General features: G+C 63.4%; 48 protein-coding genes and 1 pseudogene (1 of these 49 running past the window's edge). 27 read left to right on the top strand and 22 right to left on the bottom strand.

Annotated elements, in window-relative coordinates:
• Positions 1 to 646: the 5' portion of a LysR family transcriptional regulator gene (locus tag AC3WJU_RS14315; RefSeq protein ID WP_492260173.1), read on the bottom strand. It extends 248 nt beyond the left edge of the window; 646 of the gene's 894 nt are visible here — the first part of the coding sequence; its start codon is at positions 644 to 646; the stop codon falls past the left edge of the window.
• A gap of 115 nt (positions 647 to 761) precedes the next feature.
• On the opposite strand from AC3WJU_RS14315, the gene AC3WJU_RS14310 reads away from it, so the two are divergent.
• The 4 genes from AC3WJU_RS14310 to proC all read left to right on the top strand — a co-directional run bounded on the left by AC3WJU_RS14310 (position 762) and on the right by proC (position 5,565).
• Positions 762 to 1,529 (top strand): enoyl-CoA hydratase/isomerase family protein, encoded by a 768-nt coding sequence (locus AC3WJU_RS14310; protein WP_492260172.1) that lies wholly within the window; start codon positions 762 to 764, stop codon positions 1,527 to 1,529.
• Between the two features lie 12 nt (positions 1,530 to 1,541).
• Positions 1,542 to 3,134, top strand: a complete 1,593-nt coding sequence (locus AC3WJU_RS14305) for an acetate--CoA ligase (protein WP_492260171.1) — start codon at positions 1,542 to 1,544, stop codon at positions 3,132 to 3,134.
• Positions 3,131 to 4,453 carry an MFS transporter gene (locus AC3WJU_RS14300; protein ID WP_492260170.1) on the top strand — a complete coding sequence of 441 codons (1,323 nt, stop codon included), beginning with the start codon at positions 3,131 to 3,133 and terminating at the stop codon, positions 4,451 to 4,453. The genes AC3WJU_RS14305 and AC3WJU_RS14300 overlap by 4 nt, the downstream gene beginning before the upstream one ends.
• A 272-nt stretch (positions 4,454 to 4,725) precedes the next feature.
• The gene (gene proC, locus AC3WJU_RS14295; RefSeq protein ID WP_492260169.1) at positions 4,726 to 5,565 is read left to right on the top strand and encodes a pyrroline-5-carboxylate reductase; all 840 of its coding nucleotides are present in this window, start codon (positions 4,726 to 4,728) and stop codon (positions 5,563 to 5,565) included.
• Positions 5,566 to 6,905: 1,340 nt separating this feature from the next.
• Here the strand turns inward: proC and AC3WJU_RS14290 are convergent.
• From AC3WJU_RS14290 to AC3WJU_RS14240, 11 genes are all read right to left on the bottom strand, one after another.
• The gene (locus AC3WJU_RS14290) at positions 6,906 to 7,349 is read right to left on the bottom strand and encodes a hotdog fold thioesterase (RefSeq protein ID WP_492260168.1); all 444 of its coding nucleotides are present in this window, start codon (positions 7,347 to 7,349) and stop codon (positions 6,906 to 6,908) included.
• Positions 7,350 to 7,424: 75 nt separating this feature from the next.
• Entirely contained in the window at positions 7,425 to 8,915 is a 1,491-nt protein-coding gene (locus tag AC3WJU_RS14285) for a bifunctional 3-(3-hydroxy-phenyl)propionate/3-hydroxycinnamic acid hydroxylase (protein WP_492260167.1), read from the bottom strand.
• 33 nt (positions 8,916 to 8,948) lie between these two features.
• Positions 8,949 to 9,965, bottom strand: a complete 1,017-nt coding sequence (locus tag AC3WJU_RS14280; protein ID WP_492260166.1) for a fumarylacetoacetate hydrolase family protein — start codon at positions 9,963 to 9,965, stop codon at positions 8,949 to 8,951.
• Entirely contained in the window at positions 9,962 to 11,965 is a 2,004-nt protein-coding gene (locus AC3WJU_RS14275) for an acetoacetate--CoA ligase (RefSeq protein WP_492260165.1), read from the bottom strand. Before AC3WJU_RS14275 ends, AC3WJU_RS14280 begins: the two co-directional genes overlap by 4 nt.
• A complete protein-coding gene (locus AC3WJU_RS14270) occupies positions 11,962 to 12,564 on the bottom strand; it encodes a cupin domain-containing protein (RefSeq protein ID WP_492260164.1) in 603 nt (200 codons plus the stop codon). Before AC3WJU_RS14270 ends, AC3WJU_RS14275 begins: the two co-directional genes overlap by 4 nt.
• Positions 12,561 to 13,583: a fumarylacetoacetate hydrolase family protein gene (locus AC3WJU_RS14265; RefSeq protein ID WP_492260163.1), complete on the bottom strand. Its 1,023-nt coding sequence runs from the start codon at positions 13,581 to 13,583 to the stop codon at positions 12,561 to 12,563. The genes AC3WJU_RS14270 and AC3WJU_RS14265 overlap by 4 nt, the downstream gene beginning before the upstream one ends.
• Before the next feature lie 182 nt (positions 13,584 to 13,765).
• Positions 13,766 to 14,641: an ABC transporter substrate-binding protein gene (locus tag AC3WJU_RS14260; RefSeq protein ID WP_492260162.1), complete on the bottom strand. Its 876-nt coding sequence runs from the start codon at positions 14,639 to 14,641 to the stop codon at positions 13,766 to 13,768.
• Positions 14,638 to 15,849, bottom strand: coding sequence for an acetyl-CoA C-acetyltransferase (locus tag AC3WJU_RS14255; protein ID WP_492260161.1), 1,212 nt, complete (start codon positions 15,847 to 15,849; stop codon positions 14,638 to 14,640). Before AC3WJU_RS14255 ends, AC3WJU_RS14260 begins: the two co-directional genes overlap by 4 nt.
• A gap of 12 nt (positions 15,850 to 15,861) precedes the next feature.
• Positions 15,862 to 16,890, bottom strand: a complete 1,029-nt coding sequence (locus AC3WJU_RS14250) for a VOC family protein (RefSeq protein ID WP_492260160.1) — start codon at positions 16,888 to 16,890, stop codon at positions 15,862 to 15,864.
• Positions 16,891 to 17,044: 154 nt separating this feature from the next.
• On the bottom strand, positions 17,045 to 17,986 hold the full coding sequence (locus tag AC3WJU_RS14245) for a LysR substrate-binding domain-containing protein (RefSeq protein WP_492260159.1): 942 nt from the start codon (positions 17,984 to 17,986) through the stop codon (positions 17,045 to 17,047).
• A 2-nt stretch (positions 17,987 to 17,988) separates the two neighbouring features.
• Positions 17,989 to 18,597: a TetR/AcrR family transcriptional regulator gene (locus AC3WJU_RS14240; protein WP_492260158.1), complete on the bottom strand. Its 609-nt coding sequence runs from the start codon at positions 18,595 to 18,597 to the stop codon at positions 17,989 to 17,991.
• 316 nt (positions 18,598 to 18,913) lie between these two features.
• Here AC3WJU_RS14240 and AC3WJU_RS14235 point away from each other — a divergent pair, with 316 nt between their 5' ends.
• The 4 genes from AC3WJU_RS14235 (at position 18,914) to AC3WJU_RS14220 (ending at position 24,668) form a co-directional block, all read left to right on the top strand.
• The gene (locus AC3WJU_RS14235; protein WP_492260157.1) at positions 18,914 to 20,122 is read left to right on the top strand and encodes an MFS transporter; all 1,209 of its coding nucleotides are present in this window, start codon (positions 18,914 to 18,916) and stop codon (positions 20,120 to 20,122) included.
• A gap of 983 nt (positions 20,123 to 21,105) precedes the next feature.
• Positions 21,106 to 22,554 carry a PIN domain-containing protein gene (locus tag AC3WJU_RS14230; RefSeq protein WP_492260156.1) on the top strand — a complete coding sequence of 483 codons (1,449 nt, stop codon included), beginning with the start codon at positions 21,106 to 21,108 and terminating at the stop codon, positions 22,552 to 22,554.
• Positions 22,527 to 23,009 carry an ASCH domain-containing protein gene (locus AC3WJU_RS14225; protein WP_492260155.1) on the top strand — a complete coding sequence of 161 codons (483 nt, stop codon included), beginning with the start codon at positions 22,527 to 22,529 and terminating at the stop codon, positions 23,007 to 23,009. The genes AC3WJU_RS14230 and AC3WJU_RS14225 overlap by 28 nt, the downstream gene beginning before the upstream one ends.
• A 501-nt stretch (positions 23,010 to 23,510) precedes the next feature.
• Entirely contained in the window at positions 23,511 to 24,668 is a 1,158-nt protein-coding gene (locus AC3WJU_RS14220; RefSeq protein ID WP_492260154.1) for a DUF4238 domain-containing protein, read from the top strand.
• A gap of 379 nt (positions 24,669 to 25,047) precedes the next feature.
• Here the strand turns inward: AC3WJU_RS14220 and AC3WJU_RS14215 are convergent, their stop codons facing one another.
• The 4 genes from AC3WJU_RS14215 to AC3WJU_RS14200 all read right to left on the bottom strand — a co-directional run bounded on the left by AC3WJU_RS14215 (position 25,048) and on the right by AC3WJU_RS14200 (position 29,132).
• A complete protein-coding gene (locus AC3WJU_RS14215; protein WP_492260153.1) occupies positions 25,048 to 26,682 on the bottom strand; it encodes an aldehyde dehydrogenase (NADP(+)) in 1,635 nt (544 codons plus the stop codon).
• A 143-nt stretch (positions 26,683 to 26,825) separates the two neighbouring features.
• Entirely contained in the window at positions 26,826 to 26,957 is a 132-nt protein-coding gene (locus AC3WJU_RS14210; protein ID WP_492260152.1) for a hypothetical protein, read from the bottom strand.
• Between the two features lie 13 nt (positions 26,958 to 26,970).
• Positions 26,971 to 28,302 carry an MFS transporter gene (locus AC3WJU_RS14205; protein WP_492260151.1) on the bottom strand — a complete coding sequence of 444 codons (1,332 nt, stop codon included), beginning with the start codon at positions 28,300 to 28,302 and terminating at the stop codon, positions 26,971 to 26,973.
• A gap of 50 nt (positions 28,303 to 28,352) precedes the next feature.
• Positions 28,353 to 29,132, bottom strand: coding sequence for an enoyl-CoA hydratase/isomerase family protein (locus AC3WJU_RS14200; RefSeq protein ID WP_492260150.1), 780 nt, complete (start codon positions 29,130 to 29,132; stop codon positions 28,353 to 28,355).
• A gap of 202 nt (positions 29,133 to 29,334) precedes the next feature.
• Between AC3WJU_RS14200 and AC3WJU_RS14195 the strand changes: the two genes are divergently transcribed.
• Together AC3WJU_RS14195 and AC3WJU_RS14190 are read left to right on the top strand one after the other, a co-directional pair.
• Positions 29,335 to 30,300, top strand: coding sequence for a hypothetical protein (locus AC3WJU_RS14195; protein WP_492260149.1), 966 nt, complete (start codon positions 29,335 to 29,337; stop codon positions 30,298 to 30,300).
• A gap of 136 nt (positions 30,301 to 30,436) precedes the next feature.
• Entirely contained in the window at positions 30,437 to 30,574 is a 138-nt protein-coding gene (locus AC3WJU_RS14190) for a hypothetical protein (protein ID WP_492260148.1), read from the top strand.
• 387 nt (positions 30,575 to 30,961) lie between these two features.
• Here AC3WJU_RS14190 and AC3WJU_RS14185 read toward each other — a convergent pair whose 3' ends face one another.
• Positions 30,962 to 31,810 (bottom strand): IclR family transcriptional regulator, encoded by an 849-nt coding sequence (locus tag AC3WJU_RS14185; protein WP_492260147.1) that lies wholly within the window; start codon positions 31,808 to 31,810, stop codon positions 30,962 to 30,964.
• A gap of 106 nt (positions 31,811 to 31,916) precedes the next feature.
• On the opposite strand from AC3WJU_RS14185, the gene AC3WJU_RS14180 reads away from it, so the two are divergent.
• The 13 genes and pseudogenes from AC3WJU_RS14180 (at position 31,917) to AC3WJU_RS14120 (ending at position 47,398) form a co-directional block, all read left to right on the top strand.
• Complete coding sequence (locus AC3WJU_RS14180; protein ID WP_492260146.1) at positions 31,917 to 33,071, top strand: hypothetical protein; 1,155 nt, start codon at positions 31,917 to 31,919, stop codon at positions 33,069 to 33,071.
• 574 nt (positions 33,072 to 33,645) lie between these two features.
• Positions 33,646 to 34,845 (top strand): CaiB/BaiF CoA transferase family protein, encoded by a 1,200-nt coding sequence (locus tag AC3WJU_RS14175; protein WP_492260145.1) that lies wholly within the window; start codon positions 33,646 to 33,648, stop codon positions 34,843 to 34,845.
• A 46-nt stretch (positions 34,846 to 34,891) separates the two neighbouring features.
• Positions 34,892 to 35,668, top strand: a complete 777-nt coding sequence (locus tag AC3WJU_RS14170; RefSeq protein ID WP_492260144.1) for an enoyl-CoA hydratase/isomerase family protein — start codon at positions 34,892 to 34,894, stop codon at positions 35,666 to 35,668.
• Between the two features lie 726 nt (positions 35,669 to 36,394).
• Positions 36,395 to 36,469: pseudogene (locus AC3WJU_RS14165) on the top strand (ATP-binding protein); the annotation flags it as partial.
• A 496-nt stretch (positions 36,470 to 36,965) separates the two neighbouring features.
• The gene (locus AC3WJU_RS14160; protein WP_078108165.1) at positions 36,966 to 37,253 is read left to right on the top strand and encodes a hypothetical protein; all 288 of its coding nucleotides are present in this window, start codon (positions 36,966 to 36,968) and stop codon (positions 37,251 to 37,253) included.
• Between the two features lie 12 nt (positions 37,254 to 37,265).
• Positions 37,266 to 38,618, top strand: coding sequence for a type IV secretion system protein (locus AC3WJU_RS14155; RefSeq protein ID WP_492260143.1), 1,353 nt, complete (start codon positions 37,266 to 37,268; stop codon positions 38,616 to 38,618).
• A 14-nt stretch (positions 38,619 to 38,632) separates the two neighbouring features.
• Positions 38,633 to 40,141: an SCO6880 family protein gene (locus AC3WJU_RS14150; protein WP_492260142.1), complete on the top strand. Its 1,509-nt coding sequence runs from the start codon at positions 38,633 to 38,635 to the stop codon at positions 40,139 to 40,141.
• 194 nt (positions 40,142 to 40,335) lie between these two features.
• Positions 40,336 to 41,598 carry a putative type IV secretion/conjugal transfer ATPase gene (locus AC3WJU_RS14145; RefSeq protein ID WP_492260141.1) on the top strand — a complete coding sequence of 421 codons (1,263 nt, stop codon included), beginning with the start codon at positions 40,336 to 40,338 and terminating at the stop codon, positions 41,596 to 41,598.
• Entirely contained in the window at positions 41,598 to 43,415 is a 1,818-nt protein-coding gene (locus AC3WJU_RS14140) for a type IV secretory system conjugative DNA transfer family protein (RefSeq protein WP_492260140.1), read from the top strand. Before AC3WJU_RS14145 ends, AC3WJU_RS14140 begins: the two co-directional genes overlap by 1 nt.
• Positions 43,402 to 43,911, top strand: coding sequence for a hypothetical protein (locus AC3WJU_RS14135; RefSeq protein WP_492260139.1), 510 nt, complete (start codon positions 43,402 to 43,404; stop codon positions 43,909 to 43,911). The genes AC3WJU_RS14140 and AC3WJU_RS14135 overlap by 14 nt, the downstream gene beginning before the upstream one ends.
• Positions 43,912 to 43,980: 69 nt before the next feature.
• The gene (locus AC3WJU_RS14130; protein WP_492260138.1) at positions 43,981 to 45,156 is read left to right on the top strand and encodes an ArdC-like ssDNA-binding domain-containing protein; all 1,176 of its coding nucleotides are present in this window, start codon (positions 43,981 to 43,983) and stop codon (positions 45,154 to 45,156) included.
• Positions 45,157 to 45,211: 55 nt separating this feature from the next.
• Complete coding sequence (locus tag AC3WJU_RS14125) at positions 45,212 to 45,724, top strand: single-stranded DNA-binding protein (RefSeq protein WP_492260137.1); 513 nt, start codon at positions 45,212 to 45,214, stop codon at positions 45,722 to 45,724.
• A gap of 363 nt (positions 45,725 to 46,087) precedes the next feature.
• Positions 46,088 to 47,398, top strand: a complete 1,311-nt coding sequence (locus tag AC3WJU_RS14120; protein ID WP_492260136.1) for a GmrSD restriction endonuclease domain-containing protein — start codon at positions 46,088 to 46,090, stop codon at positions 47,396 to 47,398.
• Positions 47,399 to 47,790: 392 nt separating this feature from the next.
• Here the strand turns inward: AC3WJU_RS14120 and AC3WJU_RS14115 are convergent, their stop codons facing one another.
• Both AC3WJU_RS14115 and mobF read right to left on the bottom strand, forming a co-directional pair.
• Complete coding sequence (locus AC3WJU_RS14115) at positions 47,791 to 48,363, bottom strand: hypothetical protein (RefSeq protein ID WP_492260135.1); 573 nt, start codon at positions 48,361 to 48,363, stop codon at positions 47,791 to 47,793.
• 20 nt (positions 48,364 to 48,383) lie between these two features.
• Complete coding sequence (mobF, locus tag AC3WJU_RS14110) at positions 48,384 to 51,935, bottom strand: MobF family relaxase (RefSeq protein ID WP_492260134.1); 3,552 nt, start codon at positions 51,933 to 51,935, stop codon at positions 48,384 to 48,386.
• Between the two features lie 122 nt (positions 51,936 to 52,057).
• On the opposite strand from mobF, the gene AC3WJU_RS14105 reads away from it, so the two are divergent.
• Positions 52,058 to 52,258 carry a hypothetical protein gene (locus AC3WJU_RS14105; RefSeq protein WP_492260133.1) on the top strand — a complete coding sequence of 67 codons (201 nt, stop codon included), beginning with the start codon at positions 52,058 to 52,060 and terminating at the stop codon, positions 52,256 to 52,258.
• 380 nt (positions 52,259 to 52,638) lie between these two features.
• Complete coding sequence (locus tag AC3WJU_RS14100) at positions 52,639 to 52,905, top strand: transposase (RefSeq protein ID WP_492260132.1); 267 nt, start codon at positions 52,639 to 52,641, stop codon at positions 52,903 to 52,905.
• A 269-nt stretch (positions 52,906 to 53,174) separates the two neighbouring features.
• Here the strand turns inward: AC3WJU_RS14100 and AC3WJU_RS14095 are convergent, their stop codons facing one another.
• Positions 53,175 to 53,549, bottom strand: a complete 375-nt coding sequence (locus AC3WJU_RS14095; protein WP_492260131.1) for a hypothetical protein — start codon at positions 53,547 to 53,549, stop codon at positions 53,175 to 53,177.
• 251 nt (positions 53,550 to 53,800) lie between these two features.
• On the opposite strand from AC3WJU_RS14095, the gene AC3WJU_RS14090 reads away from it, so the two are divergent.
• Positions 53,801 to 54,685 carry a MurR/RpiR family transcriptional regulator gene (locus AC3WJU_RS14090; RefSeq protein ID WP_492260130.1) on the top strand — a complete coding sequence of 295 codons (885 nt, stop codon included), beginning with the start codon at positions 53,801 to 53,803 and terminating at the stop codon, positions 54,683 to 54,685.
• Positions 54,686 to 54,726: 41 nt separating this feature from the next.
• Positions 54,727 to 55,014 carry a hypothetical protein gene (locus tag AC3WJU_RS14085; protein WP_492260129.1) on the top strand — a complete coding sequence of 96 codons (288 nt, stop codon included), beginning with the start codon at positions 54,727 to 54,729 and terminating at the stop codon, positions 55,012 to 55,014.
• 9 nt (positions 55,015 to 55,023) lie between these two features.
• Here AC3WJU_RS14085 and AC3WJU_RS14080 read toward each other — a convergent pair whose 3' ends face one another.
• Together AC3WJU_RS14080 and AC3WJU_RS14075 are read right to left on the bottom strand one after the other, a co-directional pair.
• Positions 55,024 to 56,439, bottom strand: a complete 1,416-nt coding sequence (locus AC3WJU_RS14080) for an aldehyde dehydrogenase family protein (RefSeq protein ID WP_492260128.1) — start codon at positions 56,437 to 56,439, stop codon at positions 55,024 to 55,026.
• Positions 56,432 to 57,478: a homoserine dehydrogenase gene (locus tag AC3WJU_RS14075; RefSeq protein ID WP_492260127.1), complete on the bottom strand. Its 1,047-nt coding sequence runs from the start codon at positions 57,476 to 57,478 to the stop codon at positions 56,432 to 56,434. Before AC3WJU_RS14075 ends, AC3WJU_RS14080 begins: the two co-directional genes overlap by 8 nt.
• Between the last annotated feature and the right edge of the window lie 193 nt (positions 57,479 to 57,671).

Here is a 57,671-nt window from a genome sequence, read left to right as displayed (position 1 = left end):
GGTAGCCGGCGTCGCGGCAAGTTTGAAGGAACGCGTCGTACAGCGCCGGGGCCATGTGGCGCGGGAAGATGATCAGTGGATTGCCCTCAAGATCACCCAGCCGCACAGCATCCGAAGAGGCCAGCGGATGCGAAGCATTCAGCACCACTCCCAACGCCCTGGACAGCACCGGCCCCGACTCAAAGCCCACCGCGCTCAACGGATGACGGACCACCGCGACGTCCAGTTCGCCGTCACGCAGCCGCCCTACCTGTTCCACGGTGGTGAGTTCGTGCAGGTTCAGGAGCACGTCCGGGGCGGCAGCCCCAAACGAAGCGACCATCGCCTGCAGCGCCCGCGGGTTCGTGTCGGGCGGCACGGCGACCTGCAGGATGCCCGAAGCGCCCGGCCGGATCCGCCGCATCGACTCCTGTGCCAGGGCCACGCCGTCGAGCACGTTTCGCGCGTGTTCGAGCAGCAGTGCGCCTGCCTCGGACAGCTCGACGCCGGTGCGTCGCCGGTGGAACAGCAGCACACCGAGCTCTTTCTCCAGGTCCTTGATCCGCTGCGACAGCGGCGGCTGCGCCATGTGCAGGCGCTGCGCTGCGCGGCCGAAATGAAGCTCCTCGCTGAGCACGACGAAGTACTTGAGATGGTGGATGTCCATGCCGCATCATATCAGTTTGGTATCACGCTGAGTGGATTTTGATGTTAGACGGGTCACATTCCGGGATGGTCTGATGGATGTAATCCCCGCAGCATCCACGGAAGGAAAACCCCCAATGTCCCAGGAAGTCCTCTTCGAGCAAGCCGGCTCAACGGCCATCATCACGCTCAACCGCCCGGACAAGCTCAACGCTTGGACCGAGGCCATGCGCAACGAACTCATCGACTACCTGGAAGGCCTCAAGGGCAACGACGAGGTCCGCACCGTCATCCTCACCGGGAGCGGCCGCGCATTCTGCGCCGGGCAGGACCTGGCCGAGACCGCGTCCATGAACCCCGAGGACCACGCGTCCGCCGAGGCCTGGATCGACGGCTTCGACCGCCTCTACCGCGCCGTCCGCAACCTCGACCAGATCACCATCGCCGCGGTCAACGGTGTCGCGGCTGGCTCCGGCTTCCAGTATGCGCTCCTCGCGGACCTCCGCGTCGGCGATACCAAAGCCCGCATGGGCCAGCCTGAAGTCCTTTCCGGCATCCCCAGCATCACCGGAATCTGGGCCATGTGGAGCATCCTCGGCAAGTCCAAGACTTCACAGTTCGTCCTCACTGGCGAGCTCGTGGATGCCGCCGAGGCGCAGCGCCTCGGCCTGCTGAACTACCTGGCGGACGACGGCGGCGTGCTGGATTACGCGAAGGAACTCGCCTCCCGCTTGAGCCTCCTGCCTCCGGGCGCTGTTCGTTTGACCAAGAACCGTCTCCGCAGCCTCGAGGAAGATGACCTGAGCGACGCGATGGCCGAAGCCAAGCGGGTCCATCGCGAGGCCTATGGCACCGGCGAACCGCAACGCGAAATGGCCCGTTTCCTCGCCGGCAGCGGACGCTGAAGGACACCCGAAATGACCCTGACAACGCAAGACCGCTACCCGGACATGCTCGCCTCCCACCGCTGGGAGGTGCCGGAGTTCTACAACATGGCGGCCGACGTCGCCGACCGGCACCCACGCGACAAGCGCGCGCTCATCCTTGAGTCCGCCGTCGAGGGCCGCCGGGACATTAACTGGGGCGAAATCCAGGACCGTTCGCGGCAAATCGCCGCCACCCTCCAGACCGCCGGCATCAAGAAAGGCGACCGGGTCGCCGTGCTGTTGCCGCAGCGTGCCGACGCCCCCGCTGCCTATCTCGGCGTGCTGCGGACCGGTGCCATTCTGGTCACCATGTCCCTGCTGTGGGCCGCGGAACCCATCCGCTTCCGGCTCGAGGACAGCGGCGCCTCGGTGATCATTGCCGAAGAATCAGCCAAGGCGCTGTTCGACGGGTACGACGGGACGTTCATCGACATCGACAGCCCGGCAATCGCCAACGCGCCGGTCGAGTTCGAGGACGTAGAGACCCGCGCCGACGACCCCGCGCTCATCTTCTACACCTCGGGCACCACCGGCAGGGCCAAGGGAATCGTCCATGCGCACCGGACGCTGCTGGGCCACAACGAGTTCGAATACTGCCACCAGATCGGCAACGGCGACGTCTTCTATGGCGCAGGGGACTGGGCATGGTCGCTCGCCAAGCTTATGGGTCCGCTCCGGGCCGGAGCCACGCACCTGGTGTTCCGGCCCGCCGGAGGGTTCGACCCGGCGTCGTTGTTGGAGAGCATGAGCCGCAATAAGGTCAGCAGCGCGCTGGTCAACCCGACGTTTCTGCGCAAGATGCGGGAGGACGTGCCCGACGCCGGCACCCGCTTCCCGCTGTACCTGCGGACAGTCTGTTCTTCCAATGAGCCGCTGACGCCGGATCTTATCCTCTGGTTCCGGGACCAGTTTGGTGTCACGTTGATGGACTACTACGGCTCAACCGAGTCCTACCCTTTGCTGGGCAACTTTCCCGCTGTTCCGGTGAAGCCGGGATCCATGGGCCGGCCGCTCCCCGGTTGGGAGGTCGCCCTGCTGGATGAGAACGAGCAGGAAGTGCCGGCAGGCGAGACCGGTGAAATCTGCCTCCGGGCCCGTTCCAACCCGCAGTTCCCCTTGGGATACTGGAATATGCCCGAAGCCTCGGCCGCTGCGTTCGGTGGCGACTGGTACCACACCAAGGATCAGGCCTACGCTGACGAGGACGGCTACTTCTGGTTTCTCGGTCGAAGCGATGACGTCATCAAGACGTCGGGCTACCGGGTGGGGCCGTACGAGCTGGAAGCGGTCATCAGGGAACTCGATCCCGTCAGGGATGTGTCAGTGACGGGAGTGCCGGATGACCTCCGAGGCCAGTCCATCAAAGCGTGGGTGGAATTGATGCCGGGCCACACTGGCGACGCGGAATTGAGTGAGTCGATCGTGGCCCACGTCAAGGCGAACTTCTCCCGCTTTGCCTACCCGCGTTTTATCGAATACGTCTCCGCGCTGCCGAAATCGTCTACCGGAAAAGTCCAAAGGGCACAGCTCCGCGCACTTCCTCACTCTTCACCTTCCGACCCCCACGAAGGACAAGCGTCATGAATACCCTCATTGACAACTCAGCAGAGACTGACTCTTCCCCGCGCCGGAGCCTCAAGCGCGTAGCCGCTGCGGCCGCCGTCGGGAACTTCGTGGAATGGTTCGATTCGGCGGCGTATGCCGTGATGTCGGTAACCATCGCGAAACTCTTCTTCCCGGACTATTCGACGACTGCGTCCCTGCTGGCCGTGTGGGCGATCTTCGCCGGAGGCTTCATCGCCAGGCCGCTGGGTGCGGCGTTCTTCGGCCGCTACGGCGACAGGATTGGCCGCAACAAGATGCTGGGCCTGTGCGTGGTAATCATGAGCGCCGCGACATTCTGCATCGGCATCCTGCCTACCTTCGCCGTGATCGGCGTGTGGGCCCCGATCCTGTTGTTCGTGTTCCGAGCTGTTCAGGGGTTCACTACCGGCGGTGAGTATACGGGCTCTTCGGCGTTCATCGTCGAGTACGCGCCGGCCGGGAAACGGGCCACGTACGCCAGCATCATCCCGGCCACCGTGGGCCTGGCCTCCGTGGCCGGCGCACTGCTCGGCGCAGCCATCACCGCGAACCTCAGCTCGAGTGACTTGCAGGCCTGGGGCTGGCGGGTCCCGTTCCTGCTCGCGGCCCCCCTGGGCCTGATCGGACTGTACATCAGGTCCCGCGTGGACGACACTCCGGTGTTCCGCGGCCTGGAAAACAAAGGCAAAGTGGCCGAAAGGCCCCTGGGCGACGCCATCCGGCTCTGCGCTCGGCAGATCTTCACCCTGTTTGGCTACAGCATCACTAACGCGATCGCGTACTACCTGATGAGCAGCTACATGATCGCGTACATGACCTCGAGCTTGCACTACTCCAGCACTGAGTCCATGATCACGAGTGTCGTGACGATGCTCGTGTACACCGCGGTTTGCCCGCTCGCGGCCAGGGCCAGCGACAAGTACGGACGCAAGAGGATGCTCCTGGTGGCGTGCATTGGCTTCGTGGTGATGACGATTCCCGCCTTCGCGATCATGCCACTGGGACTGGGGTTCGCTATCCTGGGGACGAGCATCCTGGGCGCCCTGGTGGCCGTGATCGGAACCTCCAATGTGCCGGCCCTCGTGGAGATGTTCCCGAGCTCCGTGCGGGCCTCCGGCTCGGCGATCGGCTACACCTTGGCTTACGTCCTGTTCGGCGGCACCGCACCGTTCGTGGCTACGGGACTGGTTGCCGGATTCGGAACCCCGTTGGCTCCCGCCTTCTACCTCATGGGCATGGCGGTAGTCTCCGCCGCGATTGTGATCCTGTTCTTCCGGGAGACCAAATCGCTCTCCCTCACTCGGACAACCGTTCTCTAGCCGTGGGTCCCGGGCAGGAGTTTACCTGCCTCGTGTGATGTAGAGGTTGGGCCCAATAGGGGTGTGGTTAGCGCATTCATTCCGGCCTTCACAGACAGGTGTACTGGCCATCGGCCAAGCACGGATCCGGCCGGGATCGCGAGTACAAGTCCGCTGACTGGCATTGGACGGAAGTAGGACGTCCTGGAATCCAGCGCGAAATAGGCCGGACTGCTGGACCGACGGACAGCCTCAATCCCGGCAAGACCTTCAAACACAGAATGGAATACAACATGAGCGAACTGCACCCCATCCCCCTGCCCGCCTCCTTCCTTGGCGCAGGAGCCATGGGTTGTGCGATCATCAGGGGTTTGCTGAATGCCTCGATACCTGCCGAAGGCGGCATACGCGCGACCGGCCACTGGTCCTCGCAACTGCAGGAGCTCAGCGACGCGGGCGTAACAGCCTTCGATTCCAGCACAACTCCAAGCGCGAACATCCAGGCCGTTTCCGGTGCAGGGCTGATAGTCCTAGCAGTCAAGCCCGACGTGGTGCCCAAGGTGCTGAAGGAAATCGCAGAGGCCGTAGAACCGGGCGCCGTTGTTGTAAGCATCGCAGCCGGCATTAGCATCGCTGCGCTGGAATCGATCTTGCCGACCACCGTGCCTGTAGTGCGCGTTATGCCCAACATCCCGGCAGTGGTGGGGAGGGGCGTTACGGGCATTAGCCCGGGAACCCATGCGAGTGACCAGGACCTGGCCATCGTGGAACGGCTCTTCCAAACCGTGGGTTCCGTCCTGACCGTTCCTGAAAACCAGCTCGACGCCGTCACGAGCATCTCCGGCTCCGGTCCCGCTTACGTCTTCTGCCTCATTGAACTCCTCACCGAGGTTGCCATTGACAAGGGCTTCACGCCCGAACAGGCGGCTTTGCTCGTCAACGGAACATTCAGTGGCGCCAGCGAACTGCTGGCAAGCACGGGCCGCTCCCCCCGCGAACTACGTGCCCAGGTGACAAGCCCAAACGGCACAACGGCGGCCGCGATTGCTGTGATGGAGGCTAGCGAAATCAAGCAGGTCCTCAAAGAGGCAACGGACGCCGCGTTCACCCGAGCCAAAGAGCTTGGGTTGTAGCAACGCGTCACCGCCGTCAGGTTAGAGTCATTCCGTTGCCGACAGGTGAACTCGGCGTTCCTGACCAGGCGTTCATCGGAAGCCAGGAAGAAGAGCGATATCCCCGGCACGAACAAGGCCGGCGAGGGAACGGACTGGACGCCGGTCGCGGCGAACCCCATGCACGTCAACTAGAAAGGCCGGCGGCAGTACTTTAGTTTCCCTCACAGGCAAGGGTAAGGCCCCGATGCCTGACCGAAAGCGCCAATCAAATAGACCGCACCGCGTCTCCTGGGATTCCGTTCCGGCCGACCTATCAGCAACAGCTGCCGGGCAGGCCGCAGCGGGGATCAAACGATCCGCATGCCGGAATTTCTTTCCGAGCTGGCTCGAGAGGCGGCCAGTCGCGCAGCAAAGTATTGCCCAGTTGCCAAGTGAGCGGAGGGATTCGCTACAACGGTTCTCCTGAAGATCGCCGCCACCCACGTGACCCGACGATCCTGGACCCATGGACTCCCTGATGAACGAGATTCCCCTACGTCTCTGGCAGCGCAGCAACGGTTTTTGCTAGACCGGACCAGGACCGTGCTGGGAAGCGGCCACGAACCTAAACACTTGGGTGACTGGGCGGTGCCGGCCAATCCCAGGTCTCGCCGCACCAGCAGCGGCCATCCTCGTGCTCCTGGATGACGAGAACCCGTTCCTCATAGCTGAGCATTCCTCCAGTGCAGCATCGGCGAACGGCTGGCGGTAAAGCGTCTTGGTCTATGTGGAAAACCGCAGATAACGGCATCGGAGTGCTCTGCCCGTGAGCCTCCTGTGACCACCACCGAGATCCGAGCGGCGGCGAACCATGGACGAGTCTTCAATTCCGGGAACCTAGGCGGATGCACCACCAACTCTTTCCTTCACCCTCGACGGCGAGTTTGGCCGGCGTGTGCTGTCGGAGCTCGAGAGTCAGTGAACATGTGGTGATCGCAGCGGGAAGGGGCTGTTTGTGCTGATTTAGCAGGGAACCTTTCCCCTCGTTTATGAGCGAAAAACATACCCCTCACATAGACCCCCGGGTCTATGTCCTTAACCGTGTATGCGTGAAGGCATGCTGGCGGTGGCCAACTTGCCGTCAAACATGCGCGCGTCATCGCGCGGAAGCGGCGCCTGCCCGAGCCCGGCCCGCTGCTGTCCGGGAACGCCGTGGGCGACGTGCGAGCGGTGAGCGCGGACCTCGACGCGGCGATAAGGCCAGCGGGCTAAGCCAACTCACCGCGGTCTCCGGCGCGAACACCAACTGACGGATATGGGTCCGGCGTAGGTCGCGCGAGGGCACTCGGCCATATGTGGCCACGTTCTCCGACCCATGCCTATTTTTGGGACGGGTTGATGACGACGCCGAAGATGCGGGCCTCGGCCAAATGGAGCCCGGAGCCGGAGCGGACGGAGACATCGACGATGTTGTTGCGGCCGTACCGGGTCCGCTGGATTCCCACTGCCTCGATGTATTCGACGTCGTTGCCGCCTGCGGCAATGTAGGTGATGTCGGCCTGGCGGGAGACGGAAGGCTGCCCGGTGGATTCGCAAACGAACGCGAAACAGGTGTCCGCCAGAAAGAACACGTACCCGCCGTGGAGGATGCCGTGGCCGTTCCTCATGGTTGGGGCGATGGGCATGCGCATGGTGATCCGCCCGGGTTCCGCGTCCGTGACGGTGATCCCTAGGTTCGTGGAGGCTGAGTCTTCCTGGAGCCGCCGCGACATGAGGTGGAAAATTGTTGGGGGCCGGGCGTCGACGGTATCCGGAAGGGCCATGGGTGTTCCCGCTTTCAGAGGTGGTGATGGGCGCCCGGGAGTTGCCCTGCCGGTACGGACAGGGCCCTTCCCGGGTCAGTGGACGTGGAGGGGCTGCAGGATTCGGAGCACTTGCGCGCAGAGCTCGGAGAGCTCCGCGGCTTTGGAAGTGGTCCCGAGGATGTACCTGTCGGGGCGTACCACCAGCGCGCCGGCGTCGACGCTCTCCAGGAGCTCCTCGTGTCCGGCTTCATCCGGCCCAAGCACATGGACCTCCTGTTGCGTGGAGATGCCGTTCTGCAGGTCCGGGGGGAGTGAGGCCCATAATTCCGGTCGGGTCACGATGAGGAAGCGTTGGCCTACGCGGTCGTCAAATCGCCCTCCGTTTTCGAGCATGGGCTGGATCGCGCAGGTACCGGCTGGAGTGGGCCGCCCAGCATGCAGTCCGCCGCCCAGGACGGGGACCTTTGGGGCGGTGTCTTGGGGGTTGTTGCGGACGTGGGCGTCACGGCCGGCGGCGACGTTGGGGTCGGTGGTTTGCACGATGGCCGACATTCGCGTCGCCTGGTCGATCCAGGCGCGGACGTGCGGGCTGCGGTCGGCTTCGTAGCTGTCGAGCAGCGCCGGGTCGCCGCCGCTCAGAACGGCCGCGAGTTTCCAGGACAGGTCGTTGGCGTCACGGATGCCGGAGCAGAGCCCTTGGCCGTAGAGCGGGGGTGAGAGGTGTGCCGCGTCCCCCGCGAGGAAGATCCGGCCATTTCTCCAGCGGTCGGCGAGGAAGGAACGGAACGTGTAGACGCCTGAGCGTTCGACGTGGAAGTTCTCGGGAGTGAGTAGCCCGCCGGAGAGCTCTCCGAGCTTGTCGGGGTCGGTCAGGTCCTCGTCGTTGTCCGTTTCAAGGACTTTGAACTCCATCCGCCCGTGGCCCCCCGGCATGGCTGCCCAAAGTTTGGGCCGGGAATGGTGTCCGAAGAACACCATGCTGCCCTCTACAGGCGGGGTATCTCCGCAGAGGCCGTCGACTACGAGCCATGGATCGTTGGGGCCGAGGACTGCGAAGGTTGACCCGATGTCGTGGCGGACACGGGACGAGGCCCCGTCGCAGCCCACGAGGTAGCGGCCCGTGTAGGTCCGGGTAGCGCCCCCGGGCTCTGTCACGACGCAGCTTACGGATTCCTCGTCCTGGGCGATGCTGTTTACTTTGTGTCCGGGGAGGAGGCTTACCGAGGGGTAGCTCTCGATCTCGGAGCGCATCAGTCGGTCGAACTCTGGCTGGTTGAACATGTAGTCGTCATGCCAGCCATGGATTCCCAGGGCGCCGGTTGGAATGTCGAGGAGGACTTCGCCAGCCTCGTTTTCCATCCGGTAGTTCAGCATCGGCTCGCAGAGGGCCTCGATGGCGTCGCCGAGCCCGAGGGCCTGGAAGGTGCGGAGGGTCTCGCCGTCGAAGTGGACGGCCCGTGGTTTCGGCCAGACCTCGTGGTCCTTCTCGAATCCGATAGCGGAAATCCCCCGGGATCCGAGGAGGGCGAGGAGGACCTCGCCGACCGGCCCGCCGCCGACGACGAGAACGTCGCAATCAGTCATCTTTTCGCTCCTTTGCGTAGGTGATGAACGGTACTAGTGTGACGCGCTGTCGGCGCGGGTTTCGGGAGCCGCGTGACCGGCGGGGACCGGACCGCGGACCTGGTTGCGTTGGTGTCCCAAACCGGTGATGGTGCTTTCCATGACGTCGCCGTCCTGCAGGAACCGGCCCCAGTGGGAGCCGTTGCCTTGCGGTGATCCGGTAATCACCATGTCTCCCGGCCGCAGCACGACGCGTCCGGAGATGTAGGAGATGAGCCGCGCGATGCCGAACACCATGTCGCCGGTGTTGCCCTGCTGCATGGCCGTGCCGTTGAGGCTGAGCGTGATGTCCAGGTTCTGGGGATCGGGGACGAACCTGGCCGGCACCAGGTAGGGGCCGGTGGGGAAGAAGGTCGGGTGGTTCTTTGACCTCATCCAGTCGGTGCCCATCATCGGGATGTCCGTGCGGGGAACCAGGGACCGCGTGGTGAGGTCGTTGCAGATGGTGTACCCGGCTACGTAGTCCATCGCGTCCTCTTCTGCCACCTGGTAGGCGTCGCGGCCGATAATGACGCCAAGTTCCAGCTCCCAGTCGTGCTCGGACCCCACGGTGGGAAGCCGGACGTCGTCGTTCGCCCCACAGATGGCCGAGGAGGCGCCGACCCAGACGTACGGCTCCCCGGTGCGCGCCCGTTCGTCGATCTCACGCGCGGCTTGTTCGCGCAGTTCGTCCGCTGAGGCGGCTGGGTCCCCGAGCCGATGGGCCACGGTCATCTGGATGACGTGTTCGCGGTAGTTGGCGCCGGCGGCCAGGATCTGCCCGGTGGGCGTGACCGGGGGCAGGATCGTCAGCTCGGACAGGGGGTACGACGGTGTGCGCTCGAGCGTTGCTGGGTCCGCGGTGAATTCGGCGAGGACCTCGATGCTCCGGTCCCAGTCCCTGAGGATTGTGGGCATGTCGACGGCGCCGGGCAGGACGCCCGCGATGTCATGGACTCTGCCGTCGACGACGACGCCGGGAAAGGGAGCCCCGCCGGCGGCGAAGGTGCCCAGTGCGAACGAGGTGGTCATGGTTGGTGCCTTTCGTGGTGCGGCGCGGTGGTCGGGCCCGCATGTGCGGGTGCGTAGCGGGCGTACTGTTGGAGGAGTTCGGCGTCATCGACCGCGCCTAGGTCTGCGACGGAGGACGGCACGGCGCCTTGGATGATCCGTTTGACGGGGACCTCGAGCTTCTTTCCCGTGCGGGTGTGGGGGATGCCCGGGACGGGGATGATGGCGTCGGGGACGTAGCGCGGGGAAAGGTCCCGCCGGATTGCCTCCCTGATGCGAGCGGCCGCTTCGTCGGCGTCTGTCCCGTCCGCGAGGACGACGAACAGGGGCATGTAGTAATCCGATCCCAGTTCGGCGCCGACGACGAGCGCCTCCCGGACTTCGGGCAGCTGCTCGACGATCCGGTAGAGGTCCGCGGATCCCAGCCGGATTCCGTTGCGGTTGAGGGTGGAGTCGGACCGTCCGTGGATCACCGAACTGCCGTCGGAGTCGATCTCGATGAAGTCCCCGTGCCGCCATACTCCCGGGTAGGTGTCGAAGTAGGCCTCGCGGTACCGGCGTCCATCAGGGTCGTTCCAGAAGAAGAGCGGCATCGAGGGCATGGGGTCGACGACGACCAGCTCGCCCTTGGCGCCGAAGAGCCGGCCGCCGGCTTCGTCCCACGCCTGGACGTTCACGCCCAGGGCGGGTGCCTGGAGACGGCCGACCCGCACCGGCAGGGTCGGAACCCCGCAGACAAAGACCGAGGCGATGTCCGTGCCGCCGCTCATGGAGGCCAGCCAGACGTCGCCGACGCTCCCGTAGACCCAGCGGAACCCGTCCTCGGGCAGCGGGGAACCGGTGACGTGCACGGCGCGGAGTGCCGTCAGGTCGAAGTCACGGCGTGGTTCCAGGCCCGCCTTGAGGCAGGCATGGATGTACCCTGCACCGGTCCCGAGCACGGTGACGCGCTCCTGTGCGCTCAGCCGCCAGAGGTGTTCCAGGTCCGGGTGGGTCGGGTTGCCGTCCAGCAGCACTGCGGTGGCACCGCAGCCAAGGGCCGAGACCAATCCGTTCCAGACGACCCAGCTGGTGGAAGCCACGCTGAGAAAGCGGTCGCCGGGGCGGAGGTCGGAGTGGATCGAGAGCATTTTCAGCTCCTCGAGGAGCGCTCCGCCGTGCCCGTGGACGATTCCTTTCGGTACGCCAGTGGTTCCGGAGGAGAAGAGCACCCACAGGGGGTGGTCGAACGGCAGCGTGCTGTACCGGGGCTCGGCCGGTGTGGCGGCCAGGTCCTCCCATTTGTCGCTGGGGATACTCAGGACCGGGGGCGCGGCGTCGGTGTGCCGGTCTACCCAGACGACGCGTTCCAGGGTGGGTAGCTGCTCTACCACGGTGGCGAGATCGGCGGTCCGGTCCCGGTCGCGTCCGCCGAGCCGGTATCCAGGTGCGGCGATCAGGACGCGCGGGTCGAGCTGGCCGAACCGCGAGGCGATGGCGCCGGTTCCGAACTCGGGGGAGCAGATGGTCCAGACGGCGCCGACGCTGGCGCAGGCCAGGAACGCGGCGACGGCTTCAGGGACGTTGGGCAGCACGGCGGCGACGCGGTCCCCGGGCCGGATTCCCATGCCGCGCAAGGCGGCGGCGACGGTGGCGACGAGTTGCCGCAGGCGCTCCCAGGAGATCTCTTCGCGCTGCCCGTCCTCGGCGAGAGCGATCAGCGCCGTGCCGTTCCTGCCTTCGAGCAGATGTTGGGCGAAGTTTACGGTCCGCCCCGGGAACCAGGCGGTGCCCGGCATGGGTCGGCCGTCGGTGGTGGGGCCGGGGGTTCCGCCAAGCTCCACGCCCATAAACTCCCTGAACAGCGGCCAAAAGGCGGCCGGGTCCGCCACGGACCAGCTCCAGAGCTCGTGGTAGTCCGATGCGGTGATTCCGCGGCCCTGCAGCCACTCGGTGAAGCGGGCCACGTTGGACTGCGCCGCGTCCTCTTGAGAGGGGTGCCAGATGACTTCGCCTGACCGGGCGTCGGGTGTGACGATCACGGTCTGGCCGCTTCGGTGCGGGCGGTTCCGAGCTGTGCGGGCGTGGCCGGTTCGGTGCCGAGCAGGGCGAACAACATGCGGCAGTTCCGGCCGGAGCGGTTGGACCAGGCGTGGTTTGTGGCGCGCTGGATGACGACGTCGCCGGCCTTCAGGAGCGTCTCGCCCTCGTCGAGCATCAGGACGATCTCGCCGTCGAGGACGACGGCGTAGTCCAGCGAGTCCGTGCGGTGGAACCAGAAGTGCCGGGGTTTCTGGCCGTCAGAGGGTTTCTGCCGTGCTTCCTCGCCGTCGATTTCGTCGAAGACGACAGAAGCGGCCTTGGCCGGGTAGGTCTCGTCGGGTGGGAAGTCGGCGACGCGCAGGATGGTGCCGCCGGCGGGTGGGAACGTCGGGATGTCGGCATCGGCCGACGCGGCGTCCCGGGGCGTCGCGTGGTCGATGGGGCCGGCGGGTGTCGCCCAGGCGACGCTGGCCCCGAAGCCCGGGACGGTGTCCGAGGACCAGGAGTGCGGTGCGTCGGAATCGAGGTCGATGATGGACCGCCCGTGGGCGTCGTGCCCGGTAACGATCCTTCGCAGCGGGGCTCGTTCGGTGGTCATGACAGGCTCGCTTCCTTGGCGAAGGGGTAGGGGCGGGCGGTCGGCCACCACGGGTAGGCCTCTCGTTCGGCGGAAAGGGTGTTGCGCAACGTACCGACGCCCTCCAGTTCCATGTCGATGGTGTCGCCTGGCTCGAGCTTCCTGCCGAGTTCCAGCGCCGATCCAAACCCCATGGTTCCGGAGCCGATGATGTCGCCTGGCTGCAGGCGGTCCGCGATGGAAACGTAGGCGACCAGTTCCTCGGGCGAGTACAGCATGTCGGTGGCCTCGCAGGAAGTCCATTGCTGCCCGTTGACGCTAACGGTGGCCTTCAGCCCGTCGACCGAGGCGATCTCGTCGATGGTGGTGATCCATGGACCGATCCCGTAGGCGAAGTCCTTGCATTTTTGTGGACCCATGCCGATGGCCATTTCGCTGCCCTGGATGTCCCGTGCGCTGAAGTCGTTGAAGATGGTGATCCCGAAGACGTGGTCGAACGAGGTCCCGGGGGTCAGGTTACGGCCGGGGGTTCCGATCACGTAGCCGATCTCCACTTCGTAGTCGAGGGCGTCGCTGAAGGAGGGGTAGGGGATCTCTTCGCCGTGGCCGTAGACGGTTGCGGTTGAGCCCTTGAAGTATCCGGGGATTTTGTAGATGTTCGGGTTGGGCAGGCTCTTGGTGACCGTTTCGGCGAAGTTGACGATGTGCTGGTTGAAGGTCAGTCCGTCCCGGATGACCGGCGGGTCGACGGCGGCGCGCCACTGGGCCTCTGCCATGGGAAGGGAGGCGTCGTCGGCTGCGTCGAGGGCCTGCGCTGCGGCTTCCAGGAAGAAGGGGCCCGCGCCGATGGCGGCGGACATGCTGGGCGGGAAGATTTCCCTGGCCAGGCGGCGGGCGGAAGCCTGGGAGGCTCCACGTCGCTGTTGTGCCACGGAGAAGGCCGTGGCGAGGTCAACCACGCGTCCTTCCTCGGGAAGCGCGGCGACGATCCGCAGCTCCTCGCCATCAGGTGTGGTTCGGGCGATTCTGCCAAGTTTCACGGGGTTCCTCTTCTTTGTTCTGTTGGCCGGGGCCGGGGGGCCGGCGCCGGGCGTCTGAGCCGGTGGTTCTAGGGGCGGGGGATCGCGCCACGAGAATAATCATTGAATACGAAACGTACTGTTTTGGATATGGGATGGCAAGGCTTTTACAAACGGGCGAGAGGCCCGGGGTGGTGTCGAGGTCAAGCCCTACAGCGGCCCGGCGGCTTCGCCGACACTTTCTCGAGCGGGACAGGTTCCCAGAGGGAATCGATCCCCGCGAAGGAAGCCGGTAGCGTGCCGAGTTCCGCCCGCAGGCGGACGATCGTTCGGAGGCCCGCTTTAGAGGGAATGAGGCTGGTCGCCCGAGAGTCCCAGGCCGTGAGACTGGAGCGTTCGCCAAAGCCGGCCCCGCGCAGGACATCCGCCCCTTGGTCCGTTGAGGCGCCCTCGGCCCAGACAACGGAGCGGTTCAGTGCCGTCAGATAGGGGTCCAGTAGCGGACGAAGCTCCGGGATCCGCGCCCGGCGCACCACCAGTCCCTGGCCCGGGTAGTCGGGATAGCGGTCGTTGAGGTCCAGGATTCTGACGAATCCGGCGTCTTCGGCCATCTCGTCCAGCGGTGGCCCGAGCAGGGTTGCATCCACCGTATCGTCGACGAGCGCCGTGAACCGTTCGCGTACGCCTCCGACCTCGACATAGTCGACGTCGACGTCCTGGAGCGCGTGCCTGGCGACGATCGAGAATCCGTTATGGGGTGCGTCGACGGCGAACCGGGCGCCCGTCAGGTCGCCGGGCCGGCGTATCCCTGGACGGACATAGAGCCCCAGCGGGGTCGTCTGTTCCAGCTGTGCCACGAGCGCGAAGTCGCCGCCCTGCTCGTTCCAGATCAGGAGGTTGTCCATGGCTGTTACGGCGAGGTCCCTCTCCCCGCTCAGCAGCTCCTCGCGTTGCTGGTCGCTGGAGCGCGTCGCCGACGTTTCCAGTTGAATGCCTGCCTCTGCGAAGAATCCTAGATGCGATGCGATGGCCTGCAGAGTGGGCGGGACGAACTGGGTTTGCCTCAGGGTGGATGTCATAGCCGTTCCACCACCATGGCCATGCCCTGTCCGCCGCCCACGCATAGTGTGGCCAGGCCGAGGGTTCCGTCGCGGTGCCGCAGTCCGTTGATGAGGGTGGCCAACATGCGTACACCCGTGGCACCAAAGGGATGCCCCAGGGCGATTGCCCCGCCGTGGGGATTCACTCTGTCTATATCGGCGCCGAGTTGGCGGATGGAGGGCACAACCTGGGCTGCAAAGGCCTCGTTCAGCTCAATGACGTCAACGTCCCCGATCCCCAGACCGGCGCGTTGGAGGGCGATGCGGCTGGCGTCGACGGGGCCAAGTCCCATGATCTCCGGCGAAAGCGCCGACACGGCTGTGGAGACGATGCGGGCCTCGGGCCGCAGGCCCAGGGCCCGTGCCTTGGCCGCGCTCGTGATCACGGCGGCAGAAGCGCCGTCGTTCAGCGGGCTGGCGTTGCCCGCCGTCACTGTGCCACCGGGGTGGAATGCAGGCACGAGTCCCGCGAGGATCCCGGCCGTGGTGGCCGGGCGAGGGCAATCGTCCGCGGATACGGTCGTGCCGTCGGGCAGGGTCGCCGGGGCGATTTCCCGGGAGAAGAAGCCGGTGGCCGCGGCGTCCGCTGCGCGTTGTTGGGAGAGCAGCGCGTAGTCATCCTGATCCCGGCGGGTGGTGCCCGTGGTCCGGGCAACGAACTCGGCGGTCCATCCCATCGAGATGTAGGCGTCCGGCAGCACGCTGCGCTGGCGCGGGTCGGTCCATGCCAGGTCCTGGTCGAAGACGCGCCGTGCGATGTCCCGGGGTGCGTTGAAGGCCGGGTGGCGGGCCTCGCGGTGGTGTGCGGCGTCGTAGCGCGAGACGCACTCGACGCCGCCGACGAGGAAAGCGTCGCCCTCACCTGCCCGGATGGCGTGGAACGCCATCCGGGCAGCCTGCAACGACGAGGCGCAGAAACGATTGACGGTCGTGCCCGGCAGGCCATCGAGTCCGGCCATGATGGCAACCCGGCGGGCAATGTTCTGCCCGTGCTCACCCTCCGGCGCGGCGCAGCCAAGGCTGAAGTCCACCAAGTCGGCGGGGGCCAGTTCCGGCACCCGGTCCAAGACGGCCCGGACCGTGCCCAGGACCAGGTCTTCGGGCCGTACGTCCTTTAGTGACCCTTTGGCCGCCCGGCCGATAGGGCTCCTGAGTGCCGAGACGATTACCGCGTCATTCAACTGCATTCCGCCATCTCCCTAGGCCTGGAACGCGGGGGACTTTATGGCAGCCGCCTTGATCAGCTCGGCCTCGCTGCCAGGCACCAGGCCCTGTTCGGTGGCGGTGGGAGCAGCGGCCAGGGGGAATGCCTCCAGCATGGACTGCGGAAGTTCCCGGTTCCGGTACTGGTCGTTAGCACCCAGTTCGGGGGTCCACCGGTTCGGCTGCCAGTCCGGGACGTAGTTGCGGTAGCCGCCCGTATTGACCTCGATGCGCAATCCGCTGGCCTCGCGGAAGTACAAGTAGTCCTGCTCGCCGATGCCATGAACGCCGGGGCCGAATTCCATCGGTGTCCCGTTCTCGATGAGCAGGTCCGCTGCGCGGGCCAGTTCGGCCTGTGTGTCGAGCCAGAACGCGTAGTGGTGGATACGCCCCGGACGGTCTGAGGCATCGAGCAGAATCCCCAGGTCGTGGGACTTCTCGTTCGTGGTCAGAACCCCAAAGAAAGTCACCTCAGGGTTCTCAAAGTCCGCGAACGCCATGATCCGGAACCCCAGGACCTCGTTGTACCAATTCGCGAAGCCCTTCACATCGGACGCCGCGATGGTGACGTGGTCAAGTTGACGGGGCGCGATGCCCCGGTCGCTGCGCTTGGACGGACGATCAGGGTAGGTTGAGGCGAGTTCGCCGTGCGCCTTGTACAGCTCGACGTCCCAGAACAGCTGCATTGTGTGGCCATAGGGGCCGGTAAAGAGGTACGAGCGGCCGATGCCCTCGCCGGCGTCTTTCCATGCGCCCGCGTACTCGGTGGCATCGATCCGGCGCGCGGCCTCGTCGAGGGCCTCCGCGCTGCTCGTGCGCCAGGCCATGGAGACCATGCCCGGCTCGTCGCCCTGAACCAGCACGACACTGTAGGCGTAGTAGTCACCCCAGCAGCGTAGAAAGACCTTCTCGTCGGTCCGTTCGACGACCCGAAGGCCGACCTGTTCCTCGTAGTAGCGAATCGACTCTTCGAGGTCGGTGGCGTAGATCTCGATGTGGGACAGGTGGGAAAGGAGCTTGATCATCATTGATCCTTTTCGTGGAAGTGCGGATGGTTTGTGGCCGGCACTATCCACTGTGTGTCATCACACACATATTGGGAAGACGATATTTGCTATGCCTACGTATCGTCATACCTGATACCCAACGAGGTCCAGACGCAAGGGCGCCGCGGGAGAACTAGGCGCGGTCCGGCGGTAGAAGAGGGGCGCAGGCGGACGCCAACTGCTCCCGAAGCCAGCGGTGCGCGGGGTCGTATTCCCTGTCGCGGTGCCACCAGAACGCCTCTGAAATGGGGGACAGCAGGATGGGAGGCGGCACGATGCGCAGGCCAGTCGAGGCGCGGACAGCGTCTTCTGCCAAGCGCTTGGGTAGCAGGGCTATCCGGTTGGATCCATCGACCAGGGACGGGATGACGAAGAAGTGCGGAGTGATGGTGCTGACCAGGGGGTGCAGTCCGGCGATCTGCAGCTGGCGGGCGGCCGGAGTGAGGGCGCCGGGCCCCCAGATGGTGGTGATCCAGGGCGAGGAGAGCAGCTCGTCAGCCGTTGGGATCTCGCTGAGGGCGGGATTGTCGACGGCAACGAGACAGGCCCAGTCGTCGACCAGGACATCCAGATGCGGCTGTTGAGTGAGATACCCGTGGGGAAGGAACATTCCGTCGACGTCCCGCAGCGAGTCGGGCGCTTCGTCGACATGGGACGTAAGGATTTGGTCGAATCTTAGTCGGATCCCGGGCGCAGTTCCGGCCAACCGGGCCAGGAGCCGCCTGCCAACCTGCGACGTGGCGTAGTCCGTGGCGAGGATACGGAACTCGCGCGTGCTTTCCGCCGGCCTGAACTCCAACTGCGCACTTGCGATTCGTTCGACCCCGTGCAGAGCGGCGGGCAGTTCGTCCCTGAGGCGAGTGGCCAGGGCGCTCAGGAGGTACGCATTGCCTTCGCGCACCAGGAGGGGATCATCGAAGTGTCGCCGGAGCTTGGCGAGGAAGCCCGAAGCCGTTGGTTGGCTGACCCTGAGCCGGGCTGCGGCGGAACTGACGTTCCGTTCCTCCAGCAGGACTGCCAGCGGGATCAGGAGATTGAGGTCCAGCTGGATGCTGGGTCGCGCAGGCGATCCCACCGCTAGCCGCCCGACCCCTGGGCCACCGGCGCCGATGACGGTGCGAGGCCGCGCATTGCACCGTTGAAGACCTGCTCGGCGAAGTCGTCGTCGAGCGGTCCGGTGCCGAGCAGCAGGCGGTGATAAATCGGTGAGTAAAGCAGCGCCGCGGCGACATCGGGTTCGATGTCGCCGCGGATGACGCCACCGTCCATGCCGCGCAGAATGATTGCCCGGACCACCTGGTTTCGACCTGACCAGAAGCGCTCCCGGAAAGCGTTCAACGCCTCGTCGTCGTATTGCCCTGCCGCAACCAACTGGGCCACGATCCGGCCGACGGGCCCGGCGTACTGCCGCACCACCGTTCGCACGTGGCTGCGGAGGGCAGCGACGGCGTTCAGGTCGTCTCCGGGAGCCGTATGGGAGATGTGGTCTTCGATGAAGGCATCGAGGACCACCGCACTCTTGCTCGGCCACCAGCGGTAGATGGTTGCCTTGCTGACCCCCGCCCTCGACGCGATGGCCTCCATGGTCAGCTGTTCGAGCGTCAGGCCCTCGCCGTCGCGCGCTCCAAGCAGATGCAGGGCAGCTGCGAGGATCGATTGTCGACTGGTTTCACTTCGGGTGACCATGGCGCCATATTAGCCGAAAGTCCACCAATGCGAAACGGGGCGTTTCGCATCAATGAGCTATGTGCCGATGAGCGCCGGCCCTTTTTAGCTGCAGCATTATGCCGATACAGCCTATCGGAGCAGCAAATACCGCTGACAAGGAGCCCTCGGGAAAACGCGGCCGGGACGCGGGATTCGGCATCCGGGTCGGGTGCGTATCGCTCGGGGGCATAGGAGGCATCGGGAGGATTTATTTCCGCTGACTCCTCATTGCCACCCATAGTGAGGCTCATCACACCCACCAATGGCGGTGGGTCCGACGCCTTGAAGGGAAACCATGGAAAACGTTACTACGGGGGCACCGCTCACAGCGGCACAGACGCACCAACGGCAGGCCGGGCGGATACATGCGGTCCTGCTTCTGGCAGGCAGCTGCATGCCCGTGCTGGGCGCCGTCCTTTTGGCCCCAGTCCTGCCGTCCATGACCGCGGCGTTCGCAACTACCCCCGGCGCCGAGATCCTGGTACCGGTCGTCCTGACCGTGCCTGCGCTCATGGTCGCCGTCCTTGCACCGTTCGCCGGCGCCGTCGCGGACCGGTTGGGCCGCAAGAACCTGCTGCTTGCCGCCCTGGTGCTCTACTCAATCTTCGGAACTGCGCCGCTGTGGCTGGATTCCCTGACATCGATCGTGGCTTCCCGGATCGGGGTGGGTGTGGCTGAGGCGGCGATCATGACGGTCTGCACTACCCTGATCACCGACTACTACTCAGGCAAGCAACGAGACAAGTACCTGGGCATGCAGGTGCTTGTCGCCACACTGGCCGCCACAGCGTTCTTCGCCGTCGGCGGCGCCCTCGGCAGCCAAGGGTGGCGGACTCCGTTCTGGCTCTACGCCATCGCCGTGGTCATCGCCGTCCCCATGGCGTACTTCTTCTGGGAGCCCACCACACGGACCGCCGAGCAGAGGCGCGCACCCGTGCCATGGCGTCAAATCGCCATGCCGTCCCTCGTGACGCTGTTCGGCGGGATCATCTTCTACGCCCTGGTCGTCCAGCTGCCCTACGTGCTCACAGGCCTCGGGGTCACCAACGTCAGTCTGATCGGAGCCGGAACGGCACTGGCCTCATTGGCAACCGCCGCCGGGGCGTTCTCCTTCCGCAGCACCGCGAAGCACGGGCCGAACCGGTTGCTGCCCGTCGCGTTCAGCCTGGCCGGCATCGGCCTGCTGGCCGTATGGTTCGGCGGCACCGTCCCAACGGTGCTGGCCGGCGCCGTCGTAACCAGCGCCGGGACCGGGCTGATGCTGCCCACGCTGCTGACCTGGGCGGTCTCCGGACTCCGCCTCGAACAACGAGGCCGGGGTACCGGAATCTGGACCGGATCACTCTACATCGGCCAGTTCGTCTCCCCGATCATCCTCGGCGTCACAGCCGCCGCCTTCGGCGGCCTGACCATCGCGTTGGGAATCCTCGGGATCCTGTCCCTCATGGCCGCCGCAGTCCTCGCCCTGACCCGCCCCCAGAGGGCACGCGTACCCGTGGAGTAAGGCACCATCCCACTGCGATCACCACATGTTCAGTAACTGCCGAGTTCCGACCCCGCGATGGAAAGGAGAAGAGATGCCTCCCGTTCTCGAGGCTACCTAGCGGACCTTCCGGTCCTGGGCAGCGGTGCCGTTGCCACCCTGGACGCAGCCGGAGTGCTGATTTAGCAGGGATCTTTTCTCCTCGTTTATGAGCGAAAAACATACCCCTCACATAGACCCCCGGGTCCCTGCCCTTAACCATGGAGATGATGATGAGCTCGTATACCAGGCTTATCTGGTGTCGACACGGTCGCCGGGGACGTCCTCGAACCGAGTGATCAGCGGCCGTCGCCCTCGGAGTCTGGGTGCTCATGAACGGTCTTGGGACCGCCTGCCATGCAGCGCGCAGTTCTCGATGACGAACGTCGCGCTCGGCTGGGTGCGGCTGAGGGACTTCGAGCGCGTTCACCTGTTCGACCTCGCCCGGCGCGGTGCCGCGACAGCTCCTCCCGCGGAGCGGAACGAGCCTTCTACGGTGCGCTCTTCGCTCCGACGCCTCGTCGAGAGCAGGTCATCCGGCGGTACGGGGGCGTGTTGGACAGCTTTGATGACCGTAGCGTTGTCGACGACTTCAGTCGGCACCTTGGTCCTCGTCTTATCAGGCTGCTCAGTGAGTATCTGATGCGTAGCTCACTTTGAATATCCAGTGGCAGGGTCTTGTGCGGAAGGCAGGCCGGATCGCGGTTGCGTTCGAGTCCTCGGGGGTCATGGCTTCGGAGGCTGCTTTGGCCTGTTCACAGGTCTTGTCTTCGGCGCTAACGCGGCCCATCTGGCCGTCGGCGGCTTCTAGAGTCACTTTCTGCCCCGCCGCCGTGGCAAAGGGCCACCGTGAGCTCAGGTCGGTAGCGTAGGCGGCAGGGACAACGCGGATGGTATGCCGCATTCGAGAGCTTGGGGAGAAAATGGGAAGCCGCACGAGGTATATGGGGGACCTGCGAGTCCTGATGGACACAAATATTGTTCTCGCCATCGAGGGTGATGAGGATGCAGATCACGTCAACCACCAGTCGGCGTCGAAGGTTTATCGCCTTGTTCTGGACGCCGGCGGCCAGATCTCCATCGTGGAGAATCAATTTGACGACATCTCGCGGATTCGGGATCGCCAGCTAAGGGACCGCCGGCGCCGTCAGTTGGAGAAGTATCCGCGGTTGGCACGTGTTGAACTCACCACAGGGTTCCTGAATGAGGCACGTTATGCACCGGATCTGGGGGCCCGCACTAACGACGGTGTGGACGCCGCGCTGCTTCTTACACTGCAACGCAATGCCGCCACCTGGCTGATAACTGAGGACCGGAAGCTCCACGCGCATGCCCGTCATGCTGGACTTCAAGAGCGCGTGATGATGCTCGATGACGCCCAAGGGGTGTTGACGGCACTATCGGGGCAGCTGCCAGCTCATTATTCGGTCGATGACGTCCAGCCTCACACCATAGATCCGGTCCAACCGTTCTTTGATTCACTTCGAGCTGATTATGTGGACTTTTCCGGCTGGTGGGACAAGGTCGTTGCCGAAAGACGGACCAGTCTGGTCATAGGGGGCGGCAGGGACATCCGTGGCCTGGCGGTCCTCGATCGTCAGAAACCGGAAGTGTCCGGATTGGCCGGGAACAGCGTGAAGATCTGTACATTCAAGATTGCCGAAGCCAACCAGGGTAAGAAATTGGGAGAGACACTGCTGGAAGCAGTCATAGCCCGCATCCGGTCGATGCGGGCTGACACCTGCTTCATCGAGGCTTCCTTGGACAAAGAGCCCTTGCTCGCGATGCTGAGGGAATTCGGCTTCTTCGATTTGGGCCCTAAACCGGGGGCGTCCGGCCAAATTGTGCTTGGCAAGATCCTGGAGCCCAGCGTTGACCAAGAGCCGCCTGAGCACCCCCTTGAGTACAACAAGCGCTACGGCCCTGGAAAGCGACGTGTGAACAGGGCTTTCCTCGTCCCTATCATTCCGGTATTCCACAGCATGCTCTTCCCTGCGTCCGAACCACAGCAGTCGTTCTTCGATTCGACCTATGGAAACGCGATCCGTAAGGTATACATCTGCCACTCAGGTATAAAAGCGTTGGAGCCGGGCGACACTCTGTTCTTCCTCCGGACGCACGAAAGGCGGGCTGTGCATGCTGTCGGCGTCGTTGAGGAAACACGACGCACCAGCGTCCTGGCCGACGTGCTGAGTTTCGCCGGAGCACGCACTGTATACCGTGCCGAGGAACTCCAGAAGATGTGCGAAAAGGAGGTGTTGGCGGTCAAATTCAGGCTGGACCAAGTCCTGGACGCTCCGGTGACCCGTGAGAAGCTCAAAATGCTGGGAGTCATGGAAGAGTCCCCGCAGTCCATCGCCCAAATCAAATCAGAGGAAGGAATTCAGTGGGCCAGAACGCTCCAGGGAGGGTAGCCCTGATGTCTATCAGACCGGAGTTTGCTGACGCGATTCTTTCTGGCGAGAAAGTTGTTGAGTTCCGCAAGCGGCCCGTCGCCGATGATGTCAGCCACGTTCTGATCTATGCCACGATGCCTGTTGGCTCACTTCTTGGGTGGTTTTCTGTCCGCGGGCAGAAGACCATGTCCCCGAAGAGGCTTTGGTCCACATTCCGTGCAGTTGGTGGGATCTCAAAGAGCAGGTTCTTTGACTACTACGACCAGCGGGAGCACGGAACAGGGATCCTGGTCGAGACCGCCGGCCGATTCCTTGAACCGGTCCCCCTGTCTGAACTGGGCACGACCCTTCGTCCCCCACAGAGCTTCCAGTATCTGACCGCAGCGCAGTCAGACATATTCTTCAAGATGGTGCAGACCCAGCCGAAGGTTGAGTCGGACTCCGAGCTGCTTCCGCTGGCTCGTGTTGGCTGATGCTCCCGGCGAAGCGTGAACGCCCAACACCATGAGCAGCATGGGCTCGGGGCATGAGAAGAATGCGTCGGCACTGGTTGGGCACTGCACCGATGGTGCCGCCTTGATGTTCCTTACCAAGAACGAGCTGTGGGCGGTTCGGCGGCGTTCATGAACGATACGAACGAACTACTGTGTGGCAGCATCAGCTTCGACAGCATTTTGAGGATCAGCGGGCAGCGCTGCCGACGGACGTCATCGAGGGGTTGGAAAGTTACATTCCCGAAGTAAGGGGGAGATCGCGGCATTCATTTGTGCTTTCCGCCTCATCTGACGGCGACAGCATAAGCATGTGGCGCTACCACGGCCGCCATCAAGTCAGCCTTGCAGTCGGGCTCGACCGAAACGAGCCTCTGGTTCCGCAATGGGGAGTCGCGGTTCCGTAGTTTTTCGCAGGTTAAGGAATGACGCGTGGCCAGACACAGTTCCGCCAGTGCTGTCCTCTTTGGATACGCTCCTGAGATGGGATCGGAACTTACGTATGACCTATGGGCTACGGCAGCTGCGCGGGCTGCTGCAATGACAGCGGCTGGGCAGGAGCCAAGACGCCATCATCTCGTCCCCCGGTTCTACATCGATCGCTGGGCTGTCGACGGGCGAGTAAGAGTCGTTGACCTACTGCGCCGGCGGAACGCCTACGAACTCTCTCCGGCTCAGGCCGCGTTGGAGACTGACTTCTATCGACTCGATGAGCCGGACGATGAGACCTCTCCGGTCTATTGGGAAGCGTGGCTTTCGGAGGTCGAGAGGAAGGCCGCGGCATCGATCGCACGCATCGATGCTGCCGGCCCGGGGGCGATGGACGACGAAGCACATCAATGGCTATGTCTCTTTCTGGCTGTGCAGATGACGCGCAGCCGCTCTGCGCGTCTGCGGCGGCGTGCAATGATTGCCGAGCAGATGGCCCGAGTCTTGGAGATCGGCGGACCTGAAGATCTCGCGCGCGAATTGTCCGGCGCTGACCGGTCGTTCGGTTCCGATGACCTCGAAGCGCTTGTTGCAGATGTCGAACGTTTCCGCGCCGATCCGTCGCAACTGCCACTCCCAAGGAAAGAAGACCTGGAGTCGTCAGCAAAAACAGCGACACATATCGCCGGCATCCTCATGACACGCCATGTAACCCTTTATGGGACTCGAAGGGCGCTAATTACTTGTGATGAGCCTGTCGTCGAGCTACATGAGTACATGGCCAATCCCGCGATAGGGGGTGGGGTGTGGGGCGCTCCGATTCTGGCCTTCCCTTTGGGTCCCTATTCTGTGCTTGCTTTGTACCGACGTGATCTGGAGCCTCCCTTGGAGCCTGGCTCGATGCTAGCGACGAGCGAAGCGATCGACCTAAACAGTTCGATCCTCGCGAATGCGCATAGCTTCGCGATCGCTAGCGCGGGAGACAGCATTGCGGAGAGGCTGTACCTTCCCTCGCAGCCGGTCAGCATCCGGTCTCAGCTGATCGACTTACCCAATTCGGACGAATCCCTATTACGGTTCTGGACGCCGCGAAGATGGGAGGGCCAGCACGATGCACCCGTCCGTGTGGTCAATCGATGGTGGTCCGGGCACATACCCGCAGCTCCTCGTCCGACTCCTGAGGAACAGAAGATCATTGACGGTTGGGGTTAGTGGAAGTAGGGAAATACATCGCGCGGATGCGTTCGACCCAAAACCATTTCCAGCAACCGAAGTACCAAGACTGGAAAGAGCCATGGCCAAGGCCGCTCTGAGACAAGAACTGCGCGTACTTGGCCAGCTGAATAACAAGCCATCTCGGGTGAGACAGACAAAACCGAGAAAAATGTAGGGAACTGTCTCCATGCCTGCGTGTCGTAACTGTCAGTGGTATTTATGGGCATCAGGCCAGTCTTGCAAGTCACCCCAAGCGGCCCAGGTGGTGAGCGGAGCCAGCCGGTTCAGGTGGGCAGAACGGCTTGTCGCCGTTGCTGTCTTAAGGTGAAACCGGCTCCACGCCGCGGGAGTCCAGTACGGCGCGGAGCTGGTCGGTCTATACGTGAACTTCCGTTTGTCCGTTTTCGGACCGGTTGGAGGCCCCTGTTTCGGGCGGCAGCTCTGGGGGATTACGGGCAACCCGGCGAAGGGGTTTATGAGGTCCTACTATCCTTTTGATTCTTGGAAGGTTCAGCTGCCCGTCGATTCGGGTGGGGACGAGGATTTCGCCGTCCTTTAGTTCGTCCGGAAGTACGTATGTGGGGGCGTCCTGGTATGTGACTGGGCGAAGGAACCGGCGGACCGCTGTTGCGCCGACGGAGGTGTGGAAGGAGTTGGTGGATGGCCAGGGCCCGCCGTGGGTTTGGGCCCAGCTGACGCTGACGCCTGTGGGGTAGCCGTTGTAGATGATCCGTCCTGCCCGGGCACGGCCGAGCTCGGTGAGCCGCTGCGCCAGGTTTGAATCGTCTTTGCCCAGGTGGATGGTCAGGGTCAATGAGTCTTCAATCATCGAAAGCGCCGCTTCCAGCTCTGACAGGGTGTTATAGCGGACGATGATGGATGAGGGACCGAAGCATTCCTCAACGATCTCTGCACGCAGCCGGGATGCGTCGATGCTGTAGATGGCCGGAGTAACGTGGAATCCACCTTCGGTTGGGGTCTTCCCGACGGCTATCCGCTCCACGTCATCATGGTCATCCAGCGCGTCCGTGATGGCTGCGTAACTCTCGAAAATTCGGCGGTTGAGCAGTGGTGAGACGGTGGTCGATGCCAGTTCGTTCGTGAGGCTGGAAACGAGAATGTCTCCTTCGTGGCCGTGCGGGACGAAGACGACGCCCGGCTTGGTGCACAGCTGCCCGGCGGAGGTAGTTATTGAGGCTGCAAGGTCGGCACCGATAGTCGCGCCCCGTTCTGCCGCGGCGTTCGGGGTGATGATTAGGGGGTTGAGGCTGCTGAGTTCGCCGTAGAAGGGGATGGGTTGTGGCCGTCGGCTGATGGCTTCCATGAGCGCGTTTCCGCCCCCTAGAGAACCAGTAAACCCGACTGCCTGGATAAGGGGGTGGCTGACCAGTGCCGTTCCTGCCTTTTGACCGAAGACGATGCCGAGGGTTCCCTCCGGCGCGCCGTAGTTGGTTGCCGCCGCGGTCATGATGTCGTAAGAGATCTTGGACGTTCGGGGGTGGGAACTGTGCGCCTTGAGGACGACAGGGCAGCCTGTTGCGAGAGCTGAGGCGGTGTCGCCGCCGATGACGGAGAAGGCGAAGGGGAAGTTGCTTGATCCGAACACGGCCACGGGACCGATGGGCTGGAGAATGCGGCGCAGGTCCGGACGCCACCCCATCGGGTTGTCATCGGCTGTGTCGATGGTCGCTTCGAGGTAGCTGCCCTCGAGCAGGACCTCGGCGAAGAACCTCATCTGGTAGCTGGCCCTGTTGAGTTCCCCGGTGAGGCGGGCGGGGCCGATCCCGGTTTCCTCATCTGCGGTCTTGATGAGCTCTTCGGCGTTGAGGTCAAGGCTGTCCGCGATGACTTGAAGAAGCCCGGCTCGTCCTGCCCTGCCGATGCCCTCCAAGTATGCGAAGGCTTTCCCTGCGCTTTGGATGATGCGGTCCACGTCTGCGAGGGAGGTTTCTTCAGTTACCGGGTCGAGGGCTGTGCCCGTGTAGGGGTTGGTGCCTGCGATGGTGGTCATGGTTTTGGAATCCTTGGCGCTGTGAGGGATGAATTGATGGGGGAACGGTGCAGGCTGTGGCGGTCCGAATGCCGTCCTACTGAGCGTGGCTCTGACGAGAGGTGCGCAGCAGATAAGTTTCCTGAAGGCTCCGGGTCCTTGTTCTAGGCGGTGGTGAGCGGCGTGCGGTTGTCTTTCGATGGCCTGCTGTCCGTCGCTGCGACCAGGGACAGGTAATCCCTGGCGTAGGCCGAGTAGGCGGCTGCCGCAAGACGCCACAGCGATCCGAAGCTCATGCCTTTGGATCTCTTAGTCTGCAACGTGTACGTGGCCGCGCTTCTTGGCTGCCAGGTACACGAGAACGCTGAGAAGGCTGATCACGGCTCCGTAGACGGGGAATGCCCACAGGATCTTCTGCTGCTGCAGCCATACGAGCAGGTATGAGGAGGTGCCGCCGAAGATTGACACGCCCAGTGCGTAGCCGGCGGCGACACCGGTGGTGCGGATGTTGCGGGGCATCAGGGTGGAGGCGATGTAGTTGTACATGCTCATGTTGGCGCCGACTACGAGGCCGCCGAGGAGGACGACGAGGGCGAAGACTCCGATGCCGGGCTGGGAGTAGAGCAGGATGGTGAAGAGTGCGGGGATGAGCAGCAGGCGCGTGATGGTGAAGGCGCGTGAGGGGCGGACGCGGTCAGCGAAGCGGCCAATCCACGGTCCCATGATGACCCAGAGGACGCCCATACCGGTGATGATGCCGAAGACGGCGGTGGGGTTTTCCTTGTGGACCGAGTTCGCCAGGTTGGGCAGTGCGGTGTTCCAGGCGTAGTTTGCGATCTGGACGGCGCCGATGACGAGGATGACGGTCAGGAGGGCCAGGCGGGACTTCCACAGGGCCTTCCAGAGGCTGCCGGCGCTGGTGTGGATCTGCTCGGTTTCATCCCTCTTCTTGTGTTCCATGGCAGCGTTGATGAGCGTTTCGGGAAGTTCCCGGCGCAGGATGATGACAAAGACACCCATGAGACCGCCGACGAGGAACGGTATGCGCCAGCCCCATTCCGCCATGGAGGAACCGGGCATGGAGGCGCTGACGAAGAACGCTATAAGGCTTGCACCGAAGACGCCGGCCTGGATGAAGGAACCACCGATAAGGCCCAGGTAGCGGCCCTGTTGCCCTTCGGGGGCAAGCTCGATGGCGATGGCGTTGGCGACGCCGGCTTCGGCGCCGGTTGCCAGGCCCTGCATGAGGCGTATCACCAGCAGAATGACGCCGGCGATCGTTCCGATCTGGTTATTTGTTGGCAGCGCGGCGATGAGGAACGATCCAACCGCCATGGCCGACACTGAGAGCATCATGATCTTCTTGTGGCTGTAGCGGTCGGCGATGGGGCCGAGGATCGCCGCGCCGAGCGGGCGGGCGATGAAGCCTGCGCCGAAGACCGCCAGGGCGGTCAGGGTGGAGCTGACAGGGTCGTTCGAGGGGAAGAAGTGCGGGGCCAGGAAGGCAGCCATGAAGCCGTAGACGCTCCAGTCGTACCATTCCAGCAGGACTCCGCCGCCCAGACCCGCGGTCATCTTCTTCGTGGCCACGGGCCGCGTTGGGGTACGCTCTGCCTCATTGCCGAGCTGTATTGCTTCCATTTTGTGTTGCTCCTCGTTATGTGCTGGTGGAAAGTTCATGTGTGAGTTGCCTACTTACCGGAAAATCGGGCCGTACCAGATGATTTGGTCAGGAAGTGGTCCATACCGATGGTTTTGTCCTCGGATTGGAACAGGACGGCGAAGAGCTCGCGCTCCAGGGCAAGGGCCGATTCGATCGGCAGGTCCAGGCCGGCGTCCACTGCCTGCTTGATGGTTTTCAGTGCCAGCGCCGGGCCTTCGGTGAACTGCGAAGCCCACTCGATGGCCTGTTGCAGCACTTCGCCTGCCGGTACGACTTTGTCGACGAGGCCAATCCGGTAGGCCTCGTCTGCCGAGATTTGCCGGCCGGTCAGCATTAGGTCTTTGGCTTTTGCAGGGCCGACGAGCCGTGCCAGGCGTTGGGTTGCTCCTGACCCGGGCATGATTCCCAGCCGGATTTCGGGTTGTCCGAAAATTGCGTCATGTGCCGCGTAGCGGACGTCGGCGCACAGTGCGAGTTCGCCTCCGCCGCCCAGGGCGTAGCCAGTCACTGCGGCAATGAGCGGCTTGGTCAGGTTGGCCAGGTCGTTGAATCCGTGTTGCAGTCCTGAGTGCCGTTCCAGGAGTTCCGCTGGTTCCATGCGTGACATTTCTTTGACGTCTGCTCCGGCGGCGAAGATTTTGTCTCCGCCGTAGATGACCGCGCTGCGCACTGCCGGGTTTGCCTCGATTTCCTGAGCCGCCAACGCGAGTTCGTCTTGTGCGGCGAGGTTGAGGATGTTCAGCGGTGGCCGGTTCAGCCTGATCACAGCCACTGCGCCGTGGAGCTCAACGTTTACGAACTCACCCATGGAATCAATGTCTCCGTTTTGTCTAATATTTCAGACGTGTTCTGAGATATAAGACCATGTTTACATGTGATGGAGCGCACGTCAACACACCAATTCGCAACCATGCCCCCTTGACCGGCTGTCGCGAGGCGGGCTACTCTTGTTTGAGATGCCAGACAGTGTCTGATATTTCGACAACAAGTTTTAGTGAAAGAGGTTTTCCATGGAAAAGGCACATGAGGCAGGGGCGTACTCTCCCGGGGACAAGGCACTTTCCGCTCTTGGGTACAGCTCACCCGCAGCCAGCCTGCCTTCATCCACGAAGTCCTTTCCCGACGGGGGGAAATGGCGGGTGGAAATTCCTTCGGTTGAAGGACCGGAGTCCGTGCGGCTGGCGCTGGAAGAAGCCCAGCGCCTGGGAGTACCCGTCCACCGGGTGTCCCAAGGGTCCGGGGTGACGATGCTTACGGATGGTGAAATCATTGAGATGGTCAAGCTGTGTCAGGACAGCGACGTGGAGTTGTGCCTCTTTGTCCGTCCCGGTGCCAACTGGGATGTTGGCGGCGCGGCTTCGAGCGTTGCCGGCTCGGTTGCCGCCCGTTCCCGTGGGTTGACTCAGCTCGGTGCAGGCGTGGCCGAGGTGGTAAGGGGTGCGGCGCTGGGTGTCCGCAGCTTCCTGGTGTCCGATGAAGGTCTGCTGTGGACGCTTAATGGCCTTCGCGAGAGCGGGGACCTCCCGGCGGATGTCCAGTTCAAGACATCCATTATGTCCGCGCCGGCCAATCCTGCGGCTTTCCGCGTAAACGAGCTCCTGGGAGCGGACACGATTAACGTGCCGTCCGACCTGTCGGTGACGCAGCTCGCGGAAATCCGGTCCTCCAGCGACGCTGCCGTGGACTTCTACATCGAGGCCCCGGACAATATCGGGGGCTTTGTCCGTCACCATGAGATCTTCGAGATTATCCGGGTAGCGGCTCCGGTCTACGTTAAGTTCGGACTGCGGAACGCGCCGGACGTCTATCCCGCCGGCGCGCAGTTGGCTCCGACGGTTCTCGCATCGACACGCGAACGTGTCCGGCGGGCCCGCCTAGGCTTGGATGAGCTGGGCCGGGCTCCCTACAGCTTGCCGATGTCCCCTGTTGGCCGTCGGGACCAGCCCGCCCTTAAACGGTTCACTGCCCCTGCCTAGGCTTCGGCATTCCAGTTCCGATGACCCAGGCTCCCCTCAGCCGGCTGTGTGGCCACCGTCGCCTTCTGTTGTATCCCGGCCCGGCTGGAGCCCTGGCAGGGGCATGCGCAATAGCTGCCCCTGCCAGGAATCACCGATGAAGAAGAAAGACCGCACGTTGACCATCCCCCTGCACGCGGAACGTGAACGAGGCGTCTCAACGGACGCAGCCATGAGGGCAGCCGGGGATTGCGATGCCGAATGTTTTTACTGCAACAGCCCTGAGGCCGACTAGGGTCTCGAATCAGGCGTGCTGACACCAGGTGGCGTTCGGCGGTAGCCGGGACGACCATCGGATCCTCCGGGCATGCACGGGCCGTCGCTCGACAAACAGAACTCGCTTTATCAAGCGGTGGGAGACGTAGTTGCACTCCCCGGCCTGCGAGTTCGAGGACAGCGGCCCTGCAGGCAAGTCCTCCGGCGCTCAGCTTAGTCATCGTCACTCAAGAGTCGCAGGGCCTGATCCAGGGCCGAGGCCGCGGGAACCCCTCGTCGGGTTACTGAGCCACGGTAGGGGAGGGGCGCCTGTGATGAAGGTGCAGCTCTTCGCGGTGACCAGCGTGGGGACCCGGTGCTTCCTGCCAGCTATTCTGCCGCCGACGGTCCACGCAATGCGGACTGGCTAGCGCAGGGGTGAACCGAGGCTGGTTGAAAGCTCGCGCGCACCCTGCAATACCAGGTTGATGTATTCAGATTTCTTCTTTTCGTCCATGCGTAAGGTGGGGACGGAAATACTGATGGCTGAAATACAGTTTCCGGAGCGGTCAAAGACGGGCGCAGCAACACATGCCGCATTCTCGTTCGATTCGCCGTTCTCTTCCGCCCATCCACGCTCACGCGTAAGGGCCAGCTCCTTGAACAGCCGTTCCCTGGTGCTGATGCTGTTGGCGGTCATCGGGACCAGCGACGCATCATCGGGAAAGAGCGCATCAATTTCATCATCGGGAAGGGCGGCCAGGAGAGCCTTGCCGACGGCGGTGCAGTATGCCGGCAGACGCCTACCCACTTCGGACACCAGGCGGATGGAGTGCGTGCTGTCGACCTTGACCAGGTACACCACATGCTGGCCCTCACGGACCACGATCTGCACGGTTTCACCGCATTTTGCAGCAATCTTGCGCGCCGTTTCCCGCCCCACTGCCGCCAGATCCAGCTCACGCTCGTACGCCCCGCCCAACTGAAAGGCCCGAACCCCGAGTACAAAACGACCAGGCACGTCAGGCTTCGCCTGCAGATAACCCCTCTCTACGAGGGCTCCCACCAGCTCATGCACGCTGGCCCTGGGAATGCCCAACCGTTCCGTCATCTCCGGCACCTTCAGCCCGTCATTGGAGTCGAGAAACAGCTCGAGGATGTCGAGGCCACGTCGCAGGGCCGGCGCCGTCACCCGACCATTCGACCCATTCTTCACAGCAGTAGAAGCGGAACTCGGGGTGGACGATGCCGGCTCGGGAACAGTAGAGTTGTACATATAAGACATTGTCTGGCATATCAGACGAAAAGGCAACATTCAGCGGTTTCCGCTGATCAGCACTGGCCGTTCAAGGTCCAGGCTGGCCGACTGACAAAGGAGTTACATGTCGTCCCTACAGTTTAAAGATGCCCAGCGCAGGATGCTTTCAAGAATCCTTGCCACGAAGGATGTCATCCCGGAAGGACTCCCGCATTGGGCCGATCCGGAGACGGGTCGGTGGACCCTGACTCCCGACGGAGACTGGACCGGTGGCGCCTACGTCGGACAACTGTGGCTTGCCCGCACGCTAGATCCCTCCTCCTGCAGACTGGAGGAAATCCACCAGGCCATGGACAGGATGGCTCCCCGAACCGAAAAGAAGACCGCATTCAAGGGATTTGGCTTCTACTATGGCGCTGCCCTTGGCCATATCCTGTTTCAGGACGCGGCTGCCCGCGAGATGGCCCTCAAGGCGGCCCACTCGCTTGCCGGCATGTTCGACGAACGCTTAGGACTCATTCCCTTGGGTCAGGAAGCCGAGGAAGCCTCAGACACCGGATCGGCAGAGAGCAGCATCGACTCCCTCCAGGCCAGCGGACTGCTCTTCTGGGCGGCCTCGGAACTGTCCGATGCCCGCCTTGAGGACGTCGCCGTCCGCCACACGGCCCAAGTACTGCAAAACCACGTCCACGAGGACGGAAGCGCCATCCAGTCCTCAACTCTGGACCCGGAAACGGGCGAGGTGATCAGGACACACACGCACAAGGGATACAGCGACACGAGCATTTGGGGAAGGGCCCAGGGGTGGGCCATGATCTACAGCGCCCAGGCCGCCGTCGCCCGGCCTGACGAACCGCTGTGGCTCGAATACGCCACCCGGACTGCTGACTGGTGGATCGCAAATGTCCCCGCGGACAAAGTCGCATTCTGGGACTTCAACGACCCTGCCATACCCGACACGAGCGGGGACACCGCCGCAACGGCCATGGCCACGGCGGCGCTCCTCAAACTAAGTTATGCCCTCGGAGACAGCGAGCAAGCCGGCGCCTACGAATCCTTCGCGCGGGAAACCGCGTCCGCCCTGGTTAACCAATACCTCACCCCCTGCCGCCCTGACGATGAACGGCCGGTCGGCATCCTCACCGGGGGTTGTTTCACGCGCAAGAGCATCGTAAGAAGTGTCGACGCGGCAACGGACGTCGAGCTCATTTTTGGCAGCTATTACCTGTTCGAGGCTCTTGCGATACTTGCCGGATCCCTTCCCTCCGGCCGCATCTAACCCTCGAGGCGCAGCCGCAGAAGGAAATGAACCCCGTCGGACCACAGGTCCTACACGCGGTCCGGGTTCAGTGGTTCTTCTGCGGCTGCGGCCGATGACCAGAAGGGCTGGCATGCCCCGGGCGGATCCTGCAGTGATCCGCCGACGGCGCCTGACTGGGGGTGACCGCGCAAAGGCATCAGAATAAGCCCACATGGCATGCGGTCACGCCCTCCAATGCGGGACGGAGGTTTCAGGCAGCCCCAATTGCAGGCCCATCAAGCCCGGCCGATTCACGAAACGTGCCTGGGAACGCGACTACCGGGCGAATCGCATCCATGACGAAGCGCGGGACTATGCGGCCGCCGGATCCGTCCGTGAAATTGGATGGCTGGCTCCGGCGCCGCAAGCAGCCCATGGGCTTACCTTCCCGGTTCGCAGCCAGGCGAACATTCAACAGCTCTCACATGCGGTGCCGCCTCAATGTTCAGTCAGCGTCCCCCTTGACCCTCGAGGGGGACGTAGATACTCTGGATGATATTACAGACGTTGTCTGGTATATCGACAACCCTCTCGCTTGAATGAAGGATTTGAAATGGAAAACGGTAAGGAAGCCGCTGGACATCGCGCAGGCCCCCTCAGCAAAGTACGCGTCTTGGAGATGGGCCAGATATTGGCAGCTCCATACTGTGGCCGCCTGCTCGCAGATGCGGGCGCGGATGTGGTCAAAATCGAGTCCCCGGCGGGCGACCCTTCCCGATACCTTCCGGCCATCCTGAGCGAGGAACACAGCGGCTACTTCATGTGGCTGAACTGCGGCAAGAAAAGCGTGGTGGCCGACCTTCGCACCCCGGAAGGCATCGCCATGGTGCGCGACCTGGCCTCCAAGGCCGACGTACTCGTGGAGAACATGCGCCCTGGAACTCTCGCCGCAAAGGGACTGGGATATGAAAGTCTGCGGGAGGTGAACCCGGGCCTGGTGATGTGTTCCGTCTCGGCGTTCGGGCAGACGGGGATCTTCGCCAAGCGGGCCGGTCAAGGCATCATCGCCGAAGGTTGGGCCGGCGCCATCGATATGAACGGCTACGCGGACCAACCCCCCGTGCCGGTCGGTATCGCGCTGGCTGATGTGTCGGCAGGCCTCCATGCCTACAGCGGGATTCTTACCGCACTCTACCGACGTGACACCGTCGATGGGATAGGCGACTACATCGACGTTTCCCTCTTCGACTCCACGTTGCCGTTCCATGAAACTGCACTGCAGGAGGTGGAGTTCGGTGGCGAGGACGTACGGCCCACCCGCAACGGACTTGAACACCGGGCAGTCATTCCCTACGGCGTCTACGCGGCGCCTGACTCATACATTGTCGTGGCCGCTACCAGCGAAGCGCTGTGGCAGCGGCTGGACAACCTGATCTCCAGCAAGCTCGGCCCAAGCGCGGTAGACCTCAGCAGCAACGAAAAACGAATTGCTCATAAGGATGTGGTTCGGGCACGCATTGAAGGCTGGGCCACCCGGCTGGGTTCACGGGACGCCGCGCTCGAGGCACTCAACGAAGCGGGCGTGCCGTCCGGCCCCATCGAAGAAGTAAAAGACGTCGCGAACGGTGCACTTGCCCGCTCACGCAACTCCTTCGTCACCATCCCCGATCCCGTCCGCGGACAGGTATCAGTCCTCAACACGCCCTACCGGTCGACAAACGGCAACGTAGGACCCAAGGGGCCTGCCCCACGCCTGGGTGAACACAGCGCCGCCGACATCTGGCACGACGCTCTCACTAAGACATCCGCGTGAAGGCCGCCAGGCAGGCAGTGACCAAACCCATGAAAGGACTCTCGAAATGACCGGCTCCGAGCATGAGACACTGACGGTACGCCGCCACAAGGACGTCCTGGTCGTGTCACTGAACCGCCCGCACGTCCGAAACGCTATGCGGATCGAAGACAAGCGCGCACTCACCACCGTCATTGCCGAAGCCAGCGGAGTCGGCGCCATCGTCCTCACCGGAGCCGGGGAGAAGGCCTTTTGCGCGGGATCAGACCTCAAAGAGATGTCAGCCCTGAGCACCGAGGAATACCTCGAGATGCAGTACGCGGAAAACGCGATGTACGAAGCCATCATGCGTAGCCGGGTGCCCGTGGTAGCAGCAATACACGGCTGGGCCCTGGGAACAGGATGCGTCCTGGCCGCAGCATGTGACTTCGTCATCGCCGATCCCACCGCAGTGTTCGGCCAGCCTGAAGTCCTCAACGGAGCACCGACTCCGCTGCACGGGGCACTGCTCCCAGGAATCATCGGACTGAACCGTGCCCGCCGGATGGTCCTTACCGGCCAAACTGTGAACGCGGACCTCGCCGAGCAATGGGGCCTCGTTCATTCCATCGCCGCCCAAGGCAAAGCACTCGAAGAAGCAATTACGTTCGCCCAGGAACTGGCCGACTCAACCCACCCCAGTTCCATGGCCCTTCAAAAGCGAATAGTCGAGTCCTGGATCCGATACCCGTTCGATGCGGCCGTCAACGGCAGCATGTACATGTCCGCCAGCGCCTACGGATCGGGCTACCCGCAATCTGCCGCCGAGCGGATAAAGGGACGCAAACTGAAACAGGCTGAATGACCAGGCGGCCACCAGCTCGCCGACGTCTTCGTGCACCAACGGGGGACGGCGTATCCAGGAACGTGGCAGGCACCCCGCCAACACGGCCCACTCCCTGCCTGGGGTCATCGCACGTGAGGATGTGTCCCGCGAATGCTGCAGGGGCATGGATCGGTGATGAGGCGACCAGAAGCAGATCGTCAGTGGGCCGTGGGGGGTGGCTTGGGCTATGCCATTCCAGAAGTCTTCGATCTTAACCAGGTCTTCACTCTGAACGAGGATTTGGTCCCGGAAGTGATCCGCTGCCAGAAGTGTCCTGTAGTCGGCCGCACCAGCAGCGGCCGTCCTTGTGCTCATGGATGACGAGGACCCGTTCGTCTCCGAGCAGGATGATGTCTTCATAGCTGAGCATGGCTCCAGTGCAACAGCAGGGACCGGCCCGGCGGTAGGGGAGTCTTGGTCTATGCGGAAAACCGCAGGTAACGGCGTCGGAGCGCTCTGCCCGTGAGCCTCCTGTAATCACCACTGAAATCCGTACGGCGGCGAACCAGGGACGAGCCTCCAGTTCCAGGAACCTGCGCGGATGCACCACCAACTCTTTCCTTCATCCCCTACGGTGTGCTTGGCCGGCGTGTGCCCTCGAAACTCGACAGTTAGTGAACATGTGTTAATCGCAGTGAGATGGGCCTGTCTGTGCTGATTTAGCAGGGATCTTTTCTCCTCGAATTTGAGCACACCAACACAACGCTGCGCGGACCCCCGGGTGCCGGCAAGACCATGCTTGCAGGGCGGCTCCCGGGGCTCTTGCAGGATCTCGGCGACTAGGAAGCCCCGGAAGTGACAGCGGTCCCCTCACTCTCGGGCGTCCAGGTTGACAAGGTGCAGCTGCACAGGGGCCAGACGAATTGGATAAGTCTGTTTGCTGAACCGGGCGATCATTCGATACCACGAGCCGCATAACGTAACATGCCGAGACAGGCTAGGCGGCGAGGATCGGGACATTCGAGGTCAGCACGAAACGAAACATTCCCCCGGACAAGACTGCTCGGGGGAATTCGTAGTCACTGTCGGGGGTAATGCTCAAACCTCCGCTGCAATCATGGGACCTCGACCGCAACGCCTGCCACCGATCTGATCAATAACGCAAACGGCTCCGGGGAAATCGGCGAGCTGCCGCTGCTTGTAAGCGCATAGACGTCGCTTTCATCTATAGGAGCGCTAAAGCTAGGTGACGGTCATGTCGCTCGAGCCTTCCGCCTCCATGAAGTCGTGAGCCCATGCAGCTCATTCCTCTGGAAGTCGACGGACGGAGCACTCGATGTTGTTGGCAGCGGTCGATCCTGGGATCACCCCGAATCCTAACTTTCCCTTTCTTGCTTCGCTGAAGGAGATCGGCGGGGGCATCCTCGTTGGTGCCTTCATTGTCATCGCGATAGTCGCGATCGTTGGGGCCGCAATGCTCCTGGCGGGCAAATTGAGCCAGTCGTCGCGGCTGGCCTCCGGCGGTGGCATGATCTTGCTCTGGACCGGGCCGGTGGCCGCGATTCTTGGCGGCATCAACGGCTACATTCTTTGGTCCCAGTCGGCGTTCCCGCTCGGATTCTAGGTCCGATCCGCCATGCCGGTTCAGTGTGACCTGAGTGGATGGTGGCCGCCCGGGTGCGGGCTCGTCTCCCAGGCGAACGATGGTTTCCTCGGAGCCGTCACGGCCCTTTTTGCGAATATTCTCCAGAACATCGCGGCGTGGATCTGGTCGTTCATTACTGGAGCCTTCAGCGTTTCGAACGTTGATGATTCACAGTGGACCGCCGTGCAGGGGCTGACGAATTGGTGGGTGGTCGTCATGATGACGCCGCTCGTCGTGGCCATGATTCTTCAGTTGCTGTCGGGTCTGATCAGCCAACAGCCCCGCCGCTTGGTGAGGGCGCTGGTAGGCGGTGCAGCCGCCATTCCCATGGTGGCGGGAGCAGTTTTCCTAGCTCGCCAGCTCACTCACATCGGTGACGCCGCGTCGCAAGCGATCCTCGACTCCATGGGGACAGATCGCTATGTGGTGTTTATGCGGCTCTTCGGTTTCGAGCGGGCGCCTGCGGGATCCGGCCGGGACTGGAACGTTGTTTCGTTGGCTCCCGGCTCTAGCAGCGGGGCGGCCGGGGCCGTGATCGTCACGGCGATGGCCGTCATTGTTGTCTGGATTTTGGCCTTCATTCTCATGTGCTCGATGATCTTCCGGTCTTTCGCGCTCATCGTGCTTGCCGCCGTCGCGCCAGTTGCCCTCATGCTCATGCCGTGGGAGAAGACGAAATCCTGGGCACGACGGTGGTGCGAGATCGTTGTCGCGCTGCTGCTCGCCAAGCCTCTGGCCGCGACCGTTCTGGCGGTTGCCATCAAGCTCTTCGCCGAGTCGAAGTCGTTCGCCGGACTGGCTGCCGGCGTTGTCGGAATGACCCTGGCGTGCGGCGCTCCTCTGATGGCCTTAAGGCTTGTCAGTTTCGCCGGCGGAGAGCTGGCTGCGGCTGCACAAACTGCCGGCGGCGGTCACGTCCTTTCGCGAACTTCCAGCTTCACTGCAAGGCAGATCAGCCGACAAACGGGTGGCCGATTCACGCTTGCTGGCATGGCTGCCCGTTCGTCGATAACTCGCCCGATCCCGTCGAGCCGTCACCAAGATCCGCTGCAGGTATTGCCACAAAGAGTGCCACGGATGGGGACGCCATCGGACGCTACACCGTCCCGGAGGTCCGGTGGGAAACCCGCAGCAATGCTCGAGGCCGCGCCCCCGGCTCCGGATCGAACCTCCCTCCGGGCGCAAAGTGTCGGCGGGCAGCCGCGATCGAATTCGGAGTCACCGACCACGGGACCGGTTTCCAGCGCCATTGACGATCCACCTCTTCCTTCGGCGCCGCGCCCCTCGTCGGTTCCCAAGACCTCTCCTTCGATAGCGCCAGCGGCGCCTCCAGCGCTCCGCTAGCAAAACGCCGAAAGATGGTGATTCCCGTGTCTGAGAATTCGCGAACCCTCGAGGCCGTCAAGTTTCCCCGGTACGAGCGACGCGGCTTGTTCATGGGCTTGAAGTGGTATCAGTTGCTCCTCCTGGCGTGTGGCGTCCTTGTGGCGAGTGTGGCCTCAGCCGCTAACGGACCGGTCGGATTATTCGCATCAGGACCGATGTGGCTCGGGTTGATGTTGCTCGGATTGCTGCAGTACTCACGGATTCCATACCCGGTATGGGCGGTCCATGCTGTCCTGTTCTTCCATCGGGCGATGGTCAGTCAGACCCGGTTTCTCGTCCGGCCCGAGCGGGGTGTCCTGGCGGGCCGTCTGGCACTCCCGGGCGGATTGGGAAACCTCGAGGTGCGACGGACCTCGAGGGGTGAGTCCTTCATCGTTGACGCGCGCGGCAGGGAGGCCATCGCGGTACTGAGGTGCAGTACGAGGTCTTTTGCGCTCTTGGACACGGACGATAAGGCCTGGGCAGTGCAGGCCTGGTCCCGTGTTCAGGCAGGTATGGCACAGCGCAGCACTGTCGCGAGAATTGCCGTCCAGGACTACACGGTGCCGTATCCGTCGCAGGCGCTGCGTGACTTTTACGAACACACCGCGCCGAATCGGATCGGAGACAAAGGCGAACTGAGCTGGGGTGAGCGTTCGTATGAGGATCTGATTTCTGCAGCTGGGTCGGCGATGAGCCACGATCTGCTTTTGACTCTTGTTGTGGACACGGCCAAGGCCCGAAGGCGGATCAAAGAGTCGGGCGGGGGACTGGTGGGCGTTGAACGCGTGCTTCGACTGGAGGTGGAGGCGATAACCACGGCACTCGGAACACACAACGTCAAGGTCGAGGAGTGGCTCCCGGAAAGCGAAATCCTTAATGTCCTACGCGGTGCCTTCGACCCCGCGGCAGTCGCCGCTCCAGTTCGGCCGCCGGCGCCAGTTGGCGCGCACCCTGAACCCGAAAGTGATTCGGATTCCAAACTGCCGTCGGGGCCTATGGCCGTCGAGGAGCACTGGACCTATGTGCGCACCGATTCCGGTTTTCATCAAACGTTCTGGATCGCTGAGTGGCCGCGGCAGAAGGTCTTTCCGGGCTTTCTGCATCCGCTGATCTACGTGGGCGATTTCCGCCATACGGTGACTGAAGTGATCCGGGCCGTGCCCACAACTGAGGCATTGCGGGATATTCGTTCTGCCCAGGAAGCCCATGAAACCCGGCGTCGGATCAACACAAGGTTCGACAGGCCCCTCACACGTGAGCAAAAGGCAGAAGAAGAGGAAGTGGCCCAGCGGGAGGAAGAGATCGTCGCCGGCCACGGTGACGTGCGGCCGGCTGCATACGTCACGATCACGGCAGCCACGCTCGAGGATCTGGAGAGGCACAGGCAAGAGCTTGAATCGGCGGCTGCAGGGGCGTTCGTTGAATTGCGGTTGCTGGCCGGGCAGCAATGGGCGGCGTTCGTGGCCGGTGCCCTTCCTCTTGGGAGGGGGCTGCGATGAAGCGGACCATCCAAAATGTTCAATACCTTCCGTCGGGCGGCAACCGGCGGGAAAGGAAGGAACGACGCCGGCGCGAAGGAGCGGGGGAGAGCGGACCGTGGTTGTCTGCGCTGCGGGGCTTCGGAGAGAGGCTCGACGACCGGTTGGACGGTACTGAGCGCGGTGGGGACTGGGGGAGACAGGAACCGAACTCTTTGCGTGGACCGCATCGGCTTCGTCCGGCACCGCATCGCGCTTCCACGCTGACGTTTGCGGCGGCCTATCCGTTCATTACTGAATCGGGTCTGGGTCATGAGGGCACGTACATCGGCACGGACGTCTTCGGATCCGGGGCTTTTTCCTACGATCCGTGGATTCTCTATGACAAGGGTGTCATCAGTGGCCCGTCGATCGTTGTCATCGGTACCGTGGGTACTGGCAAGTCCATGTGCGGGAAATCCTTGGTGGCCCGGTCGATCACGCTGGGGCGGAAGGCCGCTGTAGCGTCTGACCCCAAGGGTGAATGGGTTGCCGTGGCAAAAGCTGTTGGTGGAAAAGTCATTTCTGTCGGCCCCGGCCGCTCAGCCCGTGTGAACCCCCTCGACGCGGGTCCGCGATCCAGCGCGTTGAGTGACGCGCAGTGGCAAGCCGTAGTACGCCAACGCCGTCGCTACTTGTTGGTGGCGTTGGTGTCCCTCATGCGGCAGGGCATGCCCCTTCGCCCGGTGGAGCACACGGCGTTGGACATGGCGCTGATGGAGACGGTCGCACAGAACTCGAACCCGACGCTGCCCATGGTCCTGGACCACCTGTTGAACCCTTCGAAGGAAACGATCGGTCTCGTCGGCCGGGACGGAGGCACCGCTGTCAGCCATTCGCTGCGGCGCACTGTTTCCGGTGATCTGGAGGGCATGTTCGACGCCCCTTCCACGGTCGCGTTCGATGCCGATGCGCCGATGATGGTGATGGATACCTCTGCCATGATCGGCGCTTCTGAGCAGGCCCTGTCACTCGCCGCAGCGTGTGGGGCGACCTGGCTGGAAGCGGCGGTCACCAATCCCGACGGCGGCAAGCGGCTAGTGGTCTACGACGAGGGTTGGCGGATGCTTGCTGATCCCTACATGCTGGCCAAAATGAGCGAGCAGTGGCGACTGGCGCGCACGTACGGGATCGCGAATCTGCTCATCATGCACAAGGTAGCTGACCTCAACGAGATCGGCGACAGCACCAGCGGACACCGCCAGAAAGCCCTTGGGCTCCTCACCGAGGCCGACACCCGGATCATTTACCGCCAGAAGCACGACGCCATGCGCCTGACAAAGGAAGCTCTCGGCTTGACCGAGGCCGAATGCGAGCACGTGGAGAACCTTCCCAAGGGCGTAGGGCTCTGGAAAGTCGGAAACCGCTCGTTCATTGTTGCCAACAGGGTCACCACCGATGAGCTGGAAGTCTTCGGTACCGACGACCGGATGATCTGATGTTCACTCACCCGCGCGCAGGGAACACCAGTCCCCTCGTCACCGCCGGACTCGTCACTCTCTCTGGTTTCGTGAGCCTTTCCTTCCTGGTTCAGGGAGCGGCCCGCCTCGTCGTCATGTGGCGGTGCGGCACCGCGCCGCCGTCGCCCCCAAACCCGGCGGCCGCCGTCGGACTCTTCGCTGGCCGGATCGATTGGATCATCCGCCGGGCTCCGGACTGCGACGTCGGCGCCGGCGATGTCTGGTGGTTGGTCGCCCCGGTACTGGCCGCGATCGCCGCGCTTGCGGTGAGTAGGATCTGGGCTTGGCGAAGATGGAAGCAATCGGGGGCTTGGCTGCGGCAGGAGATTTTGAACCGAGATGGCATCGCGCGCCGTTCCGAGATTCTGCATGACTTCGGGGCCAGGGCGGTTCGGCGGCGCGGGAAGTTCACCCGTCCCGCGGTAAGCAACCCGACCGTTCAGGACGTGGCCTGGACGCTCGGGCGCTCACGCGGCGTCACGATTCACGTCTCAACTGAAGAATCGATGGTGATCCAGGGAGCGCCCCGTTCGGGTAAGGGACTCTACGTGGTGATCAATGCCATCCTCGATGCGCCCGGCGCCGTGGTGACGACGTCCACCCGGGCGGACAATCTCGTTGTCACTATGAAAGCCCGCGCCACGGGGGACAGGCCTGTGACCGTGCTCGATCCGCAGGGAATGTCAGGACTGCCATCCACGCTCCGCTGGTCGCCGGTACGTGGGTGTCAGGATCCGGACATCGCTACGCGCCGGGCCCTGGTCATCACGGCTGATACGGAGATGAAAGGCGAAAACGCGGCGTGGCAGAAGCGCTCCCTGATAGTCCTCCAGTGCCTTCTCCACGCGGCGGCATTGAGCGGCGAAGGTGTCCGTGCATTTCGGCGTTGGTCCTCTAGTCCGGTGCTCGCCCGTGACGCGCTGGAAGTTCTCAGCCGCCCCGGGGCTGCCCTGGGATGGCAGGCCGACCTGATGGGAATCCTCGAAGACGACCCGCGGAACACCTCCAACTCGTGGATTGGTGTTTCGGCAGCTGTGGCTCCATTGTCTTCGCCCAAGGTGTTGGCTGCACTGGACCCGCACGACGAATCGGAAGAGTTCGACCCTAAACAATTCATCCGTGATCGCGGAACGCTGTACCTGATCGGCACACGAACAGGAGCCGCAGCAACAGGCCCTTATCTTTCCGCGCTGATTGACGACATTGACTATGCCGCCCGGGAAATGGCATTCGTCTCGCCGGGCGGCCGACTCGATCCGCCTCTGTCTTTGATCCTCGACGAGATCGCCAACCTTGCCCCCTGGCCCGGCCTGCCCATTGCCCTTTCGGACGGTGGCGGAATCGGCATCTCAACACTCGTGGTGTTGCAGTCGCTCTCCCAGGCGCGGACGGGGTGGTCCATCGACGAAGCCGCCACTATCTGGGACTCGGCCATCATCAAGGTGATCTTCGGCGGCGGCTCCGATGAACGTGACCTCCGCTCGCTCGCAGGACTGCTGGGCGAACGGAGCCTCACGCTAACCACGCGCTCGTGGTCCTCCCAAGGCCGTCAGGACGGCGAGCAGATCCGGGAGAGCCCCGTCATCGCCCTCGATGAGATCCGCCGGCTGCCTGCCGGCACGGCCCTCATGCTCGGCCGGCGCACCAGACCGATCCTGTTGGACCTGCGCGAATGGCACAAGCGCAAGGACGCAGCCGAACTTGGACGCTCCAAGGCAGAGACCGAACGCGCGCTCACCGAAGGGCACAAACTGCGACAACAAATAGCCGAAGGAACCAGCGATGGAGAACTATGACGACGTCGAACACTTTGACATTCCCTCAGCAGGAGCGGACGACGACGAGCTAACAGCCGAGCTGTTCCGCTCGGCCTTCCGAGCTCCGAACGGTTCGCAGGGCACGACCCATCGCTGGCGGGACATGAGCCCCCAGCAGACCGAACGCGTCTGGGCCGCGCTCGCAGACTGGGTGAGATGGCTGGTCGCGACCTATCAACTGACGACGTCCGTGGTACCCGATTGCTGGTGGAAGCACCAAGAGATCGTCGCCGAGCTCTACGCCCTGCAGCGGGCAGAACAGGCGTCCTACGCCGCCGACGATACTGGCTTCGGACCTCTGGCTTTTCACGAGCGGCTCCCACACGCCGTCGAACGCCTCAGAACCCACACCCGGACGGCCGGCTGCGTCGGCCTGCAGTCACACAAAGAACCCACCCCAAGAGTTCTCACGGTGGATGGTCCAGAGTTCATCGAGTGGCAGGCGGCTCACCATCAATTTGGTGCCGAGTTCTGAAGTCATGGAGTCCGCGCGTCTGAGGACATGAACAGATATCCGCGTTTACGGATTTCAAGAAGCATGGAGGTGGCTGTCGTGGCTCCTGGAGGTGAGGGCGTATCGCGCTCCGAGGCGCAGGATCCTGCGCCCGCGTTTGGCGAGCTGGGCAAGGCGCGGATGACACCTGAGGAACGCATCGCTGTACTGACGGATGGCCTCCACACAATCCTGGAACTAGCCGTTGAATCCCCTTCCCGCTGGCAGGTGCTGCTGGACGCTTCGGCCACCCTTTGGCGATACTCCGGAGGGAACGTGGCCCTGCTCATGATGCAGATGGCACAGCGCGGTACCGAAGAGCCCACCCTCGTCGCGGGGTACAGGGAGTGGGAACGCCACGGCCGCGCTGTGCTGAAAGGTGAGCAGGCGTTGTGGGTGATTGCGCCGCGCACAGCACGCATGCAGGAGTTCACGCTTCCCGATGGGACCCGGCAGCGGATACGCGTCGGTGAGAAGGTGCCCCCTGGCGCCGTCGACGACGGAAAGAAGACCGTTATCACCGGCTGGCGCGGGCAAGCCGTTTTTGATGTCTCGCAAACCCAAGGGACTCCGCTGCTCGTGCCGCGGGACACCAGGCCCGGCGCCGACGCCTCACAGCTTTTCGGATCGTTGGCAGAGGTCGCTCACCGGCACGGCTTCGAGGTCCACGTCGACGCCGCCCAATACGGACTCACCAGCGGCTTCACGGATTTCGCCAAGCACGGCGTCCAAGTGGGAGCGTGGCTGAGCGCTGAGGAGCGCACCGCGGTGCTCGCTCACGAGCTCGGGCACGTACTGCTGCACGGCCCGGACGACGCCGTCGGGCGGCTTTACGGCAGCAGCGCAGATCACCGCGGGCTTGGGGAAGTCGAAGCCGAGTCTGTCGCCTACACCGTGCTGCGGGCCCACGGGATCGACCGCGGCCCGCAATCGGCTTCCTACCTCGCCGGATGGGCGGACGCCGTCATCGAGACGGAAAGTGGTGCTTTGGCGGAGGCTACGGATCGTAAACTTCCCGCCTCCCGCGTCGATATTGCGAAGTCCGTGCTCGGACGAGTCACAGCAGCATCGAAGGAGATCCTCGAATTCACTCATCCACCTGGCTTCGGGGGCAAGGTACCCGCCGTCGACGCCGACCCACGGCTCAACCCGGCGGTGTCCTACATCAGCCTGGGACAGCCTGCGGCGTCTGCAGACGGGCCCACAATCGCGGGACCCGGAATCTGAGTCAAACGATCTGTCCGGCGGGAGAGCCCCGCTGGGACTGGAAAGGAAAAGAACAATGAGCACCAAAATCCCGATCAGCATCGCCGGCAACCTCGTCGCCAACCCTGAGCTCACCTACGGCGACTCCGGAGTGGCCCACGCTAAGCTCCGCGTCGCTGTGAACCAGCGAATCCAGGGAGCCGACGGGACCTGGCAAGACGGCGAACCTGTCTTCCACAACGTCTCGGCTTTCCGGGCTCTAGCTGAGAATGCATCGAACTCACTGAAAAAGGGCGATCCCGTTACTGTGGCGGGCGAGCTCGAATTTCGCTCCTACGAGAAGGACGGTGAGAAGCGAGAAGCCCGCCGCATCGTTGCCGACACGATCGGTCCGGACCTGCGCTTCGGCACTGCCGTCTATCAGCGATCGGCGCACACGGCGGTTGCTGGGCCGGATGCTGGCATTGGGACAGATCTGCAGACGGCCGCTTCAGCGGAGACCGCCTCGCCCGTGTACAACATTGCGACGAAGGGCCCAGTGGTGGTGCCCCCTTTCGGGGCAGCGGCGGGGAGTGAGATGAGTTACTAGCACGGGCAACTCCTCTGGATTGGTGATGGGACCGGGCGCGGGAATACCTTTGCTGCTTGTTTTGAGAGCTGAGGAAATGTGTCCGGTCTCAGCATTGTTGAGTTCCGACGTGGGAATTGGCAGGTTGAACCGGACGAAGAACGGTCCTGGCCTTATCAACGAAGGTGCCAGTTCCATAAGTCCCGTCGGCCAGACTGAGGCCAGTGCACCGCTACATCACCAGCGGTACCCAACGCGGAACGTAATAATCCAAAGCGAATTACAAACTTGTAATTCAAATACTAGAATCCCCGTTAGCGCTAACCGCAGCGCCGGCTGACGGCGCCGAGATGCGCCGCTTGATATTTGAATGGGGATCTTGTCTTGACGAATCACACACCACTGGGAAAGCGCCGGTTCCGGCTGCCCGTGTCCACGATTGTCGTGGGCATCCTCCTGCTCCTTTTCCTTGTTCCTGCCGCCTTCGGGTCCGGGATCGGCGCGGCCCTGATTATGGCCGGAATTTTCTCCTTCCTGACAGGCCTCTATGTCGTCGCGACGGGCCGGCGTTCCTGGGCGATGGTGCCCGGGGGCCGCAAAGCCGGGGCTATCGTCCTGACCGGTGCGCTCGTTCTCCTCATTACCGGCGGCGCCCTCACACCGACGAAGCCGAACGACGGCCTTCAGGCGTCTCCGACCAGCGCCGACAGCCAGAAACTCGCGGGAACGGCAGCTTCCCCGAGTTCCAGCCCAACCCCTACCCCGATGGCAACCGAGATAGGAACACCGCTGGATCCGGACACCGTGACCGAGCTGTCCAGATCGGCCAGCTACGCGGCGCCCAAATCCCAGCCGGGCTATGCCACCAAGGCCGTAGATCTGCTGGCTACCCTGCCGGTGAAGGGCCGGGCACCGATGACCGGGTATGACAGGGACCAGTTCGGCGAGGCCTGGGCCGACGTCGACCACAACGGCTGCGACACCCGCAACGACATCCTCAAACGCGACCTGACACAGACTACCTACACCAACAGTGTCCACTGCAAGGTCCAAAGCGGATCCTTGGCCGACCCGTACACGGCGAAAACCATCGGCTTCGTCCGCGGCGCCACGACCAGCAGTGCTGTGCAGATCGACCACGTCGTCGCCCTTGGCGATGCCTGGCAGACCGGCGCCCAGCAATTGAGCCTGGAACAGCGCACCGCATTCGCCAACGACCCGCTGAACCTCCAGTCCGTCGACGGGCCCATCAACATGCAGAAGGGCGACGGCGACGCCGCCACCTGGCTGCCGCCGAACAAGAGCTTCCGCTGCGATTACGTCGCCCGACAGATCTCCGTCAAGGCCACCTACAACCTGTGGGTCACCCAAGCCGAACACGACGCCATGGCACGCGTCCTGGGTGACTGCCCGAACGAGACGGCCCCCACCAACCAGAAGCCACCGGCAACACCCGAACCCACCCCTGCCACCGCGGCACAAGACGCCGCACCCGCACCGGAAGTACCGGTACAGGCTCCCGTATCTGCACCAGTGCCCGCAGTGCCCGCAGCGCCCGCTGCCCCTGCTCCTGCTCCGGCTCCGGTTCCTGGTGGGGGTGCGACCGCACTGTGCAACGATCGCACGCTGTCCTTCTCCGCGAACCACAGCGGAACGTGCTCGCACCACGGAGGCGTGGCCATCTGGTACAAATAGCCGCCGAGGTCCGCCGTGGCTACAGCGCCCGACGCCGCCAGCACAACTCTCGGGCGGCGTCGGGGCATGGCCGCGGGTCCGGCATGCCGTGATGAAAGGGAGCGCGGGTCGGAAATGACTCGAATGGGTAAGGACCAAGGGGCTTCGATAGGAACGCCGGGAGCTGACCGATCCGGCGGAGCCTGTCCTGGTCACTGCGGTCCAGAGGGTGGCGAATCCCTGCGGATCAGGCTCGGATCGGTCATGGCGGGCGACTACGGTGCCATCTCTGCGGCTAGGAAGCCGCCGCATCGAGCATCCCGACCTGCCGGGCGGTGCGGATCTCGACCGCGCAACGAGCCAAGGCGGCGGAAGCACTTCCGATCAATCAGGTGGACTCAATAGGGATTTGACTACATGAAGCTCATCGACTTGCCGCGGGGACTGACACTCGCTCTTGACAGAGTTTCGTTACCTGGCGCCCAAGCAAGAAAATTCGAAGCCTGTACAAAGTATGTGGCCGGCCATGGGGCACCGGGCCGAACCTGGGACGGATCCGGTGAGATCAGCAGGACGGACCCGACCCAGATAGGTTCCTCCAGAGCTTCCAGCCATGCGCGCTGAACGTGTCCGAAGCGGTTCCAATTAATGGTGATCCAAGCTCCGGTGGGTTCGAGGGCATCGATGCTGAGGACTGTGATTTCCGCCGTCGTCCGGTGAGCCCGCTTCGCCTCCTCGAAGTGGCCCCACCTTACCTTGGCATCTGCCAGCCAATCGCGACGGCGGTGCATCCGAATCAACCAGACGACGCTCACGATGAGGGTGGGGGGCAGCACGGCAGCCCAGCCAAACACTTGGACCGCATCTGGAGGCCAATTTACCGTCAGGTTCTGCAAAACGGACACCGCGCATAGGCCGAGCACCGCGCTGGCGAGAATCAGTGCGGGCGTCGCAACTTTCGGCTTGATGACTGGGTTTGAGACCATGGGATGCCTTCTTGCCCAGTTTAGAGCTGCCAACCGACATTGATAAGGTCCGCCGCGCGGGAAACGGAGTCTGCTGCCCAGAGGCCCGCCTGCTGATGCCCGACGCGTTGTGGCGCGGTCCGGCTAATGAGGCGTTGGATGGTTTGGTACTGCGACGTCCGTTCCCATTCATACTCGCCGGGAACAGGCCCAAGGGGGAGCGATGAGTCTTCGATGCCCCACCTGTCTCGGTACACGGCGACCCTGCCAATCACGGAAGGCATGTCCTCCTGTGGCGACAGGTTCCGCAGGAGTTTTCGCTTCCACTCGGTGTCATGCATCAAGGCCGCCGCCGTGACCTTGATAGCCCGACGCCGGATCCGTTCCGATACCTGGTTGATCATGTCGGCGAGGTCGGGCCGATCTGTGTGAACAGGCTGCTGAATGAGGGGCGGGTCACTCGCGGGCATTGTGGACACAAAGCTGAGGAGCCGGGAATGGATTATCGAAGTCAGATCCTTGGCTGACCCGCTCGTTTCCAAAGCCTTGGTAACGATCCGATGGGCGCTCGGGCGACTGATCCCCGAGGATCGGCGCCACGCCGCCACGGTTGCACCCCAGGACGGGGCACGCTGCAACTCGTCGAACCTCGAAGGGGCGCGCATCTTGAGAAACTCTTCCAGGTCCTCGGCGGCAGCAATTTGCGCGAGATAGTCGTATTCGGCGCTGAGTCTCTCCAAGCTGTCGGCCCCCATCCACTCGGCCTCTCGCACTTCGTGGGCGGTCCGTTCGGCACCTTCGGCCTCCAACACTTCACCCAGGATTTCCCGCCACGATGCCTGAAGGGACGGATCCAGAGGTTCGTGATCCGCGGGGTCGTTCTCGCTGACATATGCATAGTTGCCTCCACGGCCACGAGTCATGCTCACGTAAAGCAGCTCACGCGTCAGCCCGCCCTGAGTCACGACGGTATGGCCGGCGTCGACCGTGATCCCCTGGGAGCGGTGGGCCGTCGTCGCGTATCCCAACTCAACGGAAGCCTCAACGTAATCGCGCCGCAGCGAAACAGTCGCGCCGGTATCCCGTCGAACCGCCACAAGGCTGCCATCGCGCCTCCCGACGCGTACGACGTCGAGCAGCGCGCCATTGCGGATAAAGTCACCGTTGCTGTCCGCCACAGAGCGGTCGTTGCGGCGCGCAATGACCCTGTCACCGCGACCAGCGCGCAGCCCATCGCTTAGAAGAGTCGTGTGTTCGGCGTCCACAAGCCCTTGGATGACGCGGTCTGCTTGGGCGCGTTCGTTGAGCATGCTGACGGTGTCGTTGTCCGCGGCAATCAGGATGGACGACTTACCGGCCCGCATGTCCGATTGCCAGTCCAGGTATGCCTGATCGACCATGTCGAGGTAAGTACCGTGCCGAATGCGCTGGTGCCGGTCGTAGTCGCTAATGGCCGCGAAGTCTCCGCCCCGCAGTTTCAGCGAGGCCTCCCGCTCCCAGGCGTTTTCGAAGCGCCAGATCGTACTCAGCCGCACCGCTTTGCCCTGACGATCCAGCCAGCCGAGAACACCGCCGGCGTCGATGGCATCCAGCTGGGCCGGGTCACCCACCAGCAAGACCTTGGCCTCGGCGTCCCGGGCCTGTCGCACGAGTGCGGCGAGTTGAACGGTGGAGACCATGGAGGCTTCGTCGACGACGACCAACTGGTTCGGATGGAACCGCCATCGGTTCTGCTCTGCGGCCAAACGAGTCGCTTCCTGTGCCAACGCGGTCCTCGTGGCAACGGCGCTGCTCAGGCGCTTCTCTACGTCATAAAACTTTGCTGCCCTCTCGCCGGCTCCCTGGCCGACCGACTCGTAGAGCCACTTCGCGACATTCTCTGTCACCATGGACAGCCCCCGCCCAAGGACCTCGGCGCTCGCCGCCGCAGGCGCCAGCCCGATCACGCTGCCGGCACCGAACTGTTCCTCCCACGCAGCCTTGATCGCACCGATCGTGGTGGTCTTCCCGGTCCCGGCAGGCCCGACGACGGCATCAAGCCGGTTGCCGCTCAAAAGCACCTCAACGGCGGCCGCCCGCTGGTCAGAGTACAAACCGAACTTGCCGTGGTGTTTATATAAGGCAAGTGTCTCCATGACGACGACCGCCCGAACGGCCGGTCCGCCGTCGTCATTTCTTGCCGCCATAACCGCCTCCTCGCGGGCGAGCGTGCCCGCGTCGGTGTAAAGACGCGACCCATGGAAGTCGAAGACGCTCCGTCCCCCGAGGTGAAGATCCGGCCGCGCCCCCGCGGCGAAGCTGTACCGGTACTCGTTCAGCGGGACCGAGTAGGCTTCAGCCGCGCTGGCAACGGCGTCGATCAGGCCGCGGCGGTCACCCGGCGTCAGGCAGCGGATCGCGGCGCAGACGCGTTCCGCCTCGGCAAGCAGATTCCAGCGATTCCACGTCGCGCGCTTGGCTGCCACCAGGTCCCGGGTCAGGGAGGCGACAGCCCCCACCCAGCCGGCGGCGAAGTCGGACGAACGGAAAGGAGACGTTCGCGACCGTCGGATGGTGGATTCCAGGACGAGGCGGGGGTCGAAACCCTTGGACGAGGCCCTTTCGCGCCAGTGAGCCGAGAGCTGATGCAGGGGAGCGATGGTTTCCGGCTTTGCGCTTCGGGTGGAGAGGGTTGCTTGTTGTCGGAGCTTGACTGTCTGCGTGGGGGTTGGTCTGGTGCCGCGGTTTTTGGTCCATTCGGCGACCAAGCGGTCGGTTTCCTGGTCGATGAGGCGGGAGCGGTTGGAGAATTCGCGGATCAAGACGTCGTCGATGCCGGTGAGCTGAGCGCTCGGATTACGGGTGTTAGCTAGGGGATTGCGGATATCTGTATCGGTGCCTAGGTCGCGTTTGAGGGCGTCGAAGAGGAGACCGTTGTAGTGCTCGCTGGCGGCGACGGCGGCCCTGTATAGGGTCCGGGAGTCGAGCGTGACCCAGGCGCCGTCCGTAATCCGTTGGACTCGGTTGGCGATGACGACGTGCGTGTGCAGTTGCGGGTCACCTGAGCGTGACTCCCAGTGGTCGAATGCTGCGGCGACAGCGCCGCGGGTACTAACGTGCGCGACGCCGTTTCGCCCCGCTCGGGTGTGGATGACGAGTTCTTCCAGCCAGTCCAGGGTGGCGTTGATGGCGTCGTGGTGGGATTCAAGGATCTGGTCCTGGAGGCTCCGCGGGCTTAGCGCCCATAGGACGGATACAGATTTGGGGACGCTGAAGGTTAGATCGAAGCCGGCGACGGCGCGGCGCACCTCGGTTTGCCCTTGTTTGGTTTCGACGACGGTCGGCTGGCCGTGTGGTCGGCCCAGGGGAGCGCCCGTGTCCGGGCGGGTTGCACTGTCGAAGATGGCTTTTGCGTCGGATTCCGTGACAGGATCCCCAGCTGTGCGGTTGATGCCGCCCAGGCCGGAGCCGAGCCAACGGCCTTGCGGTGTCCCGGCCATCATGTAGTAGGCGGTCGCGTCAGGGGGAGCGGTCGTCAGGTCGTCCATCATCGTGGTCTTGAAGAGGTATTTCAGGCCCGACTGTGCGGAAAGCCGGGCGATGGACATAGTCATCGCTGTTTGGCTTCTGTCTTTCGGGCGGCACTGATCCAACCGCGACCGCGGAACAGCTCCAGAACGGTGTTGTCGAGCTCGGCGCCGGTGGCCTGGGCGAGAGCTCGTAGCCTGCCGGCGAGATGGACCAAGTCGTGCGCGTCGGCTTGCTGGATGGTCTTAAGGCGGCCGATCTCTGTTTCGAGGCTTTTGATGGTTGCGCGTTGCTCAGCGTTCTCGGCTTCGAGGTGGTCGACGACGGCGGACTGGGAGCGGAGATGGGCATGAAGGAGATTCTGGGTCTGCTTGCTGGCGGCGAGATCGGCGGTGAGTCTGGCTCCTAGGTTTCCAAGATGAGCTTCAGGTTCGATGACCCTATCCTGGGCCGCAGCGAAGGGCAGCGCTGGACTTGCTCCGGCAGTCCGGTTCCGCCGTCGACGGTCCCGCTTTCTGTTGGCACACCGGGCTGAGCAGAACCGCTGCGACGTGCGCGACGGCTCGAATGTCTCCTTACATTCCTCGCAATTCATTCCACTCACGATCGTTCATCAAGGTAGACCCGATCGACAGCATGACTTCGCCGTGAGCCAGTGCCCACGGCGAAGACCTTTGGTGCCAGAGGTGTAGCTGATGCGGGAGTATCTTCCGCGGGCCGAGGGGTGAGAATTGTGGTGCCGTTTGGCGACGTCTATCCGCATTGGTGCGGTTGAGCCCGCAGAAGTGTATGAGGCGGGGTTCTTGGGTGTGCCGGATTGTTGCCGTACCGATCATGTCCGGCTGGCCGCGGCGATGCTGGGTCGCCTGGACCGGGTCGACGCCGCCCTGGCGACACTGGATGAGACCATCGAGGCCGCTTCACGGCCGTCGGCCCAGCAGATCGAGTTGCTGCAGACGATCCCCCGGGGTAGGACTCAAAACTGCGCAGGTCATCATCGCCGAAACCGGCGGTGAGATGTCCCGGTTCCCGTCGGCGTCACATCTGGCGGCATGAGCCGGCGATGGTTCGATTGTCTTCGTTGATGCTCCACGGCCGTCGCGGAGCGCCTTGCCACGGTAACGTACACCAACGCGCCCGTCACGGTGGTGGAAGAGGATGGAGGTGGCGGTGGTACCTTCCCGCTGTCGCGCGGCAGGTTCAGCGCCGGGTATACCTCGTCGGACAGGAGCTGGGTGGTCTCCTTACCCGCCTTGCCGTCGATGCACCCGATCACGTCGTCGACGTGTGCGAGGGTGCTCTCTCCATCGCCGGCCGGGTCGGTGTTAAAGACACAGCCAAGGACGAGGTAGTCGGGTTGCCGGCTGTTGTCTGAAGTCGGTGGGCAGGTCGAGGGATTCACGGCTGTAGCCGACGGGGGTCTCGCCGGTGAAGTTCACCGCAGGTTTGAGTTCGTGGACCAGATCCATCTCCTTGCGCCCCTTGACTATTGGTCCAAGAATACTGGTGAGGACGACCATCATGCTGGGCGACTGGCAGGGTGCGGACCGCAGCATCGCCACGCCTGTGGCATAGACGGCATCGCGAGCCTGAACGAGCAGTTTGTCCAGACCATCAGTGTCTTCCAGGACGGTCTCGAGCGCTTCTGCTTGCACCGAGGCGTCGCGGAGTTCGCCCTGTGTGTACTTCTGATCCAGCATGGTGCCCAGTTCGGCGAGACAGGCGGCATCGGGGGTGGGGGGCAAGGTCGACGGTAACGGTGACGTTGGTCGCGGAGGTATCCCTCGGGCAGGGCTGATGTCTTCGTCACGGTTCGATTCCCGTGGGCCACGCTGAGGTATATTTGGGACTAACTATCCATTGAATCAATCGACACTTGGATTATTAGTCCCATCTCGGCTACGCTGTCCACCGGTAGATGACCTGCAATTGTCCAGCGAAATGAGGTTCAGTGGTTACAACCAAACCCTCGCTTGTGAGTGGCGAATTCGTCACGCGTGCGCAAGCCGCGCTTCCCGGCCTGAGAGATACCGACAAGCGGGTCATCGAGATAATTCTCAGTGACCCACACGCCGTTTTAAGCGGCTCTGTCACCGAGCTCGCCCAGAAGGCCGGTGTCGCGCAGTCTTCCGCTGTTCGCGCCTGCCAACGGATCGGGTACCGGGGCTATCAAGAGGTCAAGCTAGTGGTCGCACGTGACCTCGCTAACCAGGATCACCAGGGGCAAGAGCTCGTCCACGAAGAAGGAATCGACGGCCAGACGCCCGCCGGCGAAATCCTGGACCGCATCCTCCGCCGCAGCGGAAGGGCGCTGGTGGACGCGGCGCAGACCGTCGATCCCGAGGTGCTCTCCCTTGCGATCGATCGCATTGCCGTGGCCAGCCGGGTCCTTGTCATCGGCAACGGAACCTCTGCGGCCCCAGCCCACGATGCCGCCTATCGGCTCTCAGCCCTCGGCCTCGTCACGCTCTTCCCCGCCGACGTCATGGCCCAAGAGCTGGCGGCACGGCACCTCGACGAATCCTGTGTCTGCCTTGTCATCAGCCACACAGGCGCCAGCCGCGAATCTCTCCGGAGCGCCGAGGCAGCGCGCGCCGCAGGGGCGTTCGTCCTGGCCATCACAAGCTTCACCAACTCACCCCTGACCCGCAGCGCTGATGCCTCACTCGTGGCGGGAGGACCCGAATACGGCTTCCGCCTCGAGGCGATGGCCAGCCGGCTGGCTCATCTGGGCGTGGTCGACGCGCTCTTTGTTGGGATCGCGGTGCGCCGCCCACAAGCCTCCACCACGGCACTGGACCTCATGGCCGACATCACCATCGAACACTCCCTGTAGGAGGGAACCTCAAGCCCAACCAAGACAACACGGCGATCGACTTGGCCGTCATCGACATAGCCGGCACCACCATCGCGGACAACGGCGTCGCGGACAACGGCGTCGTCGAGCGAGCCGTTGACGAAGCCCTGCTTCGCGCCGGACTCGATCCCATCACCCCGGAAACGCTCCGCGCCCTTCGCGGCATGGCCAAACCGACATGTTCAACCGGCTCGCCCCCGAGCTGGATGCCGCTGATCGGGAAGTTGGGGATCTCCCGATCAGCGCGGATACCCACAGGCCGGAATAAGGGACGGCTAAGGAGCCCAGGCTGTCCTGTTCTATTCTGAACCCTGCGGTCATGAAGCGATCGCGATGACTTTGGGTTGAGTCATTTCCTCGTAGGCGAAGTGGACGCCTTCCCGGCCCATGCTGCCGTATTTCGATCCGCCGAACGGCATGGCATCGTGGCGGTAGTCCGAGGAATCGTTGATCATGACGCCCCCGGCGTCGATGGCCTTGGCGGTGTGCAAGGCGCGGTTGAGGTCTTTGGTGAACACACCGGCCTGCAGCGCGTAGTCACTGTCGTTGGCGAGTTCGATGGCTTCTTTGGCTGTGTCGAAGGGTTCGACCAAGACGACTGGTGCGAACAGTTCTTCGCTCCAGGCTTCGCAGGTGCGGGGCACGCTGGTGAGTACCGCCGGTGTCAGGACCGGCCCGTTCAGGACTCCGCCGGTCAGCAGGTTCGCCCCGGCAGCTACGGCTGCGTCGATTTTCCGTTTTGCTTCGGCGGCGGAGGCCGTGCTGATCATTGGCCCAACGTCGGTCTGTTCCTGACGCGGATCGCCGGTCTTCAAAGCCGCTGTTCGCGCGACGAAGGCATCGACGAAGGCATTGAAGACTTCGCGCTGTACGAGGATCCGTTGGGCGCCGATGCAGTTCTGGCCCGCTGCCCAGAAAGAACCGGACAGGCTGGCCTCCACGGCAGCCGGAAGATCGGCGTCATGGAAGACGATGACGGGCGCGTTACCGCCAAGTTCCATGGACAGGCGCTTGATTCCGGCGTTCGCGGCGATGGCCCGGCCGGTGGCGAAGCCTCCGGTGAAGGAGACCATGCGAACCAGTTTGGAGGAGATGATGGTTTGTGCGACGGTGCGGTCACCCAGGACAACGGTGACGAAGTCTGACGGCAGGCCGGCCTCGCGCAGCAGATCGACGAGGAGGATGGCGGTCAGGGGTGTCAGCTGGGAAGGTTTGAGGATGACGGCGTTGCCTCCGGCGATCGCCGGTCCGAGCTTGTGCGCCACCAAGTTCAACGCGTCGTTGTAGGGCGTGATTGCTGCGATGAGCCCCAGTGGCTCACGCGTGAACCATCCCTGACGGTTCTCCGAACTAGCGAACGAGTCGAACGGAACGACTTCGCCGACGTTCCGGCGGGTTTCCGCCGCCGAAAGCTTCAGCGTGTTCACTGCGCGGGAGACCTCCTTGCGGGCCTGCTTGATGGTCTTTCCGACCTCGGCAACAATCAGTTCGGCGACCTTCTGCGACCGCTGCTGCAACAAGTCTGCAGCGGTATCCAAAATCCTGCCTCGCTCATGGCGCGGCATGGCCGCGGCCGCGGGACCGGCGGCGGCTGCGCGGATGACCTCCGCACGTACATCGGCCTCGGTGCGCTGGGGCAGGGTGGCCAGAACGGTTCCGTCAAACTTGTTGCGCACGACAAGGTCGTTGATGGTGGCTTCACTCCTGGTCTCGGCGATGGCTCTTTCAGGCACGTACGGCTCCTTTGACGAATTCGTCGACGGCAATGATGTCGGAAATAAGGGCGTAGGCAGTCTCGACACGTCCCGCTCCAGGGCCGGACACCGTGACGGGACCGAGCAGGTCCGTGGTGAACGAAACGGCGTTGGTGGCACCGGAAATACCGGCCAACGGGTGATCGGCAGGAAGGGCTATGGGCTGGACGGTAGCGACGATGCGGCCGTCTTCCTCGCGGCGGGCTTCACCGATTAGCTTCCAACGGAAGCCGCGTGCTAAGGCTTGAGCCACGTCCTCACTCTTGAGGTCCTGGATGCCGGTGGTGTCCACGTCGTCGGGGCGGATGTTTGCGCCGAGCAGTTCGTTGGCCAGGATGGCGACCTTCAACCGGACGTCGGAGCCACCGACGTCCGCAGTCGGGTCTGCTTCGGCATAACCGAGATCCTGGGCTTCGGCGATGGCTTCGTCCAGGCGCAGGCCGGCTTCCATCCGGCCAAGGACGTAGTTGCTGGTTCCATTCAGGATTCCTTGAACGGCGCTTAGTTCCAGACCTCCGAGCATCTTGTGCGCCAACCGGATGACGGGCGTTCCGCTCATGACAGCGCCCTCGTACTCGAAGCGGACGCCGTTGTTTGCGGCGAGTTTGCCCAGTTCCCGGCCTTGCAAGGCCACGGGACCCTTGTTGGTGGTCACAACGTGCTTTCCGGATTCGATGGCCCACTCTACGTGCGACACGGCGGGTTCCCCGTCGATCGGGCTGGTGAAGGTGGCCTCGACAACGATGTCGGCCGGGCTGTTCTTGATGACGTCTTCGTTGCGGGGATCCGGGCTTCCGCCAGGAAGACCCTCGAAGGAGGATCCTCGAGGCATGGCGAGGACGGAGGCCAGATCGATGCCGTCGCCCTGGACGAGCGAGCCAAAGGCAAGGTCGGTGATGGCCACGACCCGGAGCTCCAATCCGAGGGCAGCGAATCGCTGCGGTTCATCGCGGATCAGTTCGGCCAAGGCGCGGTTGACGCCGCCGAAGCCAATGAGGACCAGATTGTAAGTTGTCAAGTTAATCTCCTTGATGGGGCGGTAATGCAGTTCTGTATGCCACGGTCCCGGCAGTGTCAGTTCCCTAGTTGCGAAACGTTCCTAAGGGACGACGAAATGGCCAAAGGAGCGGGCTGGGTTACCAGCCGCGTTGGGCGAGGCGGTGGGGTTCGGGGATTTCCTCGACGTTGATGCCGACCATGGCTTCGCCCAG

Source organism: Arthrobacter sp. FW306-1B-F12A, assembly GCF_058781865.1.
Note: the sequence above shows the minus strand (reverse complement) of the source record. Positions and strands in the feature narration are given on the sequence as shown.

What these genes read in the sequence shown, in the direction of transcription:
- mobF (WP_492260134.1), bottom strand. Translation starts at nt 51,935, where the DNA reads ATGACTATGTCCATCGCCCGGCTTTCCGCACAGTCGGGCCTGAAATAC.
- AC3WJU_RS14135 (WP_492260139.1), top strand. Translation starts at nt 43,402, where the DNA reads ATGGAGAACTATGACGACGTCGAACACTTTGACATTCCCTCAGCAGGA.
- AC3WJU_RS14100 (WP_492260132.1), top strand. Translation starts at nt 52,639, where the DNA reads ATGAGGCGGGGTTCTTGGGTGTGCCGGATTGTTGCCGTACCGATCATG.
- AC3WJU_RS14255 (WP_492260161.1), bottom strand. Translation starts at nt 15,849, where the DNA reads ATGCAGTTGAATGACGCGGTAATCGTCTCGGCACTCAGGAGCCCTATC.
- AC3WJU_RS14305 (WP_492260171.1), top strand. Translation starts at nt 1,542, where the DNA reads ATGACCCTGACAACGCAAGACCGCTACCCGGACATGCTCGCCTCCCAC.
- AC3WJU_RS14140 (WP_492260140.1), top strand. Translation starts at nt 41,598, where the DNA reads ATGTTCACTCACCCGCGCGCAGGGAACACCAGTCCCCTCGTCACCGCC.
- proC (WP_492260169.1), top strand. Translation starts at nt 4,726, where the DNA reads ATGAGCGAACTGCACCCCATCCCCCTGCCCGCCTCCTTCCTTGGCGCA.
- AC3WJU_RS14235 (WP_492260157.1), top strand. Translation starts at nt 18,914, where the DNA reads ATGGAAAACGTTACTACGGGGGCACCGCTCACAGCGGCACAGACGCAC.
- AC3WJU_RS14250 (WP_492260160.1), bottom strand. Translation starts at nt 16,890, where the DNA reads ATGATCAAGCTCCTTTCCCACCTGTCCCACATCGAGATCTACGCCACC.
- AC3WJU_RS14195 (WP_492260149.1), top strand. Translation starts at nt 29,335, where the DNA reads ATGGAAAAGGCACATGAGGCAGGGGCGTACTCTCCCGGGGACAAGGCA.
- AC3WJU_RS14095 (WP_492260131.1), bottom strand. Translation starts at nt 53,549, where the DNA reads ATGCTGGATCAGAAGTACACACAGGGCGAACTCCGCGACGCCTCGGTG.
- AC3WJU_RS14125 (WP_492260137.1), top strand. Translation starts at nt 45,212, where the DNA reads ATGAGCACCAAAATCCCGATCAGCATCGCCGGCAACCTCGTCGCCAAC.
- AC3WJU_RS14280 (WP_492260166.1), bottom strand. Translation starts at nt 9,965, where the DNA reads ATGACCACCTCGTTCGCACTGGGCACCTTCGCCGCCGGCGGGGCTCCC.
- AC3WJU_RS14300 (WP_492260170.1), top strand. Translation starts at nt 3,131, where the DNA reads ATGAATACCCTCATTGACAACTCAGCAGAGACTGACTCTTCCCCGCGC.
- AC3WJU_RS14180 (WP_492260146.1), top strand. Translation starts at nt 31,917, where the DNA reads ATGTCGTCCCTACAGTTTAAAGATGCCCAGCGCAGGATGCTTTCAAGA.
- AC3WJU_RS14220 (WP_492260154.1), top strand. Translation starts at nt 23,511, where the DNA reads ATGGGATCGGAACTTACGTATGACCTATGGGCTACGGCAGCTGCGCGG.
- AC3WJU_RS14150 (WP_492260142.1), top strand. Translation starts at nt 38,633, where the DNA reads ATGGTGATTCCCGTGTCTGAGAATTCGCGAACCCTCGAGGCCGTCAAG.
- AC3WJU_RS14215 (WP_492260153.1), bottom strand. Translation starts at nt 26,682, where the DNA reads ATGACCACCATCGCAGGCACCAACCCCTACACGGGCACAGCCCTCGAC.
- AC3WJU_RS14230 (WP_492260156.1), top strand. Translation starts at nt 21,106, where the DNA reads ATGGACACAAATATTGTTCTCGCCATCGAGGGTGATGAGGATGCAGAT.
- AC3WJU_RS14310 (WP_492260172.1), top strand. Translation starts at nt 762, where the DNA reads ATGTCCCAGGAAGTCCTCTTCGAGCAAGCCGGCTCAACGGCCATCATC.
- AC3WJU_RS14260 (WP_492260162.1), bottom strand. Translation starts at nt 14,641, where the DNA reads ATGACATCCACCCTGAGGCAAACCCAGTTCGTCCCGCCCACTCTGCAG.
- AC3WJU_RS14270 (WP_492260164.1), bottom strand. Translation starts at nt 12,564, where the DNA reads ATGACCACCGAACGAGCCCCGCTGCGAAGGATCGTTACCGGGCACGAC.
- AC3WJU_RS14190 (WP_492260148.1), top strand. Translation starts at nt 30,437, where the DNA reads ATGAAGAAGAAAGACCGCACGTTGACCATCCCCCTGCACGCGGAACGT.
- AC3WJU_RS14155 (WP_492260143.1), top strand. Translation starts at nt 37,266, where the DNA reads ATGCCGGTTCAGTGTGACCTGAGTGGATGGTGGCCGCCCGGGTGCGGG.
- AC3WJU_RS14170 (WP_492260144.1), top strand. Translation starts at nt 34,892, where the DNA reads ATGACCGGCTCCGAGCATGAGACACTGACGGTACGCCGCCACAAGGAC.
- AC3WJU_RS14285 (WP_492260167.1), bottom strand. Translation starts at nt 8,915, where the DNA reads ATGACTGATTGCGACGTTCTCGTCGTCGGCGGCGGGCCGGTCGGCGAG.
- AC3WJU_RS14240 (WP_492260158.1), bottom strand. Translation starts at nt 18,597, where the DNA reads ATGGTCACCCGAAGTGAAACCAGTCGACAATCGATCCTCGCAGCTGCC.
- AC3WJU_RS14210 (WP_492260152.1), bottom strand. Translation starts at nt 26,957, where the DNA reads ATGAGCTTCGGATCGCTGTGGCGTCTTGCGGCAGCCGCCTACTCGGCC.
- AC3WJU_RS14200 (WP_492260150.1), bottom strand. Translation starts at nt 29,132, where the DNA reads ATGGGTGAGTTCGTAAACGTTGAGCTCCACGGCGCAGTGGCTGTGATC.
- AC3WJU_RS14115 (WP_492260135.1), bottom strand. Translation starts at nt 48,363, where the DNA reads ATGGTCTCAAACCCAGTCATCAAGCCGAAAGTTGCGACGCCCGCACTG.
- AC3WJU_RS14185 (WP_492260147.1), bottom strand. Translation starts at nt 31,810, where the DNA reads ATGTACAACTCTACTGTTCCCGAGCCGGCATCGTCCACCCCGAGTTCC.
- AC3WJU_RS14205 (WP_492260151.1), bottom strand. Translation starts at nt 28,302, where the DNA reads ATGGAAGCAATACAGCTCGGCAATGAGGCAGAGCGTACCCCAACGCGG.
- AC3WJU_RS14290 (WP_492260168.1), bottom strand. Translation starts at nt 7,349, where the DNA reads ATGGCCCTTCCGGATACCGTCGACGCCCGGCCCCCAACAATTTTCCAC.
- AC3WJU_RS14105 (WP_492260133.1), top strand. Translation starts at nt 52,058, where the DNA reads ATGGACCAAGTCGTGCGCGTCGGCTTGCTGGATGGTCTTAAGGCGGCC.
- AC3WJU_RS14175 (WP_492260145.1), top strand. Translation starts at nt 33,646, where the DNA reads ATGGAAAACGGTAAGGAAGCCGCTGGACATCGCGCAGGCCCCCTCAGC.
- AC3WJU_RS14160 (WP_078108165.1), top strand. Translation starts at nt 36,966, where the DNA reads ATGTTGTTGGCAGCGGTCGATCCTGGGATCACCCCGAATCCTAACTTT.